Here is a 56352-nt window from a genome sequence, read left to right on the forward strand (position 1 = left end):
GCTCATCACCGATCATAATGTCCGCGAGACGCTGGACATCGTCGACCGCGCCTACATCATCTACGATGGCCGCGTGCTGTTCACCGGGTCGCCCGCCGAACTGGTCGCGGACGCGAACGTGCGTCGCCTGTACCTCGGCGAAGGCTTCTCGCTCTAATCATGAGTCTCTCGCCGCGCCTGGACCTTCGCTTGTCGCAGTCGCTGGTGATGACGCCGCAGTTGCAGCAGGCGATCAAGCTGCTCGCGCTGTCGAACCTCGAAATCGAGGGGTTCCTGGCCGAGGAGATCGAGAAGAACCCCCTGCTCGAAGCAACGACCACCACCGAAGTCGTGCGGCCGGAACCGGTCGAGCGCGAACCGGCCGCCGCCGACGAGATGGTCACGGGCGCGGTGCAGGCGGATGCGCCGATCGACGTCGATTACGCGACCGAGAGCCACCAGCAGGATTCCATCTCGGACGGCGGCGCCGGGTTCGACGGCGCGCTCAGCCGCGGCGCGATGCCGGAGGATGGGCCGGACCTCGACTCGTTCGCGGACACGTCGCTCAGCCTCGCCAACCATCTCCTCGCGCAGGCCGGACCCGCGGTGGCGGGACCGGATCTGTTCATCGCGCAGCACCTGATCGACCAGATCGACGAAGCGGGATACCTGACCGCGTCGACGCTGGAGATCGCCAACCGGCTCGGCGTCGCACAGGCGCGGGTGGAGGCGGTGCTGGGCATCGTCCAGACCTTCGATCCGACGGGAGTCGGCGCGCGCGACCTGTCCGAATGCCTGACGCTGCAGGCGCGGGAGGCGGACCGGTTCGATCCGTGCATGGCGAAGCTGATCGGCAATCTCGACCTGCTCGCCCGCGGCGAACTGACCCGGCTGAAGCGGATGTGCGGTGTCGACGACGAGGACATGGCGGACATGATCCGCGAACTCCGCGCCTACGACCCCAAGCCGGGGTGCCGATACGGCGGGGAGCCGAGTCAAACGGTGGTGCCCGACCTGTTCGTGACCCGGACATCGGGCGGCTGGTCGATCGAACTCAACAGCGCGACGCTGCCGCGCGTGCTGGTCAACCGCCGCTATCATGCGCAATTGTCGCACGGACCGCAGGACAAGGCGTCGAAGGCGTGGCTGGGCGACATGCTCGCCAGCGCCAACTGGCTGGTAAAGGCGCTCGACCAGCGGCAACGGACGATCATCAAGGTCGCAACGGAGATCGTGAAGCAGCAGGAGGCGTTCTTCCGCCTCGGCGTCGCGCATCTCAAGCCGATGACGCTGGCCAAGGTCGCGGAGGCGATCGAGATGCACGAATCGACCGTCAGCCGCGTAACCAGCAACAAATACCTGTCCTGCGCGCGCGGGCTGTTCGAGCTGAAATACTTCTTCACCAGCGCGATCCAGTCGGCGGACGGCGGCGACGCGGTATCGGCGGAGGCGGTGAAGAGCGCGATCCGCGCGCTGATTGCCAACGAAGGCGCGAAGATCCTGTCGGACGACACGCTGGTCGAGTTGCTGAACGCCAAGGGCTTCGACATCGCCCGCCGCACGGTGGCGAAATACCGCGAGGCGATGGGGATCGGAAGTTCGGTACAGCGCCGGCGGTCGAGGACGCTGGAGGGGGGCTGAGGCTGCTGCTTCTCCCACCTTCAGGGGATCGTTACAAAAACCCTCTTCTGCCACCCGGCAAAGGCCGGAGTCCAGCCAGGATGTCGGCGGTAATATACTGAGAACGATGCCCAACTGGACCCCGGCCTTCGCCGGGGTGGCGGCTTCGTAACTGGCAGCGGAGCCAGTTCGCAACGATCCCCGGCCGGCGGGGGCAGAGTCCTGGCGGAATTGCTTGTGAGAGCCCCTCTCCCCCGAGGGAGGTGAGCAGCTTTACCTCAAGCCGCCTTCTTCAACTCCAGCCGGCTCCAGATCTCGACCAATGCGTCGGTCAGTTCCTGCATCATCGCCGGGGTGTGCGTCGGACCGGGGGTGAAGCGCAGGCGTTCCGTTCCACGCGGCACCGTGGGGTAGTTGATCGGTTGCACATACGCGCCGTATTCGGCGAGCAGGATGTCGCTGATCCGTTTCGCCTTGATCGGGTCGCCGACCATCAGCGGCACGATATGCGTTCCGCCGAGCATCACCGGCAGGCCGGCATCGGCCATCATCGTCTTCAGCAGCGTCGCCGCCGCCTGCTGCCCCTCGCGCTCCGTGGTCGAAGCCTTGAGGTGGCGGACACTGGCGAGAACGCCGGCGACCAGCACCGGCGACAGGCTGGTCGTGAAGATGAAGCCGGGCGCGTAGCTGCGGATCACGTCGATGATCGTGCGGGTGGCGGCGATGTAACCGCCCATCACGCCGAACGCCTTGCCCAGCGTCCCCTCGATGATGGTCAGCCGCCCGGCGACGTCGTCGCGTTCGGAGATGCCGCCGCCGCGCGCGCCGTACATGCCGACTGCGTGGACCTCGTCGCAATATGTCAGCGCGTTGTACTTGTCCGCCAGATCGCAGATCGCGCCGATCGGGGCGATGTCCGCCTCCATCGAGTAGACGCTTTCGAATGCGATCAGCTTGGGCACCGAGGGGTCCTCGGCGGCCAGAAGCTCTTCGAGATGATCGAGGTCGTTGTGGCGGAAGATGCGCTTCTCGCAGCCCGAATTGCGGATGCCCGCGATCATCGACGCGTGATTCAATTCGTCCGAGAAGATCACGCAGCCGGGCAGGATCTTGGCCAGCGTCGCCAGCGTCGCCTCATTCGAGACATAGCCGCTGGTGAACAGCAACGCCGCTTCCTTGCCGTGCAGGTCGGCAAGCTCATGTTCCAGATCAACGTGATAGTGCGTGTTGCCGCCGATGTTGCGGGTGCCGCCGGAGCCGGCACCGACATCGTGCAATGCCTCTTCCATCGCCGCGATCACCTTGGGGTGCTGGCCCATCGCGAGATAGTCGTTGGAACACCAGACGGTGATCGGCTTCGGCCCGTTATGCCCGGCGAAGCAGCGCGCGTTGGGGAACGCGCCCTTGTTGCGCAGGATGTCGATGAACACCCGGTACCGGCCCTCGGCATGCAGCCGGTCGATCGCCTGCGTGAAGACGTGCGCGTAATCGACGCGCGCCTCCGCACCGTGGCTGCTGGGGGCGGAGGTGAGTGCCGGAGCGAAAGAGGCCGGGGTCATGGACCGGTCGTCTACGCGCCTCCGCGACGTTTTTCCAGCGCGGAAGAACGAACGCACTGATCGAGATTATGCTGGTACTCCCTAGAGTTGTTCGAGGAGCGGCAGCCCGCGCGTCGCCAGCGTCGCGGCAATCGCGCGTTCGCGGTCGGCGATGCGCGTGAACACGAGTCGCCCGGGCTGCGGCGTCGCCGGCCACGCCTGCCCATCGGTCAGGAAGGCGATCCGCCGGGCGATGCCGGGACCACCGTCGACGAAGCGCGCGCCCGGCGGCACGACGGCGGCCATGTCGCTCTCCAGCAACGGGAAATGCGTGCAGGCGTTGACGATCACGTCGATCCGGTCGCCGCCGGGTTGACGGAACAGCCCGTCGAGTTCTGTGGCGATCGTGTCGAGGGGCGGAGCGGTACCGGCCAGCGCGCCTTCCGCCAGCTCGACCAGAGCTGCCGACCCGTGGCGCAGCACCACGCAATCCCCCGCGAATCGCGCCGCGAGGTCGTCGACATAGGGCTGGCGCACCGTCGCCTCGGTGCCCAGCACGCCGATCACACGCGTGCGGCTCATCGCGGCGGCAGGCTTGATCGCTGGCACCGTGCCGACGACGGGCAGGTCGAGCGCGGCACGCACGACCGGCAGCGCGATGGTCGAGGCGGTGTTGCAGGCGATCACCACCAGCCGCGGACGATAACGCTCGACGAGGCGGCCGAGCAGCGCCGGTACGCGCGCGGCGATCTCCGCCTCCGACTTCGTGCCATAGGGGAAACCCGCCGAATCGGCGACATAGACGACGGGCGCGTTCGGTAGCAGCGCCAGCGTCGGCGCGACGACGGACAGGCCGCCGACGCCGGAATCGAAGAACAGGATCGGGGCCAGGTCGCTCATCGGCGACCCCTTAGCGGCTTGGGGCTGGCGGTGCACGGCTGATCCAGATTAGTGGACAGGTGACGTGAACGCGTTATGTTCCGTTTCGCTTAGGGGGACGTTTGCAGACCCAAATCCTCTGGATCGCCCCGACACTGGCGCTCGTGCTCGGCTATGTGCTGGGTTCCATCCCGTTCGGGATCATCCTGACCCGTGTCGCGGGCGCTGGCGACCTGCGCCAGATCGGCTCCGGCAATATCGGCGCGACCAACGTGCTGCGGACCGGGCGCAAGGGGCTGGCGGCGGCGACCCTGCTGCTCGACATGGCCAAGGGGCTGGCGGCGGTGCTGATCGTCGAGGCGCTGTTTCCCGGCACCGGACCGCTGGCGGGCGCGGCGGCGTTCGTCGGCCATTGCTATCCGGTGTGGCTGCGCTTCCGCGGCGGCAAGGGGGTGGCGACGCTGATGGGCATCGTGCTGGCGCTGCACTGGCCGATCGGATTGGTGTACGCCGCGGTGTGGCTGGGGCTGCTGGCGGCGCTGCGCATCTCGGCGGTGGCGGGAATGAGCGCGGCGATCAGCGCGCCGGTCGCGGCGGCGTTGTTCGGGCGGTTCGACCTGGTGCTGCTGCTGATCGCACTCGCGCTGCTGGTGCTGTGGAAGCACGGCGACAATGTCGAACGGCTGCTGGCGGGGACCGAACCGAGGATCGGCCGGGCGAAGTGAGCGGGACGGACGTGGCGCGGCTGCGCCTGATCCGCACGCATGGGATTGGGCCGGTCGGCTATCGCCAGTTGCTCGCGCGGTACGGCACGGCGGAGGCGGCGCTCGACGCGCTGCCGATGCTGGCGCAGCGTGGCGGCGGTCAGGCTCCGCGAGTGCCCGCACTGCCAGACATCATGGCGGAGATGACGCGGACGGAGCGGCTCGGAGCGCGGTACCTGTTTCTGGGCGATGTCGATTATCCGCGGCCGTTGGCCGAGATCGACAACGCGCCCCCTGCCCTGATCTGGCGCGGCGACCTGTCGCTGGCGGCGCGGCCGTGCGTCGCGATCGTCGGTGCACGCAACGCCTCTGCGGCGGCGTGCCGCTTCGCCCGCATGTTGGGCCATGATCTCGCCGAACAGGGCGCGACGGTCGTATCCGGGCTGGCGCGCGGCATCGACACCGCGGCGCATCAGGGCGCGCTGGCGGCGGGCGGCACGATCGGCGTTATCGCCAGCGGCATCGACATGGTCTTTCCGCCGGAAAATGGCGCTTTGCAGGAGGAGGTCGCGACGCGCGGGCTGCTGCTGGCCGAACAGCCGCCGGGCACCGAGCCGCGCGCACGGCACTTTCCGTACCGCAATCGCATCATCGCCGGCCTGTGTCAGGGCACCGTCGTGGTCGAGGCCGCGCCGAAATCCGGATCGCTCATCACCGCGCGACTCGCGACCGAGATGGGGCGGGAAGTGATGGCGGTGCCCGGCAGCCCGCTCGATCCCCGCGCGCAGGGTTGCAATGGCCTGATCCGCGAGGGTGCGACGCTGGTCCAGAGCGCCGCCGACGTGCTGGAACTGCTGCGCCCGATCGATCCGCGCGCCGTCCGCTCTCCCGGCAGCGATTACACGCCGCCTCCGCCTGAGGATGCGAGCGACGCGGACCGGCGGCGGGTTATCGACCTGCTCGGCCCCGTGGCGGTGTCGGTCGACGAACTGATCCGGCAGGCGGGCCTGACCACGGCAGTGGTGCAGACCGTGCTGCTGGAACTGGAACTCGCCGGCCGCATCGAGCGGCACGCGGGCGGCCGCGTGAGCCTGATCTAGCGCCTGCGGCTCAGGCCGCCCCCAGCCTCGACAGTCCCTGCATCACCGCGATCAGCGCGTGGGCGGCGGTGTTGCGGCCCTCGGGCGGGCGGCCGGCGGCCAGCGGGGCGAGCTGCGCTTCGACGAAATCCTCGGGCCCACTATACGCCATCGTCCAGCCCGCGAACTGGCGCGCGGGGATCAGGCGATCGAGGATGACATCGATGCCGGTGTGCTGCGGATCGACGCGGATCTTGCCCATCAACTCCGCAATGGGCGCCAGCGGCCCCTCGATCACTTGGGCGAAATGCTTCTCGGTGAACATCAGCGCGCCGGTGATGCCGACCTCCGCGTTCCAGCCGCGCGACCAGTCGACGATATCCTGCACCCGCGACTCCTCGGCGGGCATGACCAGCGTGCTGCGGCTGACGTACAAAATCGAGCGGATCATCGGGTTCGTGTTACGCTATCTTGCGTGAACAAGGCGGTATGATGTCATAAAGCGATCATTGATGAACTAACCCAATCATATGTAAGGGATTTTAGACCGCAATCGGTATCACTTAACCTATTGCAGTCGATCTTTTCGGATAGGCTGCAAACGGGAGCAGCGATCATGATCGAGCAACGCAACACTCTTGGCCCCTTCGTTCGGGTCCTGAAGCGGCGATTCGTTCTCGACGCCGCGGATGCGGACGCCGTTCTGACGCTGCCGCACACGCTGAAGCTGGTCGATGCCGGCCGCTACATCATCCGCGAGGGCGACCTGCCCAGCCACTGCATCATTTTGCTGAAGGGCGTCGCGTCGCGTCACAAGACGATGGGCGACGGCACGCGGCAGGTCGTCGGCCTGCACATGGAAGGGGAACCGATCGACCTGCATTACGCGATGCTGTTCCCCTCCGTCGACAACGTCCAGGCGCTGACACCCGTGGAGGTCGCGCTGGTGCCGCACCGCGCGATGCTGGACCTGATGCATTCGCGTCCGGCCGTCGCGGATGCGATCTGGACCGACAGTCTGGCGGGGTCGTCGGTGTTCCGGGAATGGATCGCCAATGTCGGGCGGCGCGGGGCCTATACGCGGCTGGCGCACCTGATCTGCGAAATGGCGCTGCGACAGGGAGCGGATATCAGCTCTGGAGCGTGCTCCTTCTACCTGCCGCTGACGCAGACGGACATGGCCGACGCGCTCGGCCTGACCAGCGTCCACGTCAACCGCACGCTGCAGGCGTTGCGCCGCGAGGGGCTGGTCGAAACCAAGGCACGGTGGGTGAAGATCCCCGACTGGACTGCGCTGGCGGATGCCGGCGATTTCTGCCCGCGCTATCTGCAACTGTCGCGCGAACACGCCTGACCGGAAATCGGGGCACAGGCTCGCAGCACGGCGGCGGATAGTTTCGTTGACAGAGGGTGGTGAGGCTCCCCACCCTCGCGCGTACACGTAAGGACTGTACAGAGCCCCCATGCAGCTAGTCATCGTCGAATCACCCGCCAAGGCCAAGACCATCCAGAAGTACCTGGGTTCGGACTACCGGGTCCTGGCATCCTACGGCCATGTCCGCGACTTGCCGCCCAAGGACGGCTCCGTGAATCCCGACGAGGGATTTTCGATGGAGTGGGAAAACTACGCGGACAAGGCGAAGCAGTTGAAGGCCATCGCCGATCTGGCGAAGACCGCCGACCGCCTGATCCTGGCGACCGATCCCGATCGCGAGGGGGAGGCGATCAGCTGGCACGTGCAGGAGGTGCTGCGCAACCGCAAGGCGCTGCCCAAGGACGTGCAGCGCGTGACGTTCAACGCGATCACCAAACAGGCGGTGACGACGGCGATGGGCCAGCCGCGTGAGCTGGATAACGACCTGATCGATGCGTACCGCGCGCGCCGCGCGCTCGACTATCTGGTGGGCTTCACGCTGTCGCCGGTGCTGTGGCGCAAGCTGCCCGGCGCGAAGTCGGCGGGGCGGGTGCAGTCGGTGGCGCTGCGCCTGATCGTCCAGCGCGATCGCGAGATCGAGGCGTTCAAGTCGCAGGAATATTGGTCGATCACCGCGCAGATGGAGCAGGACGGCACGCCCTTCACCGCGCGCCTCGTCCAGTGGGACGGCAAGAAGCTGGACCGGCTGTCGATCGGTGCGGAAGGCGATGCGCTGAAGGCGAAGGCCGCGGTCGAGGACGGTCGCTTCTCCGTCCAGACGGTCGAAACCAAGCCGGCGGGCCGCAATCCGCCGCCGCCGTTCACCACCTCGACACTGCAACAGGAAGCCGCGCGCAAGCTGGGCTTCTCCGCCGATCACACGATGCGGATCGCTCAGGGCCTCTACGAGGACGGCGCGATCACATACATGCGGACGGACGGCGTGCAGATGGACGGCAGCGCCATTTCCGCGGCGCGGCTGGCTGTCGCGAACCGCTATGACGCCAGCTACGTTCCCGACAAGCCGCGCCAGTACCAGACCAAGGCGAAGAACGCGCAGGAAGCGCACGAGGCGATCCGGCCGACCGATTTCGGCAAGGACAAGGTCGGCGGCGGCGATCATGCGCGGCTGTACGACCTGATCTGGAAGCGCGCGCTCGCCAGCCAGATGGCGTCGGCGCGGATGGAGCGGACGACCGTCGAACTGGCGGACGGCACCGGCCGCAACCTGCTGCGCGCCACTGGTCAGGTGGTGCTCTTCCCCGGCTACCTCGCGCTCTACGAAGAGGGCACCGACGACAGCGCGGACGAGGATGCCCGCCGCCTGCCGCGTATGAAGGAAGGCGATGCGCCGGCGAAGAAGGCGGTCGACGCGGAGCAGCATTTCACCCAGCCGCCGCCGCGTTTTTCCGAGGCGTCGCTGGTCAAGCGCATGGAGGAACTCGGCATCGGCCGCCCTTCCACCTACGCGTCGATCATCAAGACGCTGAAGGACCGCGCCTATGTGCGGATCGAGAAGAACCGGTTCTTCGCGGAGGAATCGGGCCGGCTGGTGACCGCGTTCCTGGAGCGGTTCTTCGAAAAATATGTCGGGTTCGACTATACCGCCGAGCTGGAAGAGGAACTGGACGACGTGTCCGGCGGCCGTGCCCAGTGGCAGGCGGTGCTCGAGGCGTTCTGGCGCGACTTCAAGCCGCGCACCAGCGAGGTCATGGAACAACAGCCGTCCGCGATTACGGCCGAACTGGATCAATTTCTCGCGCCGTATCTGTTCCCGCAACAGGCGGACGGGGGCGATCCGCGGCTGTGCCCGAATTGCGGCGCCGGGCGACTCGCACTTCGCGGCGGCCGATTCGGTGCGTTCGTCGCCTGCTCCAACTATCCCGAGTGCAAATATACGCGGCGATTCGCGCAAGGCGGCTCGGCCGACGAGGATTCGGGACCCGAGACGCTGGGCAATGATCCCGAGACGGGCCTGCCGGTGGAGCGCAAGTCCGGGCGATTCGGCCCGTACATCCAGCTCGGCGAGGGCAAGGAGGCGAAGCGCGCCTCGATCCCGAAGGACGTCGACCTCGATCTGGAATGGGCGCTGAAACTGCTGTCGCTACCGCGCACGGTCGGCACTCATCCCGAGTCGGGCGAGCCGATCACCGCCTCGATCGGCCGTTACGGGCCGTATCTGGCGCATTCCGGGAAGTACGCGCGGCTGCAATCGACGGCCGACGTGTTCGAGACGGGCATGAACGCGGCCGTCGTGAAGCTGGCCGAGGCTGCTGCCGGCGGTGGCCGTCCGCAGCGCGGTGCGGCGCGTGCGCCGTTGAAGGAGCTCGGCAAGCATCCGCGCACCGAGCTGGAGCTGAAGCTGATGGAGGGACGCTACGGCGCCTACGTCACCGACGGCGAGACGAATGCGACGCTGCCCAAGTCGATCACGCCGGACCAGTTGACGCTGGAGGAAGCGGCGTCGCTGATCGACGCCCGCGCGGCGGCGGCCCCCAAGCCGAAGAAGAAGGCGGCGGCCAAGAAGGCGCCTGCGAAGAAGCCGGCCGTGAAGGCGGGAGCTGCGGCGGAGAAGAAGCCCGCCGCGAAGAAGGCGCCGGCGAAGAAGAAGGCGGCGGCCGAGTAGCGGCCTGAGCGTGGCTCCTCCCCGGCCAAGGCCGGGGTCCAGTTGCCACTCACTGCGTGAGACTCGGGAGCGCTTGCCAGACTGGGCCCCGGCCTTCGCCGGGGACGAATTCGGAGGTGGCTCGCGCCACTAGCAGGTCGCAGCCCACCGTGCTGTCGTCGTCACCCCGCATTCCAACCACTGCATTCCCGCCTGCGCGGGAACTCAGCGGTTCAGGCTGCCAGCCGCCGCGTCATGCCCAGCCACGCCCGCGCCGCCGCCTGTGCCGTGGCAATTTCGCGTGCGGTCATGTCCTCGGCCACCTCCGCGCGCGCGTCCTGCGCGGCGGTGAAGCCGGACACGGCGGCGAGGTTGAACCATTTGTGCGCCTCGATCAGGTCGACGGCGACGCCGGACGTGCCGGTCTGATAGCAGATGCCGAGATCGTACAGCGCATCTCCGTCACCGGCGGCGGCATCGGCCATCCGGCTTTCGATCAGGAATTGCGCACTCTTGAGACTGTTGCCCATTGCTGGCCCCTTCGCTGCAAACGCTTGCAGTTCGTGGGACAACATGTGCGGGCCGACGCCTTCCCAAATGGTTAACGGCTTAACCTCGTTCGATTCGATGCGCGTTAGGGATCCTTGGTCATCAATTCGGTTCGATCGCGATATTGTCGATCAGCCGCGTCTGCCCCATGCGCGCCGCCGCCAGCAACCGGCGCGGCCGATCGGCGGCAGGATCGGGCGCGAGCGTCTCGGCATCGGCCAATGCGACATAATCGACCTCGAACCCCGCACCCATGAGCGTCGCGGTCGCATCCGCCAGCGCGGCGGCAGGATCGTCGCCCTTCGTGATCGCGCGGGCCGCGATGCCCAGCGCGCGGGGCAGCGCCACCGCCTTTGCGCGCTCCCCCTCGTCGAGGTAGATATTGCGCGACGACAGCGCGAGGCCGTCGTCGTCGCGCTGCGTCGGCACGCCGACGACCTCGATATCGATGTCCAGATCGGCGACGAAGCGGCGGATCACCGCCAGTTGCTGGTAATCCTTTTCGCCGAAATAGGCGGCGTCGGCGCGGGTCTGGTTGAACAGCTTGGTCACCACCGTGGCGACGCCGTCGAAATGACCCGGCCGCGCCGCGCCGTCGAAATGGTCGCTGACGCCCGCGACGCTGATGTTCGTCGCGAAGCCCGCCGGGTACATGACCTCCACCGGCGGCAGCCACAACAGGTCGCAGCCCGCCTCCGTCAGCAGGCGCGTATCCGCCGCCTCGCGCCGGGGATAGCGGCCGAGATCCTCGTTGGGGCCGAACTGCTTCGGGTTGACGAAGATCGACGCCACCACCTTCGTACCCGGCCGCCGCGCCGCCTCGACCAGCGCCATGTGACCCGCGTGGAGCGCCCCCATCGTCGGCACCAGCGCGATCCGCGCGCCCTCTGCGCGCCATTCGCCGAGCACCGCGCGCAGGTCGGTCAGGTCGCGGACGGTACGCACGGGAAACTTCCTCTCGAAACGGGGGCCGGGGGCTTCTATGGAGAGGACGACCAACGATCAACACCAACGCGCAACAGGGGGGAACCCGGCATTGACCGCTGGCCCACATATCATCGTCTTCGCCAACGAAAAGGGCGGCACGGGGAAGTCGACGACGGCTGTCCACGTCGCGATCGCGCTGGCGGCGAAGGGCGCGCGCGTGGCGTGCTTCGACCTCGACCACCGCCAGCGCACCGTTGGCCGCTACCTCGACAATCGCGCCGAGACGATGCGGCGTCGCGGGGTCGAACTGCCGATGCCGCGCCACGCGACGCATGACGGGACCAGCGAGGCGTTCTTCGAGGATAACTGGCACCAGCTGGCCGAAGGGTCCGACTTCCTCGTCATCGACACGCCGGGGCGCGACGATCATTTCGCGCGCACCGCGGCGACGCTGTCGAACACGCTGGTCACGCCGATGAACGACAGCTTCGTCGATTTCGACCTGATCGGGCAGGTCGATCCTGACACCTATAACGTCACCCGCCCCTCCTTCTATTCGGAGCTGATCTGGGACGCGCGCAAGCAGCGGGCGCGGGCGGACGGCACCACGATCGACTGGGTCGTACTGCGTAACCGGCTCCAGCATATCGAGGCGCGCAACATGCGCCGCGTGTCGGATGCGCTGGCGCAGTTGTCCAAGCGGGTCGGCTTCCGCATCATTCCGGGGCTGGGCGAGCGCGTGATCTATCGCGAGCTGTTCCCACAAGGGCTGACGATGATCGACAGCCGCGAGTTCGGCGCGATGGGGCTGGCGCATGTCGCCGCGCGGCAAGAGCTGCGCGAGATGATGGCGGCGTTGCAACTGCCCGAGGCCGGTGCGGCCGAGCCCGCGCTGCCCGGCGTCGACCTCGGCGGGGTCGCCGCGTGAAGTTCCTCATCGCCATTCTCGTCATCTGGGCGGTCTGGACGTATCTGAAACCCAGCGGAAAGCGCCGCATGGCCGCCGACGAGGCGGAGGCGCGCGCGGTGCTCGGCGTCGGCCCCCGCGACGGCGCGGACGCGATCCGCGAGGCCCATCGTCGGCTGTTGTCGGGCGTCCACCCGGATCGCGGCGGCTCCGTCGAACTGGCGCGGCGCATCAACGCGGCACGGGATCGGTTGCTGAAGGGGTGAGCCACCGTTTCGATCCCACGATCCTGCGCGAATACGACATGCGCGGCGTCGTCGGGCGCACCCTGTTCGAAAAGGACGCGTATGCGCTCGGCCGCAGCTTTGCGACGCGGCTGCGGCACGCGGGCGGCACGCGGATCGCGGTCGGCCGCGACGGGCGGACGAGTTCGCCGATGCTGGAGGCCGCGCTGGTCGCAGGGCTGACCGCTGGCGGCGTCGATGTCGTGCGGATCGGCATCGGCCCCTCCCCCATGCTCTATTACGCCGAGGCGGTGCTGGACGTGGACGGCGGCATCCACGTCACCGGCAGCCATAATCCCAAGCAGGACAACGGTTTCAAGATGGTGCTCCAGCACCGTGCCTTCTTCGGCGAGGATATCCAGAATCTCGCCGCGCTGGCGGCGGATGGCGACTGGCTGGAAGGTGCGGGCAGCGTCACGGATGTCGATGTCTGCGGCGATTACGTGACGCGGCTGATGGCGGGCTATGGCGGCGGCACGTACCGGATCGGCTGGGACTGCGGAAACGGAGCGGCCGGGCCGGCGGTCGAGGCACTGACCGGGGTTCTGCCCGGCGAGCACCATCTGCTGTTCACACAGGTCGACGGCGACTTCCCGAACCATCACCCCGATCCCAGCATCGACGCGAACCTCGCCGACCTGAAGGCGCTCGTCGCGCGCGAAGGGCTCGATTTCGGCCTCGCCTTCGATGGCGACGGTGACCGGATCGCGGCGGTCGATGCGCGCGGGCGGACGATCGCCGGCGACCAGATCCTCGGCATCCTGGCCGAGCCGCTGCTGCGCGAACTGCCCGGCGCGACGATCGTCGCCGACGTGAAATCGGGTCAGGCGCTGTTCGACCGTATCGCCGAACTCGGCGGTACCCCGCTGATGTGGAAGACCGGCCACGCAACGCTCAAATCCAAGATGCTGGAGACGGGCGCGCCGCTGGCGGGCGAGCTGTCCGGCCACCTGTTCTTCGCGCAGGATTACTACGGCTTCGACGATGCGCTCTACGCCGCGGTGCGCCTGATCCGCGCAGTGCATTTATCCGGCCGGTCGCTGACCGAACTGGTCGATGCGATGCCGGCGGTGGAGCGCACGCCCGACCTGCGCATTCCCATCGCCGAAACGCGCAAGGTCGGGGTCGTCGCGGAGGTTCGCGATCGGCTGATGGCGCAGGGTGTTGTGGTGGACGAGACGGACGGCGTGCGCGTCACGAGCGACAGCGGCTGGTGGCTGCTGCGCGCCTCCAATACGCAAGGGGCGCTGACCCTGCGCGCGGAGGCGGCGGACCGCCCCGCCCTGCTGGGGCTGCTCGCCACCGTCGAGGCGACGCTCGCCGACAGCGGCGTCGACATCTCGCTTTCGGACCTGCTCGACCCCACATGACCCGCATGGCTTCCCGCTCGCAACCGACCCTGATCCGCGTCATCGACCTAGAGACCACCGGCAATTCCCCACCCGCGCATGGCGTGTGCGAGGTCGGCTGGCAGGACGTGGCGCAAGGGCCGGACGGGCGCTGGGAGTTGTACGGAGACGGGGGCAACATTCTCGTCAATCCCGGCCGCCAGATCCCGCCGATTACGATGGCGATCCACCACATCCGCAACGAAGATGTCGAGGATGCGCGCTGGTGGCACGACGTCGCGCGGCCCGTGCTCGACCCGTGGCCGCGCCGCGTCGCCCTCGCCGCGCACCGCGCCAGTTTCGAGGAGCAGTTCTGCACGCCGTCGCTGACTCACGGCGCCGACTGGATCTGCACCTGGAAATGCGCGCTGCGGCTTTGGCCGGACAGCCCCAGCTTCTCCAATCAGGTGCTGCGCTACTGGCGCAATCCGGAGGGGATGATCCACGAACGTGGCCTGCCGGTGCACCGCGCGTTCCCCGACGCCTATGTCACCGCGCATCACCTGCGCGACCAGTTGAACGAGGCGTCGGTCGCGCAGTTGATCCAGTGGTCGAAGGAGCCGGGCCTGCTGCCGCGCGTCCGCTACGGTCCTGATCGCGGCAAGGAATGGCGCGAGATCGAGGAGGAAAGCCTGGTCGGGTTCCTGACCGACCGCGACCCCGACATCCGCTACACCGCGGAAACCGAGATGGCCCGCCGTCGCGGCGGCGGCCATATCGGTCGGATGACGCCGCAGGACCTGCTGCTGTGACACTCCTGCTGTAACGCTATCGTACCGAAGGGTGGCGTTTGCATCGTCCTGCGGTAAAGCGCTTGCATGGCTCGGGCTTTCGACAAGGTCGCGGTATCGGAGGAACGGTTCGGCCGCGCGTTGGTCGCGTTCGTCGCGCTGGGCTTCGGCCTGTTGATCGCAGCGGCGGTCGCGGTCGGTTGGAACACGATCCGCACGAGCCAACACACCGAACGGGTCGCGCATACCCAGATGGTGCGGCAGGCGATCGCCGATCTTCAGGTGGACCTGGAACAGTCCGAAACCGCCCGGCGCGGCTATCTGTTGACGGGCAAGCCGCTGTTCCTGACCGCCTATCGTACGACGGGCGGCGTCATTCCGGGACGGTATCGCCTGATCCGCCAGCTGGTCGAGGACAATCCCGCCCAGATCGCGCGGCTCGACCGTGTCGTGCCGCTGTTGCAGCGGCTGACGGTGCTGCGGGCCAAATCGATCGCGTTCGGTGAGACCGGGCGGTTGGCGGCGGCGCAGCGTGAATTCTCGGGCGACGCCAGCGTGCCGCTGATGCGCGCGATCCGGTACCGTCTGCGCGCGATGGCGAGCGGGGAAGCGGCGCTGCTGGCGGTTCGCACCGCGCAACAGGCGAACGCGGCGCGGCTGTTCTACATCATGGCCGGTCTCGCCTCCGTGCTGCTGGCGATCGTCGCGACGCTGACGCTGACCGTGGTCGTCCGCAACACGCGCGCGCTGACCGCCTCGCGCGATGATCTACGCCGTTTGGCAGGATCGCTGGAGGACCGCGTCACCGAACGCACCGCCGACCTCGCGATGGCGAACGAGGAGATCCAGCGCTTCGCCTATATCGTCAGTCACGACCTGCGCTCGCCGCTCGTCAACGTCATGGGCTTCACCGCCGAACTCGAGGCCGCCGCCGCGCCGCTCGGCGAGCTGGTTACGCGCGCGGAGGCGGAGGCGCCGCAGATCCTGACCGAGGAGGCGCGGCTGGCGGCGCGCGAGGACCTGCCCGAGGCGCTGGGCTTCATCCGCACCTCGACCGCCAAGATGGACCGGCTGATCAACGCCATCCTGCAATTGTCGCGACAGGGGCGGCGGACGCTCGCACCCGAGCCGCTCGATCTCGTGGCGTTGTGCGACACCGTCATCGGCGCGATCCGCCACGTCATCGACGATCGCGGCGTCACCGCCACCGTCGTGCGGCCGATGCCGACGATGATTGCCGACCGGGTCGCGGTGGAACAGATCCTGTCGAACCTGGTCGAGAACGCGACCAAATACCTGCATCCCGGCCGGCCCGGCACGGTAACGCTGTCGGCCCGCAAGCATCTGGGCCGCATCGTCATGTCCGTCGCCGACAACGGCCGCGGCATCGATTCGCGGGATCACCAGCGCATCTTCGACCTGTTCCGCCGCTCCGGTACGCAGGACCAGCCCGGCGAGGGGATCGGGCTGGCCCATGTCCGCGCGCTCGCCTATCGGATGGGCGGCACCATCTCGGTGGAATCGGCGCTTGGCGAGGGCGCGACGTTCCACCTCACACTGCCTCAGGACCAGACCGTATGAACGCTCACGGCCAACCCCACCGCCCCGTCGGTATCGTGATGATCGAGGACGACGAGGGCCATGCCCGCCTGATCGAAAAGAACATCCGCCGCGCGGGCATCAACAACCCCATTCGCCATTTCACCGACGGCGGCACCGCGCTGCGCCATTTGTTCGAGGATGTGGACGGCCCGGCCAAGAACGGCCCCGCGCTCGTCCTGCTCGACCTCAACCTGCCGGACATGAGTGGCACCGACATCCTGACGCGCATCAAGGCGGAGGACAGCCCGCTCCGCCGCGCCCCCGTCGTCGTGCTGACCACCACCGACGACAAGGTCGAAATCCAGCGCTGCTACGATCTGGGCTGCAACGTCTACATCACCAAACCGGTGAACTATGAAAGCTTCGCACAGGCGATCCGCCAGCTCGGCCTGTTCCTGTCGGTGATCCAGGTGCCCGAGGTCGAGTGACGCCGCCGCGCATCCTGTTCATCGACGACGATGCCGGATTGCGCCGGCTGGCGACGCGCGCGCTGGAACGGCGCGGCTATCACGTGACGACGGCGGACGGCGGAGAAGCCGGGATCGCGCTGGCGGGCGAGGGCCAGTTCGACCTGATCGCGGTCGACCATTACATGCCCGGCATGGACGGCATCGAGACGCTGGAGCGGCTGCGCAAGATCGCCGGCTCGCCGCCGGTCGTCTACGTCACCGGATCGGAAGAGGGCCGCATTGCCGTCGCTGCGCTGAAGGCGGGCGCGGCCGACTATGTGGTGAAGACGGTCGGCGACGACTTCTTCGACCTGCTCGCCGCCGCGTTCGAACAGGTGCTGGCCCGCGATCGGCTGGAGCGCGGCAAGAAGGCGGCCGAGGACGAACTGCGCGCCAGCAATGCCCGGCTGGAGGCACTGCTGGTGGAGGTGAACCACCGCGTCGCCAATTCGCTGCAACTCGTGTCGGCGATGGTCGGGTTGCAGGCGGGTGCGCTGACCGATCCGGGCGCGCGCGATGCGCTCGAGGATACGCAGCGCCGCATCCGCGCGATCGGGCAGGTGCATCGCCGCCTCTACACCTCGAACGATGTCGAGGGCGTGGATATGCAGGACTATCTGACCGCGCTGGTCGACGAGCTGGCGGAGACATGGTCGACCGACTCCGCGCCCCGTGCCCTGAGCCTCGCGGTCGAGCCGATCCGGCTACCAACCGATCGCGCGGTATCGCTCGGCGTGATCGTAACGGAACTGGTCACGAACGCCTGCAAATATGCGTACGGCCCTGACACCGCCGGCGAAGTCCGCGTCGCGCTGACCCGTGACGGCGAGGACCGCTTCACGCTGGCGGTGGAAGACGATGGCTGCGGCTTGCCCGCCGATGCCGCGCCAAAGGGTACCGGGCTCGGCACGAAGCTGATCCGGGCGATGGCGCAGAGCCTGCACGCGGCGGTCGAGTACGACCCCGGCTACGCGGGCGTCCGCGCGACGTTGACGGCGGCGGTGGGCTAGGTCGCCACTCGTGGCTGCTCTAGTGCGACCTCCCCATCGTCATGCCGGGCCTGTTCCGGTATCCACCGCCCGCAAATCGAAAGGTCGGTTAGTACGCGGCCAGGTGGATGCCGCCACCCGCCCGCCACGATAGCAGCGTGAGGCATGCACCCCCGCCTGCTCCTTCCGTTCAGGCAGTGCGAAAGGGGTGGAGCATCGACCGTGTTATTCGCAGCGAAGCCCCAACCTAGCCTCTCCTGAAATTATTGCGAAATAGCTCCGCTGCCTGTCACCAAGCCACCACCCCGGCGAAGGCCGGGGTCCAGTTGGTCAACGTTCTCGGTAGATTACCGCCGACATCCGAACTGGACCCCGATTTCGGGCGAGGTGGCAGGGAAGAGTTTGCAACCATCCCCTAAACCGGAGCGTGTGAGACGGGCCTCAAACGTCCAGATTCGCCACGTTCAGCGCATTGTCCTGAATGAACTCGCGGCGGGGTTCGACGACTTCGCCCATCAACTGCGTGAAGATCATGTCGGCGGCGGATACGTCCTCGCTCGTCACGCGCAGCATCGTGCGATTCGACGGATCGAGCGTGGTCTCCCACAGCTGCTCGGCATTCATCTCGCCCAGCCCCTTGTAGCGCTGGATGGCGAGGCCCTTACGCCCCGCGGTCAGGATTGCGTCGAGCAACTGCGACGGTCGCGCGACGCGGCTCTCGCCACGGCCCAGCGTTCCTGCGGGGGCCGGAGCCTCCGCCGTGCCGATCTGGCCCTCGCTGCCATCGTCGCCATCCTCGTCGCCGTCGTCGGCGAGCGGCGCATCCTCGACAACCGGTGCCGCCGCACCGCGCAGGGGCGACAGCTTCGCCTGTTGCGCGAAGCTCGCGGCCTGTTCCGCCGCCAGCGTGTGCAGCTTGCGCGCCTCCGCCGACGAGATGAAGCTGGCCTCGACGATGTGGTGGTCGGTCACGCCGCGCCACAGCCGTTCGAAATGGATGCCGCCCTCTTCGGTCAGCCGCGCAGACCAGCGCGCCTCGCCCAGATCGCCCGACTCCAGCCGCCGCGTCACCTCCGCCACCGTCGCCGCGCGCTGGTCGTGCGACAGCGTCGGGTCGAGCGCGCCGGCCAGCGCCAGCACCTCGATGATCCCTGCGTCATACCGGCGCGGGACGTAGCGCATCAGCGTCCGCATCCGGCGCGCGTGGTCGGTCAGGTCCCGCAGGTCGGCGCCCGTGCGCGGGCCCGCCGACGTCTCCAGCACCATCATCTGCACGCCCGCGTCGACGAGGTAATCGTCGAGCGCGGCATCGTCCTTCAGATAGACTTCCGACCGGCCCTTGGTCGCCTTGTACAGCGGCGGCTGCGCGATGAAGAGGTGACCGCGGGTGATGAGTTCCGGCATCTGGCGATAGAAGAACGTCAGCAGCAGCGTACGGATATGCGCACCGTCGACGTCGGCGTCCGTCATGATGACGATCTTGTGATAGCGCAGCTTGTCGGCGTTGAACTCGTCGCGACCGATACCCGTCCCCATTGCCTGGATCAGCGTGCCAATCTCCTTCGAGGAGATCATCCGGTCGAACCGCGCGCGCTCGGTATTCAGGATCTTGCCGCGGAGGGGCAGGATCGCCTGGAAATGGCGGTCGCGGCCCTGCTTCGCGGAGCCGCCGGCGGAATCACCCTCGACCAGGAACAGCTCGGACTTGGCGGGGTCACGCTCCTGACAATCGGCCAGCTTGCCGGGCAGCGAGGCGATGTCCATCGCGCCCTTGCGGCGGGTCAATTCGCGCGCGCGCTTGGCGGCTTCGCGCGCGGCGGCGGCGTCGATGACCTTGCCGACGATGCTGCGCGCGTGCGCCGGATTTTCGTCCAGCCATTCGGCCAGCTTGTCCGCCATCAGCGATTCGAGCGGCTGGCGCACCTCGGACGACACCAGCTTGTCCTTGGTCTGCGACGAGAATTTGGGATCGGGCAGCTTGACGGAGACGATCGCGGTCAGCCCCTCGCGCATGTCGTCGCCGGTCAGCGACACCTTCTCCTTCTTCAGCAGCCCCGATTTGTCCGCGTAGGTGTTGAGCGTGCGCGTCAACGCCGCACGGAACGCGGCCAGATGCGTGCCGCCGTCGCGCTGCGGGATGTTGTTGGTGAAGGCGAGGACGTTTTCGTAATAGCTGTCGTTCCACTCCAGCGCGACGTCGATGCCGACCTCGTCCCGCTGGCCGTGGATCGCGATCGGCTCCGGGAACAAGGGCGACTTGGCGCGATCCAGCCACTTTACGAACGCGGCGATGCCACCCTCGTAATAGAGTTCCACCGTCTTCGGCTCGTCATGGCGCGCATCGGTCAGGAACAGGCGGACGCCGGAGTTCAGGAACGCCAGCTCGCGATAGCGGTGCTCCAGCTTTTCGAAGTCGAACTCGACGATCTTGAAGGTCGCGGGGCTGGGCAGGAAGGTGACGCGCGTCCCCTTCTTGCCCTCCGCCGGGCCGACGACCTTGAGCGGCGCGACCGCATCGCCGAACGCGAAGCGCATGTAATGCTCCTCGCCGTCGCGCCAGATCGTCAGGTCGAGGAACTCGCTGAGTGCGTTGACCACCGACACGCCGACGCCGTGCAGACCGCCCGACACCTTGTAGGCGTTGTCGTCCGACGTGTTCTCGAACTTACCGCCGGCATGAAGCTGGGTCATGATGACCTCGGCGGCGGAGACGCCCTCTTCGGGGTGGATGCCGGTCGGGATGCCGCGACCGTTGTCCGTGACCGACACCGATCCGTCCGGGTTCAGCGTGATGTCGATGCGGTCGCAATGCCCCGCCAGCGCCTCGTCGATGGCGTTGTCGCTGACCTCGAACACCATATGGTGCAGGCCCGACCCGTCGTCGGTGTCGCCGATATACATGCCCGGCCGCTTGCGCACGGCGTCGAGGCCCTTCAGCACCTTGATCGAGGAGGCGCCATAGTCATTGGTGTTCGGAGCGTTCTGGGGGTCGGTTGCCATGCCCAGCATATAGGGATTCGGGGCGTGTAACGAAAGCGAAATGGCTTTTGCGCGTCAGCCGAGCGCCACGCGGGTTGCCTCCGCACCGATCGCGTCGAACAATGCAGGCTCGGTGCCCGTCATCCAGGTCTGTCCACGGCCCGCCAGCCGGTCGAACAGCGCGGCGCGGCGGAGCGGATCGAGATGCGCAGCGACCTCGTCCAGCAGCAGCACCGGCGCGCGTCCGGTCCGTTCCGCCACCAGCTCGGCATGCGCCAATACGATGCCGAGTAACAACGCCTTCTGCTCGCCCGTCGATGCCAGTGCCGCCGCCTGCCCCTTGTCGAGGTGCGTCACCGCGAGGTCGGCGCGGTGTGGGCCGGAGAGAGTCCGCCCCGCCGCCGCATCGCGCCGCCGGCCGAGCGAGAGCGCGCGCTGAAACGCGTCCGGCTCCACCGCCTCCCCCTCCAGCGCCAGCCCCGCGCGCGCAAATGGCCCGGTGGGCGCGGTCGCCAGCCGCTCCGCCAGCAGCGTGACGGTCGCAACGCGGGCGGCGTCCAGCGCCGCGCCATGCTCCACCATCCGCGCCTCCAGCGCATCCAGCCACGTCGGATCGGCGGGACGCTCGTCGGCGAGCAGCCGGTTGCGCTCGCGCATCGCGGCTTCGTAGCGGGTGGCGTGGACGGCATGGCCGGGCGACAGAGCCAGTGTCAGCCGGTCGAGGAAGCGGCGGCGCTCGCCCGCCGGCTCCACGAACAGCCGATCGGTGGCGGGGGTCAGCCACAGAACGGTCAGCCATTCCGGCAGCGTGGTCGCCGCGGCGGTCGCGCCCTGCACGCGCACGACGCGGCGCTCCGGTGCGGAAGCGAGCGTACCGGTCGCGATCTCGACATCGCCGGCCACCGTCGCGGCGACGCCGAACCCGCCCGCACCGTCCTGCCGCGCCATCGCCGACAGGCTCGCACGGCGCAGCCCGCGGCCGGGAGCGAGCAGCGACACCGCCTCCAGCACATTGGTCTTGCCCGCGCCGTTCTCCCCCGTCAGCACCACGAACCCCGCACCGGGCGACAGCGTCAACACGGCGTGACTGCGGAAATCGGTGAGGGTGAGGCGGGCGATCAAGATCGGGCGGGATGGACCGGGACGCCGAGAGACGTGGCGGCATTCGCGAAGTCGATGTCGAACGTCGCCAGATCGCACCGGGCGTTCAGAACCGCAGCCATATGGAGCGCGTCCCCGGCCCGTAATCCTTTCGGTCCAGCATCCACAAGATCCGCGGCAGCAAGGAAATCCTTCGCCCCTAGCGGGATCAGAGCGAAATCAGCTCGCAAGTTCGTCCAGGCGTGCTCGACGATGTTCCTGAAAATACGGTCGATTGCTCCTCGGCGAAACTTCATCGCGATTGCACTGCTGAATTCCGTCAGGGTCCAGTCGCTGATGGCCAAAGCGCCGCGATCCTGCGCCAACAGCCAGGATCGCGCGATCGCAGAATGCGCTTCGCTGGTCAGCGCCGCGACAAGGAGCGACGTATCGCAATAAATCACTAGTAGCGGGCCTGCCGCCGCATCTCGGCCACGCTGTCGGTGGGATCGACAGGCAAGTCCTTGATCGATTCGAAATACGCTGAAAGATCGAATCTTTTCCCCGCGGTCACCTGCTCCGATGCGGGGACGAGGCGGGCAACGACATGCCCGTCTCGCGCGATATCGATGCTTTCGCCCGCCTCCGCTCGTCCGATCAGATCGCCGAATTGCTCCGCCGCGTCGCGGATCGTGTAAGCATCCATAGCCGTCGCCTCCGCGCGCAATCTATGCGCGGAGGCTCGACACCGCAATCACACCCGCATCGGCATCAGCACGTAGAGCGCCGGGCTCTTGTCGTTCTCGCGGATCAGCGTGGGGGCGGCGGCGTCCGCCAGATGCACTTCGACCAGATCGCCGTCGATCTGGCCGAGGATGTCCATCAGATAGCGGCTGTTGAAGCCGATCTCGAACGGCGCGGCGATGTAGTCGCCGGGGACTTCCTCTGCGGCGGTGCCGTTTTCGGGGCTGGTGACCGACAGCGTGATCTTGTCGCGGTCGAGCGCCATCTTCACCGCGCGGGTTTTCTCCGTCGCGATCGTGGAGACGCGGTCGACACCCTGCATGAAGCTCTTCGGATCGAGCTTCAGGATCTTGTCGTTGCCGGTGGGGATGACGCGCGAGTAATCGGGGAAGGTGCCGTCGATCAGTTTCGACGTCAGCAGCGCGCGGCCTAGATCGAAGCGGATCTTGGTGCCGGACAGCGACACGCCGACCGAGCCGTCGACCTCGTCGAGCAGCTTGCGCAGCTCGGCCACGCATTTGCGCGGCACGATCACGTCGGGCATGTTCTCCGCACCCTCGGGCCGCGGCAGCGTGACGCGCGCCAGCCGGTGGCCGTCGGTCGCCGCCGCCTTCAGCACCGGCTCCGACCCGTCGCCACCCGCGACGTGAAGGAAGATGCCGTTCAGGTAATAACGCGTTTCTTCGGTCGAGATCGCAAAGCGCGTTTTGTCGATGATCTGCTTCAGCGTCTCGGCGGGCAGTTCGAACTGGGTCGGCAGCTCACCCTCGGCGATCACCGGGAAGTCGTCGCGCGGCAGCGTGCCGAGCGAGAAGCGGGCGCGACCGGCGACGATCGTCATCCGCCCCTCGGCCGCGGACAGCGACACCTGGCTACCCTCCGGCAGCTTGCGCGCGATGTCGAACAGCGTGTGCGCGGACACGGTCGTCGCGCCCGGCTGGTCGACGGCGGCCTGCACCGATTCGTTGATCTGAAGATCGAGGTCGGTCGCCATCATCTTCAGCACGCCCTCCGCCGTCGCTTCGAGCAGGACGTTGGAGAGGATGGGTATGGTGTTGCGCCGCTCCACCACGGACTGGACATGGCTCAGCCCCTTCAGGAGCGTCGCGCGTTCGATCGTCGCCTTCATCATGATCCCCCGGGCCCGCTTCCGGCCGAAATGACGGTCAGTCCTAGCCGAAACATCGGCTTGGGCAAGGTGGGAGTCGCGATCGGGACGCTGGAAATATGCGGTTACCCGCGCCCCGACGCGCCGACCCGGCCGCGAAGGTCCCGAAGATCGCGGGATCGCACGCAGCCGGGGCGGCGGCACGGCTCATCCGCCCGTCGTACCGCATCCGTCCGGCTGTAGGACAGCGCCCAGCCGCCGAAAGCCGTTGCATTGCGCGCATCGCCGCCGGAAAGCAGGAGGATGCGGCAGGGTCAGGACTTCATCGCGCGCCACGGCGAGACCGTGTTCAACGCCGCCGCGCGGTTGCAGGGCGACGCGCCGCACACGCCGCTGACCCGTGCCGGCTTCGCGCAGGCGGATGCGATCGGGGCGGCGTTGCTGGCGCATTTGGGGCCGTCGCCGCGGCTGGAACTGTGGGCATCGCCGACCGGCCGTGCGCTCCAGACGCTGGCGATCGTCGCCGAGCATCTGGGGCTGGACTGGCACGCGGCGCGCACCGACGTCCGGCTGGTGGAGATCGGCACCGGATCATGGGGCGGGCGCAACTATGCGGATGTCGCGGCGGAGCACGGCGGATCGATCGTGCGCGGCGACGGCGCGCTGGCCGTCGCGCCGGACGGCGAAACCTATCCGATGATTGCGGCGCGGGTCGGCGGCTGGCTGGCCGACAGCGATGCGCCCGGCGACCGGCTGGTCGTGATGCACGGTATCTCCAGCCGGGTGCTGCGCGGCGTCATGACGGGGCTGCCGAACGATCCGGAACTGGGCGCGCCGATCGCGGCGGGACTGCCGCAGGGATCGGTGGTGATGATCGAGGGTGGACGCGAGACGGTGATCCACCACGGCTCCGGGCGGGCGCCGGCATGAAGGCGCTGGCGCTGCTGTTGCTGCTGGCCGCCGGGCCAGCGGCGGCGCGCGAGACGATCGGCGTGTACAAGGGCTGGGCGGCATTCCGCGATCCGGACCGCTGCTACGCCATCGCGCAGCCGGTCGTTGCGGGTGGAGCGGCACGCTGGCGACCGTTCGCCAGCGTCGGCAACTGGCCCGCCAAGCGGCTGCGCGCCTCGCTCCATGTCCGGTTGAGCCGCGAACGCAGCCGCGCCGCACCGGTGACGCTGACCGTGGGCGAGCGCCGGTTCGAACTCGTCGGCAACGCCGTCGACGCCTGGGCCGCCGACGCCGCCACCGATCGCGCGATCGTCGCGGCGCTTCGGTCGGGCCGCAGCATGAGCGTGGAGGCGGTCGGCGCGAGCGGCCGGCCCTTCGCCGACAGCTACGCGCTGAGCGGGGCCGCGACCGCGATCGACGCCGCCGTGCTGGCGTGCGCGGGATAGCGCGGCTTAGACGCCCCTCGTCCGAGCGGAGCCATCCACGACCGTTCGAGCTGGTGGAGGCCTGCCCTTACACAGGCTCGGGGCGCACGGTTGGCGATTTCCAGACGATGATGCACCAGTGGCGATGACCCCGATTTTCTGCTAGACGCGTCCGATGCTGACAGCTTCGTCGCCCCCCATGCCCATTCCCGGGCATATCGATCCCGTGCCCGTTCCGCGCAATCTGGCGCCGCGACCCGACGGCCGTGTCGACCTGATCGGCCTGTCCAAGGACCAGTTGCGCGAGACGCTGTCCGCCGCCGGCATGGAAGCGCGTCAGGCGAAGCTGCGCGCGAAGCAGATCTGGCACTGGCTGTACAATCGCGGCGCGACCGAGTTCGCGCAGATGACGGATATCGCCAAGGCGCAGCATCCGTGGTTGACCGAACGCTTCGTCGTCGGCCGGCCGGAGGTGGTCGAGGCGCAGGTGTCGACCGACGGTACGCGCAAATGGCTGCTGCGGTCGCCGGACGCACAGGATTACGAGATGGTGTTCATCCCCGACGCGGATCGAGGCACGCTGTGCGTATCGAGCCAGGTCGGTTGCACGCTCAACTGCACCTTCTGCCACACCGGCACGATGCGGCTGGTCCGCAACCTGACCGCGGGCGAGATCGTCGGTCAGGTGATGCTGGCGCGCGATTCGCTAGGCGAATGGCCGTCGCAGCCGGAGGGGCGGATGCTCACCAACATCGTCATGATGGGCATGGGCGAGCCGCTGTACAATTTCGACAATGTCCGCGACGCGCTGAAGCTGGTGATGGACGGCGACGGACTGGCGCTGTCGAAGCGGCGGATCACGCTGTCGACGTCGGGCGTGGTGCCGATGATGGCGCGCGCGGGCGAGGAGATCGGCGTCAACCTCGCAGTGTCGCTGCACGCGGTGACCAAGGACGTGCGCGACGAGATCGTGCCCCTCAACCGCAAATACGGCATCGAGCAATTGTTGCAGGCGTGTGCCGACTATCCCGGCGCCAACAATGCACGCCGCATCACGTTCGAATACGTCATGCTGAAGGACAAGAACGACAGCGACGCGGACGCGCGCGAGCTGGTCCGGCTGCTGCGCCATTACGACCTGCCGGCGAAGGTCAACCTGATCCCCTTCAACCCGTGGCCGGGCGCGGAATATGAATGCTCCACGCCGGAGCGGATCCGCGCGTTTTCCGACATCGTATTCGGCGGCGGCATTTCCGCCCCCGTCCGCACGCCGCGCGGGCGCGACATCGACGCCGCCTGCGGCCAGTTGAAGACCGCCGCCGAGAAGAAGAGCCGCGCGCAGCTGGATCGCGAAGCGGCAGAGGCTGCTGCGGACGAGACGATCGAAGCGGCCGCGCTTGCTTGACGTCATGACGATCGCGCTCGCCGCCGGGGCGGGCGTGGTCGGCGGGGCGATGAACGCGCTGGCGGGCGGCGGCACCTTCGCGACGATGCCCGCGCTGCTGGCGATCGGCACGCCCGCCAACATCGCCAACGCCACATCGAACCTGGCGCTGATGCCGGGCGCGGCGGCGAGCGCGTGGACGTTCCGCGACGAATTGCAGCCGGTCGGCGGCGTGTCGGTGCGGATGCTGGCGGGCATCACCTTCGCCGCCGGGCTGACGGGCAGCGCGCTGCTGGTGGCCACGCCCGCCGCCGCGTTCGACGTGATCGTACCGTGGCTGCTGCTGATCGCATTCTTGGCGATCGCGTTCGGCGCGCGCCTGTCGGAATGGTTGCGCCAGCGCGTGACGATCGGGCGCACGACGCTGTTCGTCGCGCAGGCCTTGCTCGGCACCTATGGCGGCTATTTCGGGGGCGGCGTCGGGATCATGACGACCGCAACCTATGGATTATTGGCGGGCGAAACGCCGCGGACGATGTTCGCGCCGCGCACGCTGATGCTGACGACGGCGAACTTCGCCGCGGCGTTGGTGTTCATGCTGAGCGGGCTGATCCGCTGGGACGCCTGCGCGCCGATGATCGCCGGCGGCCTGGTCGGCGGCTGGCTGGGGGCGCATCTGGGCAAGCGGCTGCCGGACGGGGTCGTACGGTGGTGGACGATTCTCGTCACCGCGGCGACGACGGCGGTGTTCTTCTGGCGCGCGTACGCGTGAGCCGCTTCACGACATAAGGACGACGCGATGTTGAGCATGGTTCTGGCGATGGCGGTCACCGCAGCGGTTCCAACCGAGAGCACGCCGATGGTCCGCATCGCCGAACTGGAGATCGATCCGGCGCAGATCGACGCATACGCGGCTATCCTGTCGGAGGAGCAGGAGGCATCGGTGCGGCTGGAGCGGGGCGTGCTGATGCTGCATTCGGTCGCGCTTGCGGATCGGCCGACGCATGTGCGCCTGCTGGAGGTCTATGCCAGCCGCGCCGCGTATGAGGCGCATCTGAAGGCTCCGCACTTCATCAAATACAAGACTTCGACCGAAAAGATGGTCCGGTCGCTGAAGCTGATCGAGACGAAGCCGATCCTCCTGTGCGCGAAGTCGGCGGGCCCGAACGGCGGTCCGGCGATCTGCTATTGACGCGAACCTCCACATCGGTTCGACTCCTCCGTCCCACTTCGGGACACAATCTTGGAAAATACTCAAGAAATCGGACGAACCCCTTCGTTAACATGGCGTTAACCCTTTTGAGGTTGCGCGCGGATGGCGCCCGACCCGCAAAGGGAATTCCCACCATGCGTATCACGTCGCACGCGATCCTGCTCGCCGCCGCTACCTCGATCCTCGCGCTCGCGAGTTCCGCATCGGCCACGCCGGTCATTACCAGCATCGGCGCGGACCTTGCCGCATCGCCCTATACCTTCACCTATCAGGGCAGCAGCTTCACCTTCGGGTATAATGGCCAGCTATTCTCCGGGCCGGTCACGATCAGCACCGCGAATGGCGGCGAGGTGAACACGATCTTCGGTGAACCGACGACCAACTTCGCCGACGGTCGCGGTGGGCCGGTGACGTTCGGGCCGACGCAGAATTACGGCGCGTTCGCCGACCAGACGGTCATCCGCTTCAGCAACGGCGGCAACTTCATCGGGCTGCGTGCGGTGACGGGGACCGGCACCTTCTATGGCTTTGCCTATTCCACCGACAACATCCTCAACAGCATCGGGTTCGAGAATGTCGCGGATACGGCGATCACCGCAACGACCGCCGCGGGCGCGGTGCCGGAACCCGCAAGCTGGGCGCTGATGATCGCGGGGTTCGGACTCGTCGGCGGAGCGATGCGCCGCCGCGCGGCGGTACGGACGACGGTCCGCTACGCCTGAACGAACGGGCGCGCCGGCCGGATTATCCCGGCCGGCGCATCCGGAACAGCGTGTCCGGCGTCGTCTCGAAATAATCCTCCGGGCCGCCGCCGCGGCTGATCGGGCGGGCGCGCGCGGTCTGGTAGATGCCGTCGTCGAGCAGCGACGCGTCGATGTGGATGCCGACCGCCTCGCCGATCACCAGCCACTGGTCGAGCGAACGGCCGTCACGCGTCTCCAGCCGGACGATCTGTGTCACCACGCACTCGAACGCGACCGGGCTGGCCGCGACGCGGGGCGGTGCGACGATGCGGGACGGCGCGGCGTCGATGCCCGCCGCCGCGAATTCGTCGCCCTCGATCGCGGCGGACGTGGCGTTCATCGCCTCCGCCAGCGGACGCGTCGCGAGGTTCCAGACGAATTCGCCCGTCGCCTCCGCATTGGCGACCGAATCCTTCCACCCCATTGAGGAAAAGCCGATCAGCGGCGGCTTGTAGTTCAGCACGTTGAAGAAGCTGTAGGGCGCGAGGTTGCGGACGCCCTCGCTGGACAGCGTGCTGATCCACCCGATCGGTCGCGGCGCGACGATCGCGTTGAGGGGGTCGTGCGGCAGGCGGTGGCCGTTCGCGGGTTCGTAGAAATGCCATTCGGTCATGGCCTTCTGAATGCTATCAAGCACGACATGGGTCCAGACGATCAGCACGAAGCCGCCGCCCCGCCGGGCACCGTGATCCATCGACATGGCATCGCGACGCGCATCTGGCACTGGGTGAATGCGGTCGCGATCTTCATCCTGATCGGTTCCGGCCTCGGCATCTCCAACGCGCATCCGCGGCTCTACTGGGGGCGATACGGCGCGAATTTCGATGCGGCATGGGCGCAATTGCCGCGCTTCCCGGCGTGGATCACGATCCCGGCGAGCTACAACCTCGCCATTTCGCGGCGCTGGCACCTGTTCTTCGCGCTGGTGCTGGGCTTCGGACTGCTGGTGTATATGATCGCCAGCCTGCTCACCCGGCATTTCCAGCGCGACCTGCGGCTGACGCGGCGCGACCTGAACCGGGGGCACATCTGGGCCGACGTCAAGGCGCACCTTGCCTTCCGCTTCCATGATCCGGAGCGTCCGCGCGAGTATAACGTGTTTCAGAAGCTGTCCTATATCGGTGTGATCTTCATCGCTTTGCCGCTCGTCATCCTGACCGGGATCGCGCTGTCGCCCGGCATGGACGCCGCATGGCCGTGGGTGCTGGACCTGTTCGGCGGGCGGCAGTCGGCGCGCTCGCTGCACTTCATCGCGATGACGCTGATCGCGCTGTTCGCGGTCGTGCATCTGGTGCTGGTCATCCTGGCGGGGCCGATCAACGAAGTTCGGTCCATGCTGACCGGCGGCTGGAGGGTCCCCGAATGATCGCGCGGCGCAAGCTCCTGACGGGCGGTCTCGCGGGCGGGGCCGGCCTGATCCTGTCCGGCTGCGACCGGGTCGTGCAGATTCCGGCGGCACGCAAGATCCTGTTCGCGGGCGAGGATATGCAACGCGGCCTGCACCGCGCGCTGATGGACCGGAACGCGCTCGCGCCCGAATTCACGGCGGCGCAGCGATCGCCGTTCTTCCGACCCAACGGCACGCGCGATCCCGGCACCGATGCGTATCGCGCGCTGCAGGCGGGGCGCTTCGCCGACTGGCGCCTGCAGGTCGGCGGGCTGGTGACACGGCCACTGTCGCTGTCGCTGTCCGACCTCGGCGCGATGCCGCAACGCGCGCAGATCACGCGCCACGACTGTGTCGAGGGGTGGAGCGCGATCGCCAAGTGGCAGGGGCCGCAACTCGGCACGGTACTGCGCGCGGCAGGTCTGCGCGACGCGGCGCGCTATATCGTCTTCACCTGCGCCGACCTCTACGGGGGCGAACCCTATTACGAGTCGATCGACCTGATCGATGCCTTCCATCCGCAGACCATCCTTGCCTGGGCGCTCAACGACCGATTCCTGCCGGTGATGAACGGTGCGCCTGTCCGCCTGCGCGTGGAGCGGCAGCTGGGATATAAACATGCCAAATACCTGATGCAGGTGAGGGCGGTCGCCAGCCTGAACGGGATAGGCAAGGGGCAAGGCGGCTATTGGGAGGACAATGTAGACTATGATTGGTATGCAGGCATTTAGCGGATTAAAAGCGTCCCGATGCCTCTGATCGATCGTTTTCTCGGCCGCCTCGTCCAGCGTGGTCGCCTCCGTATCACCCATGCCGACGGCAAGGTCGCCGAACTGGGCACCGCCGATCCCGCCTTTCGCGACGTCGCGATCCGCTTCACCGACCGGGCGACGCCCGGCCGCATCGTTCGCCACCCCGCGCTGGGTGCCGCGGAGGCGTTCATGGCCGGCACGCTGGTCATCGATCAGGGCGACATCCGCGACCTCGTCAACCTGCTGAAGGGCAATACCCCGTGGGAGCGGGGCGGCGCGCTGAAGCCGTCGCTGTCGGTCAAGCTGGCCGGCGAGATGATCCACCGGCTGGACCGGGTGAACATGGCGCGCCGGTCGAAGCGCAACGTGGCGCATCATTACGACCTCTCGGACCGGCTCTACGACCTCTTCCTCGACGCCGACCGCCAGTATAGCTGCGCCTACTTCACCGATCCCGACAATACGCTGGAGCAGGCGCAGGCGGACAAAAAGGCGCATATCGCCGCCAAATTGCTGCTGAAGCCGGGCATGCGCGTGCTCGACATCGGCTGCGGCTGGGGCGGCATGGCGCTGTACCTGCACGAAAAGACCGGTGCGGAGGTGCTGGGCGTCACCCTGTCGGAGGAACAGCTGAAGGTCGCGCGCGCGCGGGCCGAGGCCGCCGGCGTCGCCGACAAGGTGAAATTCGAGCTGATCGATTACCGCGCCGTCACCGGCCAGTTCGACCGCATCGTGTCGGTGGGGATGTTCGAGCATGTCGGCCCGCCGCACTACAAGGCGTTCTTCCGCAAGTGCCGCGACCTGCTGGCCGACGACGGCGTCATGCTGCTGCACACGATCGGGCGGATGGGCGTGCCCGGCGTCACCGACACCTTCACGACCAAGTACATCTTCCCCGGCGGGTACAATCCCGCGCTGTCGGAGATCGTGCGCGGGTATGAGGGCACGAAGCTGTTCCCGACCGACATCGAGGTGCTGCGCGTGCATTACGCGCTGACGATCGATCACTGGTACGACCGCACCGTGGCCGCGAAGGACCAGATCGTCGCGCTGTACGACGAGCGGTTCTACCGGATGTGGACCTTCTATCTCGCCGGCGCGGCGGCGGCGTTCCGCACCGGAGGCATGTGCAATTACCAGGTGCAGCTATCGAAGAGCCGCCTGACCGTGCCGCTGACGCGCGACTACATCGGCGAGGCGGAGGCGGGGTTTCGTCGGTAGGCTCCCTACCCTTGCGAGGAGGGAGCTACCGAGCGGATTACCGCCCCTTCTTCATCCCGGCCACCGCCGCGGCGCGTTCGTCGGTGCCGACCTGACCATCACCGTTCGCGTCGTACTTGGCGAAGGTCTTCGCCAGCAGCGCCTGCGCCTCGGCTTTCGTCACCTTGCCGTTCTTGTTCGCATCGGCATTGTCGAACCACAGATCGGTCACGCGCTTGGCGTGGGTCGCATCGAGCTGCCGCTTGCCGACCGCCATCTTGGCGATCCGCGCCTGCACTTCGTCACGGGTCAGCACGCCGTCCCGATCGGTGTCGGACGCCGTGAACTCCTTGTCGAACTTCGCCGCGGCGGTGGCCCGCGTTTCCTGCGCGACGGCTGGGACGGCGATCAGGGCGATGAGGGGCAGCAGGACAAGGCGCATCGGGGCTTCCAGGGACAATTGATCTTGTGCGGCGCATAGCCGTCCGCGGCTGCACCGCCAATGAACCACCAGTTGCACGCGACCGGCGCAGCGAATAGGGGCGCGCCATGACCGACAGCCGCACCCGCTCCGCCTCCGGTATCAACAAGGTGGTTCTCGCCTATTCGGGCGGGCTCGACACCAGCGTGATCCTGAAATGGCTTCAGCAGGAATATGGCTGCGAGGTCGTGACCTTCACCGCCGATCTCGGTCAGGGCGAGGAGCTGGAACCCGCCCGCGCCAAGGCGGAGCTGATGGGTGTGAAGCCCGAGCATATCTTCATCGACGACCTGCGCGAAGAGTTCGTGCGTGACTACGTCTTCCCGATGATGCGCGCGAATGCGCTGTACGAGGGGCTGTACCTGCTCGGCACGTCGATCGCCCGGCCGCTGATCGCCAAGCGTCAGGTCGAGATCGCGAAGCAGGTCGGGGCGGACGCGGTGGCGCACGGCGCGACCGGCAAGGGCAACGATCAGGTCCGCTTCGAACTCGGCTATTACGCGCTCGCACCCGACATCAAGGTCATCGCGCCGTGGCGCGAATGGGACCTGACCAGCCGCACGCGCCTGATCGAATTCGCCGAATCGCACCAGATCCCGGTGTCGAAGGACAAGCGCGGCGAGGCGCCCTTTTCCACCGACGCGAACCTGCTGCACACCTCGTCCGAGGGGAAGGTGCTGGAGGACCCGTGGGACGAGGTGCCGGAATATGTCTTTTCGCGCACCGTCAGCCCGGAGAACGCGCCCGACACCGCCGAGACGATCACGATCGATTTCGAACGCGGCGATCCGGTCGCGATCAACGGCGAGGGGCTGTCGCCCGCGTCGCTGCTCGCGAAGCTGAACGATTACGGGCGCACGCATGGCATCGGCCGGCTCGATCTGGTCGAGAATCGGTTCGTCGGCATGAAGTCGCGCGGCATGTACGAGACGCCGGGCGGAACGATCCTGCATCAGGCACACCGCGCGATCGAGCAATTGACGCTGGACCGCGGTGCCGCGCATCTGAAGGACGAACTCGGGCCGCGCTATGCCGAACTGGTCTATAACGGCTTCTGGTTCTCGCCGGAGCGCGAGATGTTGCAGGCGGCGGTCGACCATAGCCAGACCAAGGTGTCGGGCACGGTGCGGCTGAAGCTGTACAAGGGCGGCGTCTACGTGACGGGCCGCAAGTCGCCCAACTCGCTGTATTCGGAAAAGGTCGTGACGTTCGAGGACGATCAGGGCGCCTACGACCAGCGCGACGCGGCCGGCTTCATCAAGCTCAACGCCCTGCGCCTGCGTCTGCTAGGCCGCCGCGACGGGTGACCCATAGTCCCTCTCCCATGGAGAAAGGGGAGCGCGAAGCGCCGGAAGGGTGAGAGTCTTTTGCGCGCAGAGGCGCCCAGAGCGCAGAGAGAGCGTGCGCGCCCCTCGCCCGATTCCTGCGTCATTGCGAGCGCAGCGAAGCAATCCAGCGGTCGTTAGCCGCGGTTCCGACCCCCAATCCCGCGATTGAGCGCTAAGACTTATCAAATCTCGCTGGTGTTTAACGATCACCGCAGGTGCGGCGTCACCCGGATATGTCCAATGCCTGCCTCCTTCGGACAACGACAGCGACCTGCCCCAGCACCCCATGTGCTCCCGCGAATGACCCGGTACATGCCTTAAGAGAATGTCCATTCGACCTGCAGAAAGCGTATGTTCGAAGGGTACTCACCCCAGCCTCCTGGCTGGAACCGTTGCGAAGTAGCTCCGCCGCCTCTCACCGAACCGCCACCCCGGCGCAGGCGGGGGTCCAGTTGGGCCCCGTTCTCCGTCGAATACCACCGACATCCCGACGGGACCCCGGCCTTCGCCAGGGTGGCAGAAGAGGTTTTGCAGCCGCCCCGTTCCGACCGACCCGCGCCCCGCCGCTAAGCGATTGCGCACATCCGGCGCGCATCCTAAGGCTCAAGCCATGCAGGGGGACAAGCTGCACTGGTGGCAGACACGGTGGTTCGTTGTGGTCGCGGCGTTGGCGGCGGCTATTCCGTTGTTGCGACCGGAGATCCCGCCGCTCGTCGATCTGCTCGGCCATATGGGTCGGTACCGCGTCCAGCTCGCGATCGGTGACAATCCGTGGCTGTACCAGTGGTTCGACTTCCGCTGGCAGTTGATCGGCAATCTCGGCATCGACCTGCTCATCATCCCGCTCGCGCCGGTGTTCGGGCTGGAGCTGGCGGTGAAGCTGATCGTCATGGCGATTCCGGTACTGACCGTCGCCGGCCTGTTGTGGATCGCACGCGAGGTGCATGGCCGCATCCCCGCGACCGCGCTGTTCGCGCTGCCACTGGCCTACAGCTACCCCTTCCAGTTCGGGTTCGTGAACTTCGCGCTGTCGATCGCGCTGTCGTTTGTCCTGTTCGCCCTGTGGCTGCGGCTCGGGCGGCTGGGCAGCTTCCGGTTCCGCGCGATCCTGTTCGTGCCGCTCTCGTGCCTGTTGTGGCTGTGCCACACGTTCGGCTGGGGCGTGCTGGGCGTGCTCGCCTTCTCCGCGGAGATGATCCGCCAGCACGACCTGCGCAAGGGCGGTCGGGACGGTCGCGACGGGGGTGGCCATTGGCTGGAGGCGTGGGTGCGCGCCGGGCTCAGCTGCCTGCCGCTCGCGCTGCCGATGGTGCTGATGATCGTGTGGCGATCGGGCGAGCACGTCACCGGCCAGACCGCCGACTGGTTCAACTGGCAGGCGAAGATCAACTGGGTGCTGATGATCCTGCGCGATCGCTGGCAGTTTTGGGATATCGCCTCCGCGTTCGTGCTGTTCGCAATCCTCATCAAGGGATTCCGTGACGCGCGAATCGAATACTCACGCAATCTGGGCCTGTCGGCGCTGTTCCTGCTGGCGGTGTACATCGCACTGCCGCGGATCGTGTTCGGCTCCGCCTATGCCGATATGCGGCTCGCACCGTTCGCGCTGGCCATCGCCGTCATTGCGCTGCGCCCGAAGCGCGGCCTGTCGCTGCGCGGTGCGACGACGCTGGCGGCGATCGGGCTGGTGTTCTTCGGGGCGCGGCTGGTGGGCACGACGATCAGCTACTGGCACTATGCCGAACAGTTCGACCGTACGCTGACCGCGCTCGACAAGGTGCCGATGCGCGCGCGGCTGGTGACGATGATCGGCCGCCGTTGCTACGACGACTGGGCCTATTCGCGGCTGGAGCATGTGCCCGGCATCGCGATGGTCCGCCGCATGGCATATATGAACGACCAATGGTCGATGGCCGGTGCGCAGTTGCTGACCGCGCGCTACCGCGCCGCCGGCCGCTTCGCCCACGATCCGTCGCAGATCGTCACCGACCGGCGTTGCCGCGGCGAATGGTGGCGGCCGATCGCATGGTCGCTGCCGCTGATCCCGCGCGATGCGTTCGATTATGTCTGGATCGTCAACGCGCCGAAATTCGATCCGGCGCTGGTCGCGGGCTTCACGCCCATCTGGCACGACGGCGACGACACGCTGTACCGGATCGACGACCGCACGCAGCCGCCTCTACCCGCCGACCTGCCGATGCGGCGGCCGGTTCAGCCCTTCTTGAAGGGCGCCAGCTCGGCCAGATAATCGGCCTCCGCTTCCACCCCTGCGCGCTCCCGCTCCAGAAAGTCGGCGATCGCGCGGCGGAAATTCGGATCGGGAATATAGTGCGCGGACCAGGTCGGCACGGGTACGTACCCACGCGCCAGCTTGTGCTCGCCCTGCGCCCCCGCCTCCACGCGGGCGAGACCGCGGGTGATGGCGGCGTCGATCGCCTGATAATAGCAGAGCTCGAAATGGAGGAACGGCACCTCCTCGCGCGCGCCCCAATACCGACCGTACAGGGCATCGTCGCCGATCAGGTTGAGCGCACCGGCGATCGGCACCCCGTCCCGCTCCGCGAGGATCAGCAGCACGCGCTCCCCCAGCGTCTCGCCGAGCAGCGGGAAGAACGACCGCGTCAGATACGGCCGCCCCCATTTGCGGTTGCCGGTATCCTGATAGAAGGTCCAGAACGCGTCCCAGTGATGCGCCTCGATCGCCGCGCCGCTCAGGTGCCGGATCGTCAGCCCCTCGACCGCCGCCGCCCGCTCCTTGCGGATCGCCTTGCGCTTGCGGCTCGCCAGCGCCGCGAGGAAGTCGTCGAACGTCGTATAGCCGTCGTTCGCCCAATGGAACTGCACCCCCTGACGGATCAGCCAGCCCGCCGCCTCGAACAGCGGCACCTGCGCCTCCGTCACGAAGGTCGCGTGGGCGGAGGACAGGCCGTGCTGATCCACCACCGCCTCCAGCCCACCGATCAGTGCGGGCGCGTAGCTGTCGTCGCGCAGCAGCAGGCGTGGACCCGGCACCGGGCTGAACGGCGATGCGACCTGAAGCTTCGGGTAATAGGCGCCGCCCGCCCGTTCCCACGCATCCGCCCAGCCGTGATCAAAGACATATTCGCCCTGGCTGTGGCTCTTGGCATAGGCGGGGGCGATGGCCCCGGGCCGGCCGTCGGCGGCGTCGACCACGATGGGAATAGGCTGCCACCCGGAGCGGCCACCGACGCTGCCCGACTCCTCCAGCGCGCTCAGAAACGCGTGGCTGACGAACGGATTGCCGCTGCCGGCACAGGCGTCCCACTCGGCGGCGGCGATCGATCGAACCCCATCGGCGAGGCGTGCGGTGATTCCGGTCATCGCTTCCGCAGATAGGGCGCGGGGGGCGGCAAAGGAACCTCTGTCCTACAGGCGGGCGCATGCGGTAGGAGACACCTCACGCTCTTTGCACCGCCAGCTTCCATGTCCCCGGCCACCCCGCCGCGTAACGCCGCATTGGACTAACCTTAGCCTAACCTTCCAAATCTCGCCGTTGCGGGAAGAAGGTCAAAACAGCCGCCCACCGTCAGGTACCGCCCGCTCCGGCCCGATCAGCACGACCTCGCCCGCTTCGTCCGGGAAGCCCAGGGTCAGCACCTCCGACATCATCGGTCCGATCTGGCGCGGCGGGAAATTCACGACCGCCGCCACCTGCCGCCCGACCAGCGACTCGGGCGTATAATGCGCGGTGATCTGCGCCGACGACCGCTTGCGCCCGATCTCCGCACCGAAGTCGATCACCAGCTTGATCGCAGGCTTGCGCGCCTCCGGGAATGGCTCGGCGGCGACGATCGTGCCGACGCGGATGTCGACCTTCAGGAAGTCGTCGTAATCGATCATCAGAAATCCAGATTGTCGTAGTGTGGCGGCGGCGCGACCATCTCCATGCGTTCGGCCAGCAGCGGCCGGAAGCTTGGCCGGCTCTTCAGCCCGCGATACCAGCGCGCGGTCTGCTCATGCCCCTTCCAGTCGACCCCGCCCAGATAGTCGGCGATCGAGATCTGCGCCGCCGCCGCCAGATCGGCGAGGCTCATCGTCGCCCCGCCCAGCCATTGCCGGTGATCGAGCAGGTAGTCGGTATAGTCGAGATGTCCGACCGCCGCCTTCATCGCCTCGCGCAGGCCCTTGGCATCCGGTGCGGTCCGCTGCGCGATGCGCTTGACCATGCGTTCGTGCAGCAGCCGCTCGGTCACGTCGCGGTAGAAGTGGGTGTCGAACCACGTCACCAGCCGGCGAATCTCGGCTCGGTTGGTCGCGGTGCCGTTGATCGTCGCGGACTTGTCGACCGTCTCCTCGAAATACTCGGCGATCGCCATCGAATCCATCAGCACGATCCCGCGCTGCGCATCGACCATTACCGGCGTCTGCCCGGTCGGGTTCATGTCGAGGAACTCGTCCCGCCGCTCCCACGGCGATTCGCGGACGAGTTCGTACCCGACGCCCTTCTCACCCAGCTGGAGCCGGATCTTGCGCGAGAAGGGACACAGGGGGAATTGATAGAGCTGCCACATGCCGCCCCTCTACGCCCCCGGTCGGCATTGTTCCACCGGCTGAAGGCGCGTAGAATCGGCGAACAGCGCGGGAGGCGGACGGCATGGGCATCATCATCGAACATGACGAGCACGAACGCATGATCCGCCTGCTCGCCGCCCACCGCGGCATCAGCGAGGCCGATGCCGTGGGCGTCGCCGTCCGCAACGAGCTGGCGCGGGAGGGGGTGACGATGGCGTCCGAAGCCTTCCTGGATCGCGTCCGCCGCATTCAGGATCGGGTGCAGACCTATACCATCGACCCAAGACCGGCGGACGAGATCATCGGTTATGACGAGGTCGGCCTGCCGCGATGATCGCGGTCGATACGTCGGCGCTGGTGTCGATCCTCTTGCGCGAACCGGAGTCGGAACGGTTTCTGGCAATCCTCGCCCGAACCGATATCGCGCTGATCGGTCCGCCGACGGCTCTCGAACTGCACATCGTCGCCAGCGGAAAGTCGCAGCCCGCGATGACACTGGACGCGGCCGAACTGATCTCGATCCCGCCGTTCAGGCTCGTCGATTTCACCGCCGACCACCTCGCCGCCGCGGCCAAGGCGTTCGATCGCTTCGGCAAGGGGCGTCATGCAGCCCGCCTCAACTATGGCGACTGCATGGCCTATGCGGTTGCGAAGGTCGCCGGGTGCCCCCTGCTCTACAAGGGCGACGACTTCGCGCGGACCGACATAGCAGCGGCGGCGTAGCTACTCCGCCGCCACCGCTTCCGGCATGTCGTCCAGCGGATGCGACAGGCGGGTGAGCATCTCCTTCGGTACGATCTGCCAGAAGTCGCCCGCGACACGCTCCCAATCCTCCAGCAGCCCCTTCGACCAGCGGCTGTCCGTTGCGGCGACATGCGCGGCGATCAGGTCGCGCAGGACACCTTCCCAATGCGCCGACGACAGCCGGCGCCACACGATGCTCTCGCCGTTCGCGCGGCGGTCGAACTTCGCACCGGGATCGTAGACGAAGGCCATGCCGCCGGTCATGCCGGCCCCGAAATTCGCGCCGACCTCTCCCAGCACGACGGCGACGCCGCCGGTCATATATTCACAGCCGTTCGCGCCGCAGCCCTCGACCACCACCTGCGCGCCCGAGTTGCGCACGGCGAAGCGCTCGCCCGCCTGCCCCGCCGCAAACAGCCGGCCGCTGGTTGCGCCATACAGCACGGTGTTGCCGATGATCGTGTTGTCCTGGCTGGCGAGGGGTGAGGATACCGCCGGCCGCACGACGATGATGCCGCCCGACAGGCCCTTGCCGACGTAATCGTTAGCGTCGCCGAACACCTCCAGCGTGATGCCCTTGCACAGGAACGCGCCGAGCGACTGGCCCGCCGATCCGCGCAGGCGAATGGTGACGTGACCGTCGGCCAGCTTCGACATGCCGAAAGTGCGCGTGATCTCGCTCGACAGTCGCGTGCCGACGGCGCGGTGCGTGTTGCGCACCGAATAGGTCAGCTGCATCTTCTCGCCACGAGAAAACACCGCCGCCGCGTCCTTGATGATCTGCGCATCGAGGCTGTCGGGCACTGCGTTCCGGAACGTCGAGAGCGAGAAGCGGCGCTCGGCATCGGTCGCATCGACCTTGGCGAGGATCGGGTTGAGGTCGAGATCGTCAAGATGTTCGGCGCCGCGGCTGACCTGACGGAGGAACTCAGTGCGGCCGATTACCTCGTCCAGTGAGGTGACGCCGAGCCGGGCGAGGATGTCGCGGACCTCCTCGGCGATGAAGGTCATCAGGTTGATGACCTTTTCCGGCGTGCCGGTGAACTTGGCGCGCAGGCGCTCGTCCTGCACGCAGACGCCGACCGGGCAGGTGTTCGAATGACACTGCCGCACCATGATGCAGCCCATGGCAACGAGCGACAGGGTGCCGATACCGAACTCCTCCGCGCCGAGGATCGCGGCGATGACGATGTCGCGTCCGGTTTTCAGTCCGCCGTCCGCGCGCAGGCGGATGCGACCGCGCAGGCCATTGAGCGTCAGCGTCTGGTTGACCTCCGACAGGCCCATTTCCCACGGCGTGCCGGCGTATTTGATGCTCGTCTGCGGCGATGCACCCGTGCCGCCGACATGGCCGGAGACGAGGATGACGTCCGCGTGAGCCTTGGCGACGCCCGCCGCGACGGTGCCGATGCCCGCCGACGACACCAGCTTGACGCAGACGCGGGCGCGCGGGTTGATCTGCTTGCAGTCGTAGATGAGCTGCGCGAGATCCTCGATCGAATAGATGTCGTGGTGCGGCGGTGGGCTGATGAGCGTCACGCCCGGAGTCGCGTGGCGCAACTTCGCGATGAACTCGGTGACCTTGAAGCCGGGCAGCTGGCCGCCCTCGCCGGGCTTGGCGCCCTGCGCGACCTTGATCTCGATCTCCTCGCACGCGCCGAGATATTCGGCGGTGACGCCGAATCGGCCGCTGGCGATCTGCTTCACGCCCGAATTGGCGTTATCGCCATTCGCATAGGGCTTGAACCGGACGACATCCTCGCCGCCTTCGCCCGACACCGCCTTCGCGCCGATCCGGTTCATCGCGATCGCCAGCGTCTCGTGCGCTTCCGGCGACAGCGCGCCCAGCGACATGCCCGGCGTCACGAACCGCTTGCGGATTTCCGTGATCGCCTCGACCTGATCGATCGGTACGCCTTCCGACGGGAAGTTGAACTGCAACAGGTCGCGCAGATACACCGGCGGCAGATCGGCGACACCGCGCGAGAATTGCAGGTAGCTGGAATAGCTGTCGGTCGCGACCGCGGTCTGGAGCAGGTGCATCAACTGCGCGGAATAGGCGTGCGTCTCCCCGTCCGCGCGCTGGCGATAGAAGCCGCCGATCGGCAGCGTGACGATATCGTCGTCGAACGCGGTATCGTGACGCAGCTTGGCGTTGAGGTGGAGCGAGGCATAGCCCTCGCCCGAGATCTTGGCCGGCATGCCCGGAAACAGATCGTTGACCAGCGCCCGGCTGAGCCCGACCGCCTCGAAATTATAGCCGCCGCGATAGGACGAGATGACGGCGATGCCCATCTTGGAGATGATCTTGAGCAAACCCTCCTCGACGGCGACACGATGCCGGTCGAGGCATTGCTCGATCGACAGATCGCCGAACAGGCCGCGCGCGTGGCGATCGGCGATCGACGCCTCCGCCAGATAAGCGTTCACCGTCGTCGCGCCGACGCCGATCAGCACCGCGTAATAATGCGTGTCGAGGCATTCGGCGGTGCGGACGTTGATCGACGCATAGCTGCGCAGGCCACGACGGACGAGATGCGTGTGGACCGCCGCGGCGGCGAGCACGCCGGCGATGGCAACGCGGTCCTCCGACACGTTCTCGTCGGTCAGGAACAGTTCGCTCTTGCCCTCCCGCACCGCCTGTTCGGCCTGATTGCGGATGCGCTGGATTGCGGCGCGCAGCCGCTCCGGGCCGCCGTCCGCCTCGAACGTGCAGTCGATCTCCGCCACGGAGCGACCGAAATGCGTCTTCAGCCGCTCCCACATCGCGCCGGTCAGCACCGGAGAGTCGAGCACCAGCACGTGTTCGCGCTGGTCGCGTACGTCGAGGATGTTGGCGAGATTGCCGAACCTCGTCTTGAGCGACATCACGTGACGTTCGCGCAGACTGTCGATCGGCGGGTTGGTCACCTGCGAAAAGTTTTGGCGGAAGAACTGGCTGATGAGGCGTGGCTTGTCGCTGATGACGGCGAGCGGCGTATCGTCGCCCATCGACCCGATCGCCTCCTTGCCGCCCTCGACCATCGGCGACAGGATCAGCTCCATATCCTCCAGCGTCTGGCCGGCCGCGACCTGACGGCGGGTCAGCTCGGCGCGCGGATAGCGGACGACGGGGTCGCCGGGTGCGGGCGGAAGATCGTCCAGCGTCAGGAACTCGCCGGTCATCGCGGCATAGTCCTGCTCGCCCGCGATCCGGTCCTTGACCGCGCGATCCTCCAGCACGATCCCTTCCTGAAGGTCGACGGCGATCATCTGCCCCGGTCCCAGCCGGCCCTTGGCGATGATCGTCGATTCGGGGACGACGACCATGCCGCTCTCCGATCCAACGATCAGCAGTCCGTCCGACGTGCGGGTATAGCGCAGCGGGCGCAGCGCGTTGCGGTCCATCCCCGCGACCGCCCAGCGGCCGTCGGTCATCGCCAGCGCGGCGGGACCGTCCCACGGCTCCATGACCGAGGCGAGATAGCGGTACATCGCGGCATGGCTGTCCGGCGTGTCGCCGCGCTCGTCCAGCGCCTCGGGCACCAGCATCAGCTTCGCGGTCGGCGCATCGCGGCCGGAGCGACAGATCGCCTCGAACACGGCGTCCAGCGCAGCCGTATCGGACGCGCCGGCGGGGATGACCGGCTTGATGTCCTCCGAGTTGTCGCCGAACGCGATCGAGGCCATCCGGATCTCGTGGCTGAGCATCCAGTTCTTGTTGCCGCGGATCGTGTTGACCTCACCGTTGTGGGCGAGACAGCGGAACGGCTGTGCCAGCCACCATTGCGGGAAGGTGTTGGTCGAATAGCGCTGGTGGAAGATCGCGACGCGGCTCTCGAAGCGTCGATCGGTCAGGTCGGGGTAGAAGACGGACAGGCTCTCCGCCAGAAACAGCCCCTTGTAGACGATCGAGCGCGCCGACAGCGAACAGATGTAGAAGCCCTGGATCTGCGCCGCGATCACACGCTTTTCGATGCGGCGGCGGACCAGATACAGGTTCTTCTCGAACTCCGCCTCGTCCATGTCGCCGGGCAGCGGCCCGGCGATCATGATCTGCTCGATCTCCGGCCGGGTCGCCTGCGCCTTCATGCCGATGACGGACACGTCGACGGGCACCTGACGCCAGCCATAGATGGTGTAGCCCGCCTCGATGATCGCGCTTTCGACGATCGTCCTGCACGTCTCCTGCGCGCCCAGATCGGTGCGCGGGAGGAAGACCATGCCGACCGCGAGCCGGTTCGGCATCACCTTGTGCCCCGACGCCGCGATGCAGTCGTCGAAGAAGCGATGCGGCAGGTCGAGATGGATGCCCGCGCCGTCGCCGGTCTTGCCGTCCGCATCGACCGCACCGCGGTGCCAGACTGCCTTCAGCGCATCGATCGCCGACTGCACCACGCGCCGCGACGGCTGTCCGTCGGTGGCGGCGACGAGGCCGACGCCACAGGCATCGCCCTCGAATTCGGGGCGGTACATGCCGTGTTCGGCGAGATAGGCGTGCTGGTGGGTCGTCATATCAGGGTCTCCGAGCGAAGCACGGTGATGGTCCGTTGGGTCGCTGCGATCAGGTCGGGAAGATCGCGCCAAGCCCGGTTAGCCCGCTGCGCGCGGGCAGGACCGTCCGTAGGGTAATCATGAACGAGCATGTTGCGGGTCGCGCCAATCTCGATCCAGCGATCCGCACTGCCGATTGCGCCGAGCGCCTCCATGCGGCGGAACTGGTTCTGCGCGGACAATCCGGCAATCGTCTCGCCGGACAGGAACAGAAATCCCCGAAACAGCTTGCGACTGGTAAGGTCGTACAGCTGTTCGAACATTCGCAGCAAGGCGTGCAAACGCTCCCACGGATCGTCTGACCAACGCGACAGGTCAGCAGGATCGACCGGGAGCAGGACCGACATCCTGCCAGACAAGCGCTCCAGATGCGCGGCTAACTCCTCAGCCGCGCGGGCAGCTTCGGCGGTTGCTTCGCGAACCTCCTGAAGGTTCACAGAATGACGCCTTCACGGACGGCAGCCCGATCAATCCATCGTTGCTGACCCCGCGCCGCAACGACGACATCGATCTGCTCCTCGTCCAGCGCCTTCCAGACGGCGGCGCGAAACTCGATTTCATGATCAACATCGGCGGTTTCAGGCGCTGCCTCGATATGGAGGTCGATATCACCGCCTAAACGTGTGTCGTCCACCCGGCTACCGAACAGGCGCACGACGACGTCATTGCCGAACGCCGCGACGGCCGCCGCCTTGATCGCGTTCACCTGTTCGGCCGCGAGCCTCATGCCGCGACCTTCTCCGCCGCCGCTTTCGCCTTCAGCCACTTGTGCATCGACGACGCCACATCGCGGCCGTCGCGGATCGCCCAGACGACCAGCGATGCGCCGCGGACGATGTCGCCGGCGGCGAACACACCCTCCAGCGAGGTCATCAGCGTCTTGCCGTCGGCCAGCACCGTGCCCCAGCGGCTGACGCCGAGTTCGGGCGCGCCCCACAGGGTCGGCAGATCCTCCGCGTCGAAGCCGAGCGCCTTGATGACGAGGTCCGCCTGCAACGCCAGCTCGCCGCCGGGATCGACCTCCGGCGCGCGACGGCCGCTGGCATCGGGGGCACCGAGGCGCATGCGGCTGGCGCGGACGGTGCCGACGCTATCGATACCGTCGAACGCGAGCGGGGCGGAGAGCCAGACGAACTCCGCGCCTTCCTCTTCCGCATTGGCGACTTCACGCTGCGATCCGGGCATGTTGGCGCGGTCGCGGCGGTAGAGGCACTTCACCGATTTCGCGCCCTGACGGATCGCGGTGCGGACGCAGTCCATCGCGGTGTCGCCGCCGCCGATCACTACCACGTTCTTACCGGCCGCATCCAGCGCGCCGCCGTCGAACTCGGGCACCGCATCGCCGAAGCCCTTGCGGTTGGAGGCGGTCAGATAATCGAGCGCAGCGACCACGCCGTTCGCGTCCGCGCCGGGCACCTCGACCTGCCGCGCCTTGTACACGCCGGTCGCGATCAGCACCGCATCGTGGCGGCGGCGCAGATCGTCCAGCGTCGCGTCCTGTCCGACTGCGAAGCCGTAATGGAAGACGATGCCCGCCTGCTCCAGCCGCTCGACGCGGCGCATGACGACCGGCTTTTCCAGCTTGAAGCCCGGGATGCCGTACGTCAGCAGGCCACCGGCACGGTCGTGACGGTCATAGACATGCACCTCGTAGCCGCGGGCACGCAGCAGCTCAGCCGTCGTCAGCCCGGCCGGTCCCGCGCCGATCACGCCGACCGACTGGCCGCGGGCGGGCGCGACCTGCACCGGCTCCACCCAGCCCTCCGCCCAGGCGGTGTCTGTGATGAACTTTTCGACCGAGCCGATCGTCACCGCGCCGTGGCCGGAGAACTCGATCACGCAATTGCCCTCGCACAGCCGGTCCTGCGGGCAGATGCGGCCGCAGATTTCCGGCATCGTCGAGGTGCTGTTCGAAAGCTCGTACGCTTCGCGCAGCCGCCCCTCGGCGGTCAGGCGCAGCCAATCCGGGATGTGGTTATGGAGCGGACAATGTACCGAGCAATAGGGCACGCCGCATTGCGAGCAGCGACCGGCCTGATCCTCGGCGGTCGGCACGGCGTAGCGGTTCGCGATCTCCCGAAAGTCCTGCGCGCGCTCGTCGGCGGTCCGCTTATCCGGATACGCCTGATCGCGATCGACGAACTTGAGCATCTGCTCCTGAGCCATGTGGCGCACCTTCGTAAAATGACAAAGATGCGCATATCGCAGAGGCGAAAACCTTACTAGTCAGCTACGCTGACCTATTATGGAGTTCTTGAAGGCTAAGAATGATGTCGCTCCGCCAGAAGCGGTGGAAAGGGTATATAATCGGCCCTAATGGACGTTGAGAGCTATCAGCGCGACCCCGCCGGCAACAATGCGATACCACGCGAACGGCGCGAAGCCATGTTTCGTCACTAGCGCCATGAACCCCTTCACGACCACGAGCGCCACGAGGAACGACACGACGAAGCCGACGCCGATCAGTTGCAGGCTGCCGGACGTGATCGCGTCGCGATGCTTGACCATCTGCAACACGGTCGCGCCCGTCAGCGTCGGCAACGCGAGGAAGAAGCTGAACTCGGCGGCCGTACGCCGCTCGATCCCCAGCGTCATCGCACCCATGATCGTCGCGCCCGACCGGCTGACACCCGGAATCATAGCGATGCACTGGACGAGACCGATGCGTAGCGAATCGAACCACGACACGCCGGCGATGCCGCCGGTCTTGTAGGTCTTGGCCAGTCGCTCGACGATCAGGATCGCGACGCCGCCGACGATGAGCGCCCAGGCGATGACCGTCGCATTCTCCAGCAGCGCCTCGATCCGGTCGTTGATCGCGAACCCCAGCACCGCCGCCGGCAGGAACGCGATCAGCAGGTTGCGGACGAACGCCACCGAATTGGGCTCGCGCCGGAACAGGCCCTGCAACACCGCGAGGAACGTCCGCCAGTACAGGACGACGATCGCTAGGATCGCGCCCGGCTGAATGGCGATGTTGAACACGGACCAGCGCGCCGCGTCGAAGCCCAGCAATTCCGTCGCCAGCACGAGGTGTCCCGTCGACGACACGGGCAAGAATTCGGTGACCCCCTCGACGATGCCGAGGATGATCGCAACCAGCCAGTCGCTCAAAGCGCCTGTTCCATGCGGCGGCCGAAGCGGCCCTGCTTGCGGAAGCGGACGAGCCATTCGGGCGCGACCGCGGCCATCGGCGTGGCATCGATGCCCAACGCGGCCAGCCCGTCCTCACCGCTCACGACATTGGCGCGCCCCAGCATCAGCCACTGGTCCCAGGTGATCGGTGCGCCGGGCAGGAAGCCGGCGCGCGCGATTGCGGCCCCGACCATGTCCGGCAACTCCAAAATGGTCGGCGACCGGCCGATCGCATCGGCGATCCAGCGAATGAGGTTGCCCATCGTGATGACGTCCGGCCCACCCAGCTCCAAAGTGCGGCCGGCGAAGCTGCCGGGCGACGCGACGGCGGCACGGATCGCCTCGCCGACATCGGCCGCGAACACCGGCTGGAACTTGGTGCCCGTCCGCAGCACGGGGACGATCGGCGCGACGGCGATCATGCCCGCGAAACGGTTCACGAAATTATCCTCGCGGCCGAACACGATCGACGGGCGCAGGATCGTGGCGTTCGCGAATGCCTCTCGCACCGCGACCTCGCCATTGCCCTTCGACCGGCCATAGCGCGACGCCGATTCGGGATCGGCCCCGATCGCGGAGACATGGACCAGCGTCTCAACACCAGCCTTGGCAGCGGCATCGGCGATCGTCCGCGCACCATCGACATGCGCGCGCTCGAAATCACCCGCCAGCACGCCGACGAGGTTCACGACGGCGTCGGCACCCTGCACGGCGCGCAGCACGGTTTCGGGACGGTTGATGTCCGCCGCGACGAACTGCGTCTGCCCCAGCGCCCCCTGCGGCTTCAGGTACCAGGCCTGCCGCGGATCGCGCTGCGCGATGCGGACGCGTGCGCCGGCCCGGAGCAGCGCCTGCGCGGCATAGCGGCCGACGAAACCGCCGCCTCCGATCAGCGTCACCAGCTTGTTCTTCATGTCCGCATACCGTCCCTGCTGCCGGCCCAAGGACCGGCGATTGGCGTCGCGAAGCCTTTGCCGTTTGGGATGCCTGTTGACAAGGCTCCGTCGCCCCCCCTAAAGGCCGCCGCCTACCCCGTGCCCAGATGGCGGAATTGGTAGACGCACCAGCTTCAGGTGCTGGCGATCGCAAGGTCGTGGAGGTTCGAGTCCTCTTCTGGGCACCATTTTTTCCGGGCTACTCGCCGTCCGGAAGGCGTTAGAGCGATGAGATGGCTGTGCCTGCGCGTCAACGTGGCCGAAATCCCGATCTCGCTCCCGCCTCCTCTGCCGCCGTCTCAGCCGGGTGAAGCGTCAGCAGCGATCGGCGTTGTCGGCGGACACACGTCGGGTTAGCGTCGCGCAGAGGCTGATCGGCGAGACGCGATGAACATCCAGGGTGTGTATGCGGTAGCGAGCGTGGCTGATCTGGCCGGCGCAGAGGAGTGGTATACGGCGTTGTTGGGCCGCCCCGCGGACGACCACCCCATGCCGATCCTGACGCAGTGGCGGAACATCGGCACGGCCGGTATCCAGCTCATGGTCGATGCGGAGAAAGCCGGCGGGTCGATCATCACCCTCGTGACGCCAGATATCGAACGAGAAAAGAGCAGGCTCGCAGATCTGGGCCTCGATCTCGGGCCAATCAGCCGCGGTGACTTCGGCGCGATCGCCGAGATCGCAGACCGGGACGGCAACAGGATCATCATCGCCGAGCCGCCCAAGGGCTTCACGGGTTGACCCTCATCATGCGGCCCCGCTCCTCTCCGGCGGAGGAGGAGGCGTTCGACGCGCCTACGTTCAGCCGTCGAGGCTTTTCGAAGCCTGTTCGAACAGATCCTTCGACAGCCCAGGCTGCGCGACGATGCGTTCAAGCTGTTCGCGCATCAGGGCGGCGCGGTCCTCGTCAAAACGGCGCCAGCGGCCGAGCGGGGGGAGCAGCTTCGCGGCGGTTTGCGGATTCAGCCGGTCGAGCGCGATCAACTGGTCGGCCAGGAAGCGATAGCCCGCCCCGTCGGGGCGGTTGAACGCGCGCTGGTTGACGCCGAAGGCGCCGACCAGCGATCGCGCGCGATTGGGGTTGGCGAGGGTGAAGTCGGGATGCTCCGCCAGCGCCGCCACGGTCGCGGCGGCATCGTCGCGCGACGACAGCGCCTGCGTCTGGAACCACTTGTCCAGCACCAGCGGATTGTCGGCATAGCGGTTGTAGAAGATGTCGAGTGCGGCGATCCGCAAATCGTCGTCGCTGCTGACGAGAGTCGTCAGCGCCGCCTGACGATCGGTCATATTGTCCGCGACCTCGAACTGGCGGAAGGCCAGCGTCGCGGCGTCGGGGACGCCCGCGGCGGCAAGATAGCCGAGCGCGACGTTGCGAAGCCTGCGCTTGCCCTTCTCCTCCGGCGAATAAACGTAGGGAGTCTGCGGAGCCTGCGCATAGGCGGTGCGCCAGCGATCCTCCAACCGGCGGCCGAGATCGCGGCGCAGCGCCTCGCGGGCGCGGAAGATCGCTTCCGGATCGACGCTGGACAGCTGATCGCCCACGAACGCCTCGGACGGCAGCAGCACCGCTTCCGCCACGAACGCGCGATCGAGTTCGGGATTGTCGAGCGTGTCCGCCACGGCGGCGATCGCCGCCTCGTGATCCGCGCGGCCCTCGACGGCACCGGCGACCAGTGTATCGAGCATTAGCTGCTGCATCGCCTCGTACCGGGCGAAGGGATCGTCGTCGTGGCGCGACAGGAAAGCGAGATCGGCGGGGCTCCGATCGCTTTCGATCACGACGGGCGCGGAGAAGCCGCGGTTGATCGACAGCACGGGCCGCTCCGTCACCGCCTCGAACACGATCGTCTCCGAATTGCTGTCGAGCAGGACGAGCCGTTCGTCGGTAAGCGGCCGGCCGGTCTCGGCCCCGAACAGGCGGATCTTGAGCGGGAGCAGCATCGACTGCTTCACCGGCTGGCCGGGGGTCGGCGGCACCCGCTGGCCGAGGCGCAGCGTCGCGCGGCCACCACCGGGCTGATGCTCCAGACTGGCGGAGACGCGGGGGGTGCCCGCCTGGCTGTACCAGAGGCGGAATTGCGTCAGGTCCTTACCCGACGCTTCCTCCATGCACGCCACGAAATCCTCGCAGGTGGCGGCCGTGCCGTCGAAGCGGTCGAAATACAGGTCGGTGGCGGCGCGGAAGGCGGTCGGCCCCAGGATGGTCGCCATCATCCGGATCAGTTCCGCGCCCTTGTTGTAGATGGTCGCGGTGTAGAAGTTGCTGATCTCCTGATACTCGTCCGGGCGGACCGAATGCGCGAGCGGCCCCGAATCCTCCGGAAACTGCGCCGCGCGCAGGCCGCGCACATCCTCGATCCGCTTCACCGCGGCCGATCCCTGATCGGCGGAGAAGCCCTGATCGCGGTAGACGGTGAAGCCCTCCTTCAGCGACAACTGGAACCAGTCGCGGCAGGTGACGCGATTGCCCGACCAGTTGTGGAAATATTCGTGCGCCACGACGGCGGCGATGCCGTCATAATCGTAATCGGTCGCGGTGTCGGGATCGGCGAGGATGTAGCGGCTGTTGAAAATATTCAGCCCCTTGTTCTCCATCGCGCCGAAGTTGAAGTCGTCGACCGCGACGATGTTGAACACGTCGAGGTCATATTCGCGGCCATAGACGCGCTCGTCCCACGCCATCGACAGCTTCAAAGCGTGGAGCGCATGGTCGGTGCGCGGCAGGTCGGCGGCACGGACCCAGATGCCGAGTTCGACGGTGCGGCCCGATGCCGTCACGAAGCTGCCACGATTGACCTGGAGATCGCCCGCGACGAGCGCGAACAGGTAGCTGGGCTTGGGGAAGGGATCGTTCCACTCGGCCCAGTGCCGACCATCCTCGGCGTCGCCCTTCGCAACGGGATCGCCGTTCGCGAGCAGGACGGGGAAGCGCGCCCTGTCCGCCGTCAGGCGCACCGAATAGCGGCTGAGCACGTCGGGGCGATCGGGGAAGAAGGTGATGCGGCGGAACCCCTCCGCCTCGCACTGGGTGCAGATGTTTCCGCCGCTGGCGTACAGGCCCATCAACTGCGTGTTGCGGTCGGGGGCGATCTCCACCTCCGTCTCGATGCTGTGCGCGTCGCCCAACAGCGGGATGACGAGCTGGTTGTCCTCGACCCGCCAATCGTTAACCGCAACCCCGTCGACGACGACGGATAGTGGTGTTTGGCCAGCCCCGTCGAGGCGCAGCGGCTCCGAATGGGCGCCATTGCGCAGCACCGACAGCGTCGCATGGACGCGGGTGGCGGCGGGATCGATATCGAACGCCAGCCGCGTATCGGGCACCAGCCACGCGGGCGGGCGGTAATCTTCGCGACGGATCACCAAAGGCGGCTGGGCGACGGCGTGCTGGATATCCATGACACCGGTATATGTCGCCCCGGGCAAGCGTGCCAGCGACTTGCGCGGACCCATCGCCGTGGTAGGCGCGCTAGGTTATCTTTAGAGGGTTCAACAGGATGCACCACAGGATCGCCGCGCTTGCCGCGCTGACCGTTTCCGCCGCGGCCATCGCGCAGGAGACGCCCGCACCGGCCCCCGCCACGCTGTCTGCGAAGGAGGCGAATGCGCGGATTACCGCGCCGCTGCCCGCGGATCAGGCGGCGATGAAGGCGCACGTCATGTTCCTGGCGAGCGACGCGATGCGCGGTCGCGAGGCGGGCAGCCCGGAATACGACATCGCTGCCGAGTATGTGGCGGCGCAATTCTATGCCGCCGGGCTGAAGCCGGGCGGCGACGAGGGCGGATTCCTGCAAAAGGTGCCTTTGGTCAGCTACAAGGCGGCCGGACAGGGCAGCGCGGTGTGGACGCCGGCCGGCGGCCAGCCGCAAACCTTGGTGTTCGGGGAGGATTACGTCCCCGCCGCCAATCCGGCGAAAGCGGAGACGAGCGTGTCCGCGCCGGTGGTGTTCGTCGGCTACGGCCTCGACGCGCCGACGCTGGGGCAGACCGATTATCGCGGCGTCGACGTGCGCGGCAAGGTCGTCGCGTTCGTGGCGGGCGCGCCCGCGTCGCTGGGCGGCGAGGAGCGCGCGTTCCTGGGCTCCCCCGCGGCCAAGCAGAAGTTCGCGGCGGCGCGCGGGGCGATCGGCGCGATCCAGATCGGCGGCGGGCGGTACGGCACGGTGCGGTCGCTGGCGCAGGGGTATGACCGGGCGCGGATGACGTGGGCGCGGCCGGACGGCAGCGGCTTCGTCGACAGTGCCGGCACGCCGATGCTGGCGACGTTGAGCCCCGAGGGCGCAGCGAAGCTGTTCGGGAAGACCTGGGCCGGGATCGCGGCGGAGATGGGCAAGACCGCGCCGAAGTTCCGGCCGCTGATGGCCACCGGCACGCTGACGGTCGCGACGAAGACGACGCTGACGCCCGCGGCGAGCAGCAACGTCATCGGCATGATCCCCGGCAGCGACCCGAAAGTCGGCAAGGAAGTGGTCGTGCTGTCGTCGCATCTCGACCATCTGGGCGTTGGGCGCGCGGTGAACGGCGATACGATCTACAACGGCGCGTTGGACGACGCGGTGGGAATCGCCAGCCTGATCGAGGAAGCCAAGCGCTTTACGGCGAGCGGCACGCCGCCCAAGCGCACGATCCTGTTCATGGCGGTGACGGCGGAGGAGAAGGGGCTGATCGGCTCCGACTATTTCGCGAACCATCCGACCTTGCCGAAGGCGAACATCGTCGCCGATGTGAACCTCGACATGCCGATGCTGCTGTACACATTCGAGGACATGGTCGTGTACGGCGCGGAGCGGTCGACGCTGGGACCCATCGTGCGCCGTGCGGTCGAGTCAGCGGGCGTCGTGCTGTCGCCCGATCCGCTGCCGGAGCAGGGCATCTTCGTCCGGTCCGATCACTTCCGCTTCGTGCAGCAGGGTATTCCGGCGGTGTTCCTCTGGCCGGGGGCGAAGGGGCCGGGCAAGGCCGCGATCGACGACTTCATGGCCAATCGGTATCACAAGCCCGGCGACGACCTGACGCAGCCTATCCTGTGGGATCAGGGCGTGCGCTTCGTCGACATCAACTATCGCATCGCGCGCGAGATCGCCGACGGGCCGCAGCGGCCGGTTTGGAACAAGGGTGATTATTTCGGCACGCTCTACAAGGGGCCGATGGCAGCGAAATGAGCCGGCTGCTGATCTTCGGCATGGGGTACACCGCGAACGCGCTGGCGGCGCGGTTGCGGACCGCAGGCTGGCGCGTGACCGGCACGACCCGCGACGGACGCGGCGATACGCTGCGCTTTGACGACCGGGATGCCGTGCTGGCGGAGATGGCGGCGGCGACGCATATCCTGTCGTCGGTGCCACCAGAGGGCGAGGACGATCCCGTGCTGGCAGCGTATGACGTGCAGGCGCGGTGGGTTGGGTATCTGTCGTCCACCGGCGTCTACGGCGATACCGGCGGCGCGTGGGTGGACGAAAGCGCGCCGACCGGCGGCGGGCGGCGCAAGGCGCGCGCGGCGGCGGATGGAGCGTGGCTGGCGCGGGGCGCGCACATATTTCGCTTGCCGGGCATCTATGGGCTGGGCCGCTCGCCGCTCGACAAGGTGCGGGACGGTTCGGCCCACCGGGTCGACACGGGCGGCGTGTTCAGCCGGGTGCATGTCGACGACATCGTCGCCGGCGTGATCGCCGCCTTCGATGCGCCGCCGGGGGCGTACAATCTGTCCGACGACCTGCCCTGTTCGCAGAATGCGGTGGTCGAGTACGCCGCCGAACTGCTCGGCCTGGCGCCGCCGCCGTTCGTGCCGGTCGACAGCCTGTCGCCCATGGCGCGCGGTTTCCACGCCGAGAACCGGCGGGTGGCGAATGCGAAGGCGAAGCGGGTGCTCGGCTGGCGGCCCGTCTATCCGGATTACCGGTTCGGCCTGCGCGCGCTCAGCGCAATGACCAGCCCGACGCCCGCCAGCGCCGCGCCAGCGCCCGCCAGCAGGGACCAGCGATAGCCCTCGAACAGGGTCGACAGCAGCATGGCGATGACGGGGACGATGACGCTGGAATAGGCGGCCTTGGCCGGCCCGATCGTCCGCAGCACGCCGTAATAGAGCGGAAACGCCAGCGCCGACGCGAAGATGCCGAGATACAGGATGCCGGCGATATAGGCCGGGCGCACCTCGAACACCGGCGGTCCCGTGGTGATCCACGCGAAGATCCCGTCCAGCCCCGCGCCGATCAGCATCGCCGCCGCCAGCGTCGGCAGCATCGGATAGCGCTTGGCCGTCGGCGTCGCCTGCAACACATTCGCCGCCGATGCCGACAGGATCGCGCACAGGGTCCAGCCGATGCCGGCAACCGTCGTCGCGGTGCCGTTCGGGTCGGCGCGTGCCTCATGCAGGAACAGCAGCGAGACGCCCGCCATCGCCACTGCGGACCCCGCCGCGAGCTGTCGCCCCATGCGCTGTCCGAGGAAGACACGCGACAGCAACGCGTTCGGCACCAGCAGCAGCGCGAACACCACGGCGACCAGACCGGAGGTGATGAAATGCTCCGCCCGGTAGACGAAGTTGAAATTCAGCACGAACTGGAGGACGCCCAGCACCGTGGCGAAGGCGAGCCCACCCGCGCCGATGCGAAAGCTCTGCCGCCGGAACGCGGCCCAGCCGGCCATCGCCAGCCCGGCGACGATGAAGCGGTACGTCACCGACCAGCTGGCGGGCACGACCGCGATCTGATCGCGGATGACGAGCCACGTCGATCCCCAGATCAGCGTGACGATCGCGAAGGGGACGAGGACGCTGGCGCGGGTCGAGCGGGGGCGCTCCCCCGACAGGCTCACAAGCCGGCGATCGCGGTGGCGAGGGCGGCGATATGGTCCGGGTTCGTGTCCCAAGCGGTGACGAGGCGAACCTCCCCCGGTGCCCAGTCGTAGAAGTCGAACCCGGCGGCCCGGAGAGCGGTCGCTTCGTCGGGCGTCGCGCGCAGGAACACTTCGTTGGCCTGCACCGGATGCACCAGCCGGTCGCCCGCCGCCGCGGCAAGGCGCGCGGCCCCGGCATTGGCGGCGCGGCCATTGTCCAGCCACAGGTCCTGTTCGAGCATCGCGAGGATTTGCGCGGCGAGGTAGCGACCCTTCGACAGCAGCAGCCCGGCGCGCTTGCGACGGCGCAATGTCGCGTCGTGATGCGCGGCGTCGAAGAAGACCAGCGCCTCCGCGCTCATCGCGCCGTTCTTGACGAATCCGAACGACAGCGCCTCCACGCCCGCCCGCCACGTCACGTCGGCGGGGGAGCAGCCGACGCCGGCGACGGCGTTGGCGAAGCGTGCGCCGTCCATGTGGAAGCGCCAGCCGCGCGCGCGGCACAGGTCGCCGATGGCGGCCACTTCGTCGGGGCGGTAGACGAGGCCGTATTCGGTGGCGTTGGTGATCGAGACGGCATGCGGCTGGACGCGGTGGACGTCGTTGGCCACGGCATCCGCGACGGCGGCGATGTCGGCCGGCGTCAGCTTCGCGCCGACGCCCTCCGCCAGCATCAGCTTCGCACCGTGCGTGTAGAATTCGGGCGCGCCGCCCTCGTCGTTCTGGATGTGCGCGTCGCGGTGGCAGATAACGCCGCCATAGGGCGGGCAGAACGCCGCGAGCGCGAGGCAGTTGGCAGCGGTGCCGGTCGGCACCCAGATCGCGCGCGCCTCGGTTTCGAACAGTTCCGACAGCCGCGCATCCAGCGACCTCGACCAGCGATCGCCGTCATAAGCGGTGTCGAGCACGTCGACATCGGCCATCGCGGCCATGACGCGCGGGTGAACGGGGGCGGCATTGTCGGAGAAGAAGCGCATGCGCAGCCGGTTGGACCGGCGTGTCGGGGGCCGTCAAGACACGATCATCGGATGGCGGCTCCCCCTTGACGGCGAAAGCGATCGAAGCGTTACAGGTGGAAGATGAACGATAGCATATTTCCGGCTTGGTGGGCCGCCGGGATCGGCCGCTTCAGCGAAACGCCTGCTGAGCTGCTTTCGGCGACGACGTACGGGGCCCCGTGGATCATGACCGCGCCGCGACTGGAGCGGAGGATTTCGCTGACCTTTGCCGTAACCTTGTATTCCCGGAAGTTATTCACCCCGCGAAGCTTGGGCGAGTAGCCGCTCGCGACGAAGGCGTTCCATGCCGCGTCTACACGCAGGGCGAAAGAAACCCACTCGGCCGGTGCGGCCGACGGTGAATGCACCTGTATGGCTTCGGTGCCCTTATGGCTGGGATGACACGTCTTGTAGCTTTCGGCTTTTTGCCAGTCGCCCGCTTTACCGGGAGCCAACTGCGTGCCCGAGCAATATGACACCCGACCGATGCCGCCGCATTCCAACTTGTCAGGATCGCTCGTCACGAGCTTTGCGCCGTTTTCCAATGCTTCTTGGTGCGTTAGCCCGACAGAAACCGGAAGTTCCGACTCGCTGATGGTTATCATGTGACGAGCGCAGCTGCCGCAGACAAAATAATGCCGGTAAAGCGCCATTCTTCTCACCCTCAATAACCAGGGTTGACGATACGCTCTTCCATTCTGGTTTGGCAAGACGGCGAAGAGCTACAAGTAAGTCATCGTGGCGACTGGAACTCGGACTTTCGGATGCTTGCCCAGTATTTCAGCGGCATGGCATCTGCTTAGAACCCGCCTTGATCCTCGCCACCGTCCTCTTCATCGGGCGGCGAGCGGCGGTCTTCGCGACCGGAGGGGTCCCGATTACGCCGATCTCCGCGTGGGCCGCCTTGAGAGCCGCCACGGGGGCCGACGGTGATCGAGCCGTCGGGTGCGCGGCGGACCTCCAGCCCCATCTGGTCGAGCTGCTCGGTGGCGCGGTCGAGTGCCTGTGGGACGATGTCGCCGATCTCGTTGCCGAACATACCGCCGATACCGTCCACCGTGTTGCCGTCGATCGTCACTTCCTCGTCAGGCGTCTCCACGACGATCGGCGCGATGTTCAGCGCGTCCTGCATGAAGCTGCGCCAGATGCGTGCCGGTACGGTGCCGCCGTGCAGGCCGGGATTGGGCGAGTTGTCGTCATTGCCCACCCAGACGCCGACGA

54 protein-coding genes, 1 tRNA gene and 1 pseudogene (2 of these 56 cut by a window edge) are annotated in these 56352 nt (G+C 67.3%); 30 read left to right on the forward strand and 26 right to left on the reverse strand.

The annotated features are described in order from the left end of the window. On the forward strand, positions 1–157 hold the final stretch of the coding sequence (gene lptB / locus AC0CH8_RS02085) for an LPS export ABC transporter ATP-binding protein (protein ID WP_204199248.1). It extends 623 nt beyond the left edge of the window; only the last 157 of its 780 coding nucleotides appear in the window; its start codon lies beyond the left edge, outside the window; it ends in the stop codon at positions 155–157. Positions 158–159: 2 nt separating this feature from the next. Then, positions 160–1620 carry an RNA polymerase factor sigma-54 gene (rpoN, locus tag AC0CH8_RS02090; RefSeq protein WP_465238480.1) on the forward strand — a complete coding sequence of 487 codons (1461 nt, stop codon included), beginning with the start codon at positions 160–162 and terminating at the stop codon, positions 1618–1620. Between the two features lie 257 nt (positions 1621–1877). Here the strand turns inward: rpoN and hemA are convergent, their stop codons facing one another. Together hemA and murI are read right to left on the reverse strand one after the other, a co-directional pair. Further along, positions 1878–3158 (reverse strand): 5-aminolevulinate synthase, encoded by a 1281-nt coding sequence (hemA, locus tag AC0CH8_RS02095; RefSeq protein WP_465238481.1) that lies wholly within the window; start codon positions 3156–3158, stop codon positions 1878–1880. Between the two features lie 81 nt (positions 3159–3239). Then, positions 3240–4037, reverse strand: a complete 798-nt coding sequence (murI, locus tag AC0CH8_RS02100) for a glutamate racemase (protein ID WP_465238482.1) — start codon at positions 4035–4037, stop codon at positions 3240–3242. 101 nt (positions 4038–4138) lie between these two features. Here murI and plsY point away from each other — a divergent pair, with 101 nt between their 5' ends. Both plsY and dprA read left to right on the forward strand, forming a co-directional pair. Continuing rightward, positions 4139–4741: a glycerol-3-phosphate 1-O-acyltransferase PlsY gene (gene plsY / locus AC0CH8_RS02105; RefSeq protein ID WP_465238483.1), complete on the forward strand. Its 603-nt coding sequence runs from the start codon at positions 4139–4141 to the stop codon at positions 4739–4741. Continuing rightward, entirely contained in the window at positions 4738–5820 is a 1083-nt protein-coding gene (gene dprA, locus AC0CH8_RS02110; RefSeq protein ID WP_465238484.1) for a DNA-processing protein DprA, read from the forward strand. The genes plsY and dprA overlap by 4 nt, the downstream gene beginning before the upstream one ends. Before the next feature lie 10 nt (positions 5821–5830). On the opposite strand, the gene AC0CH8_RS02115 is transcribed toward dprA, so the two are convergent. Further along, positions 5831–6250 carry a BLUF domain-containing protein gene (locus AC0CH8_RS02115; RefSeq protein WP_465238485.1) on the reverse strand — a complete coding sequence of 140 codons (420 nt, stop codon included), beginning with the start codon at positions 6248–6250 and terminating at the stop codon, positions 5831–5833. A gap of 165 nt (positions 6251–6415) precedes the next feature. On the opposite strand from AC0CH8_RS02115, the gene AC0CH8_RS02120 reads away from it, so the two are divergent. After that, positions 6416–7153 (forward strand): Crp/Fnr family transcriptional regulator, encoded by a 738-nt coding sequence (locus AC0CH8_RS02120; RefSeq protein ID WP_204199185.1) that lies wholly within the window; start codon positions 6416–6418, stop codon positions 7151–7153. 109 nt (positions 7154–7262) lie between these two features. Further along, complete coding sequence (topA, locus tag AC0CH8_RS02125; RefSeq protein ID WP_465238486.1) at positions 7263–9839, forward strand: type I DNA topoisomerase; 2577 nt, start codon at positions 7263–7265, stop codon at positions 9837–9839. 212 nt (positions 9840–10051) lie between these two features. Here the strand turns inward: topA and AC0CH8_RS02130 are convergent, their stop codons facing one another. Together AC0CH8_RS02130 and panC are read right to left on the reverse strand one after the other, a co-directional pair. Further along, positions 10052–10348: an SEL1-like repeat protein gene (locus tag AC0CH8_RS02130; protein WP_204199183.1), complete on the reverse strand. Its 297-nt coding sequence runs from the start codon at positions 10346–10348 to the stop codon at positions 10052–10054. Positions 10349–10469: 121 nt separating this feature from the next. After that, on the reverse strand, positions 10470–11312 hold the full coding sequence (gene panC, locus AC0CH8_RS02135) for a pantoate--beta-alanine ligase (protein ID WP_465238487.1): 843 nt from the start codon (positions 11310–11312) through the stop codon (positions 10470–10472). A gap of 91 nt (positions 11313–11403) precedes the next feature. On the opposite strand from panC, the gene AC0CH8_RS02140 reads away from it, so the two are divergent. The 7 genes from AC0CH8_RS02140 (at position 11404) to AC0CH8_RS02170 (ending at position 17665) form a co-directional block, all read left to right on the forward strand. Next, positions 11404–12222 carry a division plane positioning ATPase MipZ gene (locus AC0CH8_RS02140; protein WP_239474559.1) on the forward strand — a complete coding sequence of 273 codons (819 nt, stop codon included), beginning with the start codon at positions 11404–11406 and terminating at the stop codon, positions 12220–12222. After that, on the forward strand, positions 12219–12467 hold the full coding sequence (locus AC0CH8_RS02145; protein ID WP_211534472.1) for a J domain-containing protein: 249 nt from the start codon (positions 12219–12221) through the stop codon (positions 12465–12467). The genes AC0CH8_RS02140 and AC0CH8_RS02145 overlap by 4 nt, the downstream gene beginning before the upstream one ends. After that, positions 12464–13855, forward strand: a complete 1392-nt coding sequence (gene pgmG / locus AC0CH8_RS02150) for a phosphoglucomutase/phosphomannomutase PgmG (protein ID WP_465238488.1) — start codon at positions 12464–12466, stop codon at positions 13853–13855. Before AC0CH8_RS02145 ends, pgmG begins: the two co-directional genes overlap by 4 nt. Positions 13856–13860: 5 nt before the next feature. Next, a complete protein-coding gene (locus AC0CH8_RS02155) occupies positions 13861–14625 on the forward strand; it encodes a hypothetical protein (protein WP_204199179.1) in 765 nt (254 codons plus the stop codon). 66 nt (positions 14626–14691) lie between these two features. After that, the gene (locus AC0CH8_RS02160; RefSeq protein WP_465238489.1) at positions 14692–16185 is read left to right on the forward strand and encodes a sensor histidine kinase; all 1494 of its coding nucleotides are present in this window, start codon (positions 14692–14694) and stop codon (positions 16183–16185) included. Continuing rightward, complete coding sequence (locus AC0CH8_RS02165) at positions 16182–16634, forward strand: response regulator (RefSeq protein WP_204199177.1); 453 nt, start codon at positions 16182–16184, stop codon at positions 16632–16634. The genes AC0CH8_RS02160 and AC0CH8_RS02165 overlap by 4 nt, the downstream gene beginning before the upstream one ends. After that, a complete protein-coding gene (locus tag AC0CH8_RS02170; protein ID WP_465238490.1) occupies positions 16631–17665 on the forward strand; it encodes a sensor histidine kinase in 1035 nt (344 codons plus the stop codon). Before AC0CH8_RS02165 ends, AC0CH8_RS02170 begins: the two co-directional genes overlap by 4 nt. 420 nt (positions 17666–18085) lie before the next feature. On the opposite strand, the gene gyrB is transcribed toward AC0CH8_RS02170, so the two are convergent. From gyrB to dnaN, 5 genes are read right to left on the reverse strand one after another with little or no spacing between them, the layout of a single operon-like run. Next, positions 18086–20653, reverse strand: coding sequence for a DNA topoisomerase (ATP-hydrolyzing) subunit B (gyrB, locus tag AC0CH8_RS02175; protein ID WP_465238491.1), 2568 nt, complete (start codon positions 20651–20653; stop codon positions 18086–18088). A gap of 45 nt (positions 20654–20698) precedes the next feature. After that, positions 20699–21745 (reverse strand): DNA replication/repair protein RecF, encoded by a 1047-nt coding sequence (recF, locus tag AC0CH8_RS02180; RefSeq protein ID WP_465238492.1) that lies wholly within the window; start codon positions 21743–21745, stop codon positions 20699–20701. Continuing rightward, entirely contained in the window at positions 21742–22167 is a 426-nt protein-coding gene (locus AC0CH8_RS02185) for a type II toxin-antitoxin system VapC family toxin (RefSeq protein WP_465238493.1), read from the reverse strand. The genes recF and AC0CH8_RS02185 overlap by 4 nt, the downstream gene beginning before the upstream one ends. Beyond that, positions 22167–22409 (reverse strand): type II toxin-antitoxin system Phd/YefM family antitoxin, encoded by a 243-nt coding sequence (locus AC0CH8_RS02190; RefSeq protein WP_465238494.1) that lies wholly within the window; start codon positions 22407–22409, stop codon positions 22167–22169. The genes AC0CH8_RS02185 and AC0CH8_RS02190 overlap by 1 nt, the downstream gene beginning before the upstream one ends. 48 nt (positions 22410–22457) lie before the next feature. Next, positions 22458–23576: a DNA polymerase III subunit beta gene (gene dnaN, locus AC0CH8_RS02195; protein ID WP_204199462.1), complete on the reverse strand. Its 1119-nt coding sequence runs from the start codon at positions 23574–23576 to the stop codon at positions 22458–22460. 282 nt (positions 23577–23858) lie between these two features. Here dnaN and AC0CH8_RS02200 point away from each other — a divergent pair, with 282 nt between their 5' ends. From AC0CH8_RS02200 to AC0CH8_RS02225, 6 genes and pseudogenes are all read left to right on the forward strand, one after another. After that, complete coding sequence (locus tag AC0CH8_RS02200) at positions 23859–24485, forward strand: histidine phosphatase family protein (protein ID WP_465238495.1); 627 nt, start codon at positions 23859–23861, stop codon at positions 24483–24485. Then, positions 24482–24952 (forward strand): hypothetical protein, encoded by a 471-nt coding sequence (locus AC0CH8_RS02205; protein WP_465238496.1) that lies wholly within the window; start codon positions 24482–24484, stop codon positions 24950–24952. The genes AC0CH8_RS02200 and AC0CH8_RS02205 overlap by 4 nt, the downstream gene beginning before the upstream one ends. Positions 24953–25130: 178 nt before the next feature. Then, the gene (gene rlmN, locus AC0CH8_RS02210) at positions 25131–26336 is read left to right on the forward strand and encodes a dual-specificity RNA methyltransferase RlmN (RefSeq protein WP_211534509.1); all 1206 of its coding nucleotides are present in this window, start codon (positions 25131–25133) and stop codon (positions 26334–26336) included. Positions 26337–26340: 4 nt separating this feature from the next. Then, positions 26341–27087: a sulfite exporter TauE/SafE family protein gene (locus AC0CH8_RS02215; protein ID WP_465238497.1), complete on the forward strand. Its 747-nt coding sequence runs from the start codon at positions 26341–26343 to the stop codon at positions 27085–27087. Between the two features lie 27 nt (positions 27088–27114). Then, complete coding sequence (locus tag AC0CH8_RS02220; protein WP_465238498.1) at positions 27115–27507, forward strand: putative quinol monooxygenase; 393 nt, start codon at positions 27115–27117, stop codon at positions 27505–27507. A gap of 626 nt (positions 27508–28133) precedes the next feature. Further along, positions 28134–28250: pseudogene (locus AC0CH8_RS02225) on the forward strand (PEPxxWA-CTERM sorting domain-containing protein); the annotation flags it as partial. A gap of 22 nt (positions 28251–28272) precedes the next feature. Here AC0CH8_RS02225 and AC0CH8_RS02230 read toward each other — a convergent pair. Then, a complete protein-coding gene (locus tag AC0CH8_RS02230; protein ID WP_465238499.1) occupies positions 28273–28884 on the reverse strand; it encodes a flavin reductase family protein in 612 nt (203 codons plus the stop codon). A gap of 27 nt (positions 28885–28911) precedes the next feature. On the opposite strand from AC0CH8_RS02230, the gene AC0CH8_RS02235 reads away from it, so the two are divergent. Genes AC0CH8_RS02235 through AC0CH8_RS02245 form a run of 3 tightly spaced genes read left to right on the forward strand, consistent with a single transcriptional unit; the run spans position 28912 to position 31631 of the window. Beyond that, complete coding sequence (locus AC0CH8_RS02235) at positions 28912–29637, forward strand: cytochrome b/b6 domain-containing protein (RefSeq protein ID WP_465238500.1); 726 nt, start codon at positions 28912–28914, stop codon at positions 29635–29637. After that, positions 29634–30389 (forward strand): molybdopterin-dependent oxidoreductase, encoded by a 756-nt coding sequence (locus AC0CH8_RS02240; RefSeq protein ID WP_465238501.1) that lies wholly within the window; start codon positions 29634–29636, stop codon positions 30387–30389. Before AC0CH8_RS02235 ends, AC0CH8_RS02240 begins: the two co-directional genes overlap by 4 nt. Before the next feature lie 18 nt (positions 30390–30407). Then, positions 30408–31631, forward strand: a complete 1224-nt coding sequence (locus AC0CH8_RS02245) for a class I SAM-dependent methyltransferase (RefSeq protein WP_465238502.1) — start codon at positions 30408–30410, stop codon at positions 31629–31631. A 37-nt stretch (positions 31632–31668) separates the two neighbouring features. Here AC0CH8_RS02245 and AC0CH8_RS02250 read toward each other — a convergent pair whose 3' ends face one another. Beyond that, a complete protein-coding gene (locus AC0CH8_RS02250) occupies positions 31669–32052 on the reverse strand; it encodes an EF-hand domain-containing protein (RefSeq protein WP_055849457.1) in 384 nt (127 codons plus the stop codon). A gap of 107 nt (positions 32053–32159) precedes the next feature. Between AC0CH8_RS02250 and AC0CH8_RS02255 the strand changes: the two genes are divergently transcribed. Both AC0CH8_RS02255 and AC0CH8_RS02260 read left to right on the forward strand, forming a co-directional pair. Next, positions 32160–33398: an argininosuccinate synthase gene (locus tag AC0CH8_RS02255; RefSeq protein WP_465238503.1), complete on the forward strand. Its 1239-nt coding sequence runs from the start codon at positions 32160–32162 to the stop codon at positions 33396–33398. Between the two features lie 631 nt (positions 33399–34029). Next, positions 34030–35667, forward strand: a complete 1638-nt coding sequence (locus tag AC0CH8_RS02260; protein WP_465238504.1) for a hypothetical protein — start codon at positions 34030–34032, stop codon at positions 35665–35667. Here AC0CH8_RS02260 and AC0CH8_RS02265 read toward each other — a convergent pair. The 3 genes from AC0CH8_RS02265 to AC0CH8_RS02275 form a co-directional block, all read right to left on the reverse strand. Further along, positions 35631–36761 (reverse strand): GNAT family N-acetyltransferase, encoded by a 1131-nt coding sequence (locus AC0CH8_RS02265; RefSeq protein ID WP_465238505.1) that lies wholly within the window; start codon positions 36759–36761, stop codon positions 35631–35633. The two genes, AC0CH8_RS02260 and AC0CH8_RS02265, sit on opposite strands and share 37 nt — an antisense overlap. A 186-nt stretch (positions 36762–36947) precedes the next feature. Continuing rightward, positions 36948–37280, reverse strand: coding sequence for a tRNA-binding protein (locus AC0CH8_RS02270; protein ID WP_465238506.1), 333 nt, complete (start codon positions 37278–37280; stop codon positions 36948–36950). Beyond that, a complete protein-coding gene (locus AC0CH8_RS02275) occupies positions 37280–37951 on the reverse strand; it encodes a glutathione S-transferase family protein (protein ID WP_465238507.1) in 672 nt (223 codons plus the stop codon). The genes AC0CH8_RS02270 and AC0CH8_RS02275 overlap by 1 nt, the downstream gene beginning before the upstream one ends. Before the next feature lie 83 nt (positions 37952–38034). Between AC0CH8_RS02275 and AC0CH8_RS02280 the strand changes: the two genes are divergently transcribed. After that, positions 38035–38286 (forward strand): type II toxin-antitoxin system VapB family antitoxin, encoded by a 252-nt coding sequence (locus AC0CH8_RS02280; protein WP_465238508.1) that lies wholly within the window; start codon positions 38035–38037, stop codon positions 38284–38286. Further along, positions 38283–38675 carry a type II toxin-antitoxin system VapC family toxin gene (locus AC0CH8_RS02285; RefSeq protein WP_465238509.1) on the forward strand — a complete coding sequence of 131 codons (393 nt, stop codon included), beginning with the start codon at positions 38283–38285 and terminating at the stop codon, positions 38673–38675. The genes AC0CH8_RS02280 and AC0CH8_RS02285 overlap by 4 nt, the downstream gene beginning before the upstream one ends. Here AC0CH8_RS02285 and gltB read toward each other — a convergent pair whose 3' ends face one another. From gltB to AC0CH8_RS02315, 6 genes are all read right to left on the reverse strand, one after another. Beyond that, positions 38676–43190 (reverse strand): glutamate synthase large subunit, encoded by a 4515-nt coding sequence (gltB, locus tag AC0CH8_RS02290; RefSeq protein WP_465238510.1) that lies wholly within the window; start codon positions 43188–43190, stop codon positions 38676–38678. Then, complete coding sequence (locus tag AC0CH8_RS02295) at positions 43187–43666, reverse strand: hypothetical protein (RefSeq protein ID WP_465238511.1); 480 nt, start codon at positions 43664–43666, stop codon at positions 43187–43189. The genes gltB and AC0CH8_RS02295 overlap by 4 nt, the downstream gene beginning before the upstream one ends. Beyond that, positions 43663–43956 carry a hypothetical protein gene (locus tag AC0CH8_RS02300; RefSeq protein WP_204199152.1) on the reverse strand — a complete coding sequence of 98 codons (294 nt, stop codon included), beginning with the start codon at positions 43954–43956 and terminating at the stop codon, positions 43663–43665. The genes AC0CH8_RS02295 and AC0CH8_RS02300 overlap by 4 nt, the downstream gene beginning before the upstream one ends. After that, the gene (locus AC0CH8_RS02305; RefSeq protein ID WP_465238512.1) at positions 43953–45395 is read right to left on the reverse strand and encodes an NAD(P)-dependent oxidoreductase; all 1443 of its coding nucleotides are present in this window, start codon (positions 45393–45395) and stop codon (positions 43953–43955) included. Before AC0CH8_RS02305 ends, AC0CH8_RS02300 begins: the two co-directional genes overlap by 4 nt. A gap of 147 nt (positions 45396–45542) precedes the next feature. Next, positions 45543–46343: an undecaprenyl-diphosphate phosphatase gene (locus AC0CH8_RS02310; RefSeq protein ID WP_465238513.1), complete on the reverse strand. Its 801-nt coding sequence runs from the start codon at positions 46341–46343 to the stop codon at positions 45543–45545. Continuing rightward, a complete protein-coding gene (locus tag AC0CH8_RS02315) occupies positions 46340–47278 on the reverse strand; it encodes a complex I NDUFA9 subunit family protein (protein WP_465238514.1) in 939 nt (312 codons plus the stop codon). The genes AC0CH8_RS02310 and AC0CH8_RS02315 overlap by 4 nt, the downstream gene beginning before the upstream one ends. 122 nt (positions 47279–47400) lie before the next feature. On the opposite strand from AC0CH8_RS02315, the gene AC0CH8_RS02320 reads away from it, so the two are divergent. Both AC0CH8_RS02320 and AC0CH8_RS02325 read left to right on the forward strand, forming a co-directional pair. Beyond that, positions 47401–47487: transfer RNA gene (locus tag AC0CH8_RS02320), tRNA-Leu, on the forward strand. A gap of 199 nt (positions 47488–47686) precedes the next feature. Further along, the gene (locus AC0CH8_RS02325; RefSeq protein WP_465238516.1) at positions 47687–48040 is read left to right on the forward strand and encodes a VOC family protein; all 354 of its coding nucleotides are present in this window, start codon (positions 47687–47689) and stop codon (positions 48038–48040) included. Between the two features lie 60 nt (positions 48041–48100). Here AC0CH8_RS02325 and pepN read toward each other — a convergent pair whose 3' ends face one another. Beyond that, positions 48101–50698, reverse strand: coding sequence for an aminopeptidase N (gene pepN, locus AC0CH8_RS02330; protein ID WP_465238517.1), 2598 nt, complete (start codon positions 50696–50698; stop codon positions 48101–48103). Positions 50699–50796: 98 nt separating this feature from the next. On the opposite strand from pepN, the gene AC0CH8_RS02335 reads away from it, so the two are divergent. Together AC0CH8_RS02335 and AC0CH8_RS02340 are read left to right on the forward strand one after the other, a co-directional pair. After that, positions 50797–52461, forward strand: coding sequence for a M28 family peptidase (locus AC0CH8_RS02335; protein WP_465238518.1), 1665 nt, complete (start codon positions 50797–50799; stop codon positions 52459–52461). Continuing rightward, positions 52458–53282, forward strand: coding sequence for a Rossmann-fold NAD(P)-binding domain-containing protein (locus AC0CH8_RS02340; protein WP_465238519.1), 825 nt, complete (start codon positions 52458–52460; stop codon positions 53280–53282). The genes AC0CH8_RS02335 and AC0CH8_RS02340 overlap by 4 nt, the downstream gene beginning before the upstream one ends. Here the strand turns inward: AC0CH8_RS02340 and AC0CH8_RS02345 are convergent. The 4 genes from AC0CH8_RS02345 to AC0CH8_RS02360 all read right to left on the reverse strand — a co-directional run. After that, on the reverse strand, positions 53192–54112 hold the full coding sequence (locus AC0CH8_RS02345; protein ID WP_465238520.1) for a DMT family transporter: 921 nt from the start codon (positions 54110–54112) through the stop codon (positions 53192–53194). The two genes, AC0CH8_RS02340 and AC0CH8_RS02345, sit on opposite strands and share 91 nt — an antisense overlap. Continuing rightward, a complete protein-coding gene (locus AC0CH8_RS02350) occupies positions 54109–55110 on the reverse strand; it encodes a threonine aldolase family protein (RefSeq protein WP_465238521.1) in 1002 nt (333 codons plus the stop codon). Before AC0CH8_RS02350 ends, AC0CH8_RS02345 begins: the two co-directional genes overlap by 4 nt. 89 nt (positions 55111–55199) lie before the next feature. Next, positions 55200–55784, reverse strand: a complete 585-nt coding sequence (locus AC0CH8_RS02355) for a hypothetical protein (protein ID WP_465238522.1) — start codon at positions 55782–55784, stop codon at positions 55200–55202. A gap of 146 nt (positions 55785–55930) precedes the next feature. Beyond that, positions 55931–56352 carry the final stretch of a transglycosylase domain-containing protein gene (locus AC0CH8_RS02360; protein WP_465238523.1) on the reverse strand. The gene runs 1744 nt beyond the window's last position, so only the last 422 of its 2166 coding nucleotides appear in the window; the start codon falls outside the window, past its right edge; its stop codon occupies positions 55931–55933.

The sequence above is a fragment of the Sphingomonas sp. AC435 genome (assembly GCF_979253005.1).

What these genes read in the sequence shown, in the direction of transcription:
- rpoN (WP_465238480.1), top strand. Translation starts at nt 160, where the DNA reads ATGAGTCTCTCGCCGCGCCTGGACCTTCGCTTGTCGCAGTCGCTGGTG.
- hemA (WP_465238481.1), bottom strand. Translation starts at nt 3,158, where the DNA reads ATGACCCCGGCCTCTTTCGCTCCGGCACTCACCTCCGCCCCCAGCAGC.
- murI (WP_465238482.1), bottom strand. Translation starts at nt 4,037, where the DNA reads ATGAGCGACCTGGCCCCGATCCTGTTCTTCGATTCCGGCGTCGGCGGC.
- AC0CH8_RS02115 (WP_465238485.1), bottom strand. Translation starts at nt 6,250, where the DNA reads ATGATCCGCTCGATTTTGTACGTCAGCCGCAGCACGCTGGTCATGCCC.
- AC0CH8_RS02120 (WP_204199185.1), top strand. Translation starts at nt 6,416, where the DNA reads ATGATCGAGCAACGCAACACTCTTGGCCCCTTCGTTCGGGTCCTGAAG.
- topA (WP_465238486.1), top strand. Translation starts at nt 7,263, where the DNA reads ATGCAGCTAGTCATCGTCGAATCACCCGCCAAGGCCAAGACCATCCAG.
- AC0CH8_RS02130 (WP_204199183.1), bottom strand. Translation starts at nt 10,348, where the DNA reads ATGGGCAACAGTCTCAAGAGTGCGCAATTCCTGATCGAAAGCCGGATG.
- AC0CH8_RS02155 (WP_204199179.1), top strand. Translation starts at nt 13,861, where the DNA reads ATGGCTTCCCGCTCGCAACCGACCCTGATCCGCGTCATCGACCTAGAG.
- AC0CH8_RS02160 (WP_465238489.1), top strand. Translation starts at nt 14,692, where the DNA reads ATGGCTCGGGCTTTCGACAAGGTCGCGGTATCGGAGGAACGGTTCGGC.
- AC0CH8_RS02165 (WP_204199177.1), top strand. Translation starts at nt 16,182, where the DNA reads ATGAACGCTCACGGCCAACCCCACCGCCCCGTCGGTATCGTGATGATC.
- gyrB (WP_465238491.1), bottom strand. Translation starts at nt 20,653, where the DNA reads ATGCTGGGCATGGCAACCGACCCCCAGAACGCTCCGAACACCAATGAC.
- AC0CH8_RS02190 (WP_465238494.1), bottom strand. Translation starts at nt 22,409, where the DNA reads ATGGATGCTTACACGATCCGCGACGCGGCGGAGCAATTCGGCGATCTG.
- dnaN (WP_204199462.1), bottom strand. Translation starts at nt 23,576, where the DNA reads ATGAAGGCGACGATCGAACGCGCGACGCTCCTGAAGGGGCTGAGCCAT.
- AC0CH8_RS02200 (WP_465238495.1), top strand. Translation starts at nt 23,859, where the DNA reads ATGCGGCAGGGTCAGGACTTCATCGCGCGCCACGGCGAGACCGTGTTC.
- AC0CH8_RS02205 (WP_465238496.1), top strand. Translation starts at nt 24,482, where the DNA reads ATGAAGGCGCTGGCGCTGCTGTTGCTGCTGGCCGCCGGGCCAGCGGCG.
- rlmN (WP_211534509.1), top strand. Translation starts at nt 25,131, where the DNA reads ATGCCCATTCCCGGGCATATCGATCCCGTGCCCGTTCCGCGCAATCTG.
- AC0CH8_RS02215 (WP_465238497.1), top strand. Translation starts at nt 26,341, where the DNA reads ATGACGATCGCGCTCGCCGCCGGGGCGGGCGTGGTCGGCGGGGCGATG.
- AC0CH8_RS02220 (WP_465238498.1), top strand. Translation starts at nt 27,115, where the DNA reads ATGTTGAGCATGGTTCTGGCGATGGCGGTCACCGCAGCGGTTCCAACC.
- AC0CH8_RS02230 (WP_465238499.1), bottom strand. Translation starts at nt 28,884, where the DNA reads ATGACCGAATGGCATTTCTACGAACCCGCGAACGGCCACCGCCTGCCG.
- AC0CH8_RS02235 (WP_465238500.1), top strand. Translation starts at nt 28,912, where the DNA reads ATGGGTCCAGACGATCAGCACGAAGCCGCCGCCCCGCCGGGCACCGTG.
- AC0CH8_RS02240 (WP_465238501.1), top strand. Translation starts at nt 29,634, where the DNA reads ATGATCGCGCGGCGCAAGCTCCTGACGGGCGGTCTCGCGGGCGGGGCC.
- AC0CH8_RS02245 (WP_465238502.1), top strand. Translation starts at nt 30,408, where the DNA reads ATGCCTCTGATCGATCGTTTTCTCGGCCGCCTCGTCCAGCGTGGTCGC.
- AC0CH8_RS02250 (WP_055849457.1), bottom strand. Translation starts at nt 32,052, where the DNA reads ATGCGCCTTGTCCTGCTGCCCCTCATCGCCCTGATCGCCGTCCCAGCC.
- AC0CH8_RS02255 (WP_465238503.1), top strand. Translation starts at nt 32,160, where the DNA reads ATGACCGACAGCCGCACCCGCTCCGCCTCCGGTATCAACAAGGTGGTT.
- AC0CH8_RS02260 (WP_465238504.1), top strand. Translation starts at nt 34,030, where the DNA reads ATGCAGGGGGACAAGCTGCACTGGTGGCAGACACGGTGGTTCGTTGTG.
- AC0CH8_RS02265 (WP_465238505.1), bottom strand. Translation starts at nt 36,761, where the DNA reads ATGACCGGAATCACCGCACGCCTCGCCGATGGGGTTCGATCGATCGCC.
- AC0CH8_RS02270 (WP_465238506.1), bottom strand. Translation starts at nt 37,280, where the DNA reads ATGATCGATTACGACGACTTCCTGAAGGTCGACATCCGCGTCGGCACG.
- AC0CH8_RS02275 (WP_465238507.1), bottom strand. Translation starts at nt 37,951, where the DNA reads ATGTGGCAGCTCTATCAATTCCCCCTGTGTCCCTTCTCGCGCAAGATC.
- AC0CH8_RS02280 (WP_465238508.1), top strand. Translation starts at nt 38,035, where the DNA reads ATGGGCATCATCATCGAACATGACGAGCACGAACGCATGATCCGCCTG.
- AC0CH8_RS02285 (WP_465238509.1), top strand. Translation starts at nt 38,283, where the DNA reads ATGATCGCGGTCGATACGTCGGCGCTGGTGTCGATCCTCTTGCGCGAA.
- gltB (WP_465238510.1), bottom strand. Translation starts at nt 43,190, where the DNA reads ATGACGACCCACCAGCACGCCTATCTCGCCGAACACGGCATGTACCGC.
- AC0CH8_RS02300 (WP_204199152.1), bottom strand. Translation starts at nt 43,956, where the DNA reads ATGAGGCTCGCGGCCGAACAGGTGAACGCGATCAAGGCGGCGGCCGTC.
- AC0CH8_RS02305 (WP_465238512.1), bottom strand. Translation starts at nt 45,395, where the DNA reads ATGGCTCAGGAGCAGATGCTCAAGTTCGTCGATCGCGATCAGGCGTAT.
- AC0CH8_RS02315 (WP_465238514.1), bottom strand. Translation starts at nt 47,278, where the DNA reads ATGAAGAACAAGCTGGTGACGCTGATCGGAGGCGGCGGTTTCGTCGGC.
- AC0CH8_RS02325 (WP_465238516.1), top strand. Translation starts at nt 47,687, where the DNA reads ATGAACATCCAGGGTGTGTATGCGGTAGCGAGCGTGGCTGATCTGGCC.
- pepN (WP_465238517.1), bottom strand. Translation starts at nt 50,698, where the DNA reads ATGGATATCCAGCACGCCGTCGCCCAGCCGCCTTTGGTGATCCGTCGC.
- AC0CH8_RS02335 (WP_465238518.1), top strand. Translation starts at nt 50,797, where the DNA reads ATGCACCACAGGATCGCCGCGCTTGCCGCGCTGACCGTTTCCGCCGCG.
- AC0CH8_RS02340 (WP_465238519.1), top strand. Translation starts at nt 52,458, where the DNA reads ATGAGCCGGCTGCTGATCTTCGGCATGGGGTACACCGCGAACGCGCTG.
- AC0CH8_RS02350 (WP_465238521.1), bottom strand. Translation starts at nt 55,110, where the DNA reads ATGCGCTTCTTCTCCGACAATGCCGCCCCCGTTCACCCGCGCGTCATG.
- AC0CH8_RS02355 (WP_465238522.1), bottom strand. Translation starts at nt 55,784, where the DNA reads ATGGCGCTTTACCGGCATTATTTTGTCTGCGGCAGCTGCGCTCGTCAC.